The sequence below is a fragment of the Kitasatospora sp. NPDC097605 genome (genome assembly GCF_040302725.1).
In the GTDB taxonomy this organism is placed as follows: Bacteria; Actinomycetota; Actinomycetes; order Streptomycetales; family Streptomycetaceae; genus Kitasatospora.
The window spans coordinates 57,172-109,853 of sequence record NZ_JBEOSF010000025.1 but is presented as its reverse complement, the minus strand read 5'-3'; the positions used below and the strand labels follow the sequence as shown (position 1 = coordinate 109,853).

Genomic DNA, 52,682 nt, shown 5'->3' with positions numbered 1-52,682 from the left:
GTTGTCGCTCGTCGCGCGGCGGGGGCGGAACCTCGTAAGGTCGTCTCCGTGTTGGACGAGATGCGGAGCCTCGGCCACAGCCGAGGCGCCGAGGCATCGAGGGGCGGCTCGACTGTCGGCGTGGGGCCGTTCCCACGCTCGCAGCAGCGTCCGCAGGCCGCTGCGGCGGGCTGTCAGTGGTCGGTCCGGGGCGGCTCCCTTCGGGTCCGGGGCGGTGCGTCAGTGTGGTGGCGTGGGCTGCCAGAGGCAGCCGCAGTCGGGGTGGCCCTTGAGGCGGAGGCGGCGGGCCATGCCGTCCACGGCGGACAGCTCGCACCAGCCGTCCACGCTGGGCGGCCGGCCGCCGTCCAGGAGGACCTGGACGTGCAGGGCCGCGAGTCCGGCGACCGCGGTCGCGAGCGCGGTGTCGCAGGCCGGTGTCGGCGCCCGCCCGGGGCCGCCCTCGGCGAGCTGGGCGAGGATCCGCGGCCAGGCGGCGTCCTCGTCCTCCCGCGCCAGGACCAGGCAGTGGCCGCACGCCGAGACGCCCGGCAGGACCAGCGGCCCGACCACCCCGTACTCCTCCACCACCCCGACGTACAGGTGCGGCACCCCGGCCCGGAGCAGCTCGCGGGCCTGGGGCGTGCCGCCGGCGAACGCGCCGCTGCCGTCCCGGGGCGCGAGCACCACCAGGTCGGGCAGCCCCGATCTCGGCCCGCGGCGGCGCCGGCCGGGGCGCCGCGCGGTGGCCCGGTCGACGGCCTCCCGGGCGGCGGTGGCCCGGAGCCGGCCGACGTCGACCGGCGGCAGCCCCGCGGGGGAGCAGTCCGCGGGGGTGACCCGGCCGGAGTCCACCACGGTGACCGTGCCGATGCCGCTCGCCGCGAGGACGGTGGCGACGGCCGCGCCGATCCGCCCGGCACCGCGGACCTCGACCGCGTGCTCGGGCCGCCGGGCCAGTACGGCGGGGGCGGCGCCGGGCGGCGCGTGGATCAGCGACAGCGAGGCGAGGTCGGGGCCGAGCAGGTCGCGGTGCGGCTGGGGGAAACGGGCCAGGGCCGCGTCCGAGGCCTCGGCGTCGTCGAGCACGCCGGCCTCCTCCAGCAGGTCGAGCAGGGAGTCGGCGGGGTCGCGCCCGAAGCCGATCCGCTCACCCTCGGCGAGCAGCTCGGGCCGGTCGCGGGTCCCGTCGACGAGGCCGAGGAACGCGCGCAGCGCCTCGTCGGCGGCGTGGCCGAGCACCCCCGCGTGCTGCGGGATGGTGCCGAACTGGAGGGTGTCCGAGTCCCGCCAGCTGCGGGAGAGGGCGGGCTTGAGGGCGAGGCGCACGGCGGTCTTCCTTCCGATGGTTTCCGGACGGCTGACGGCAGCATGCCCGATCGGGGGGACGGGGTGCGGCGGGTTGTCCACAGGGGCGGGGGCATCATCAGATGATCCGTTCGCACACCCTGTGGATAACTTGGCGTCCGGCCCGACGTCGCATTCCGGACACCTGCCGTCGGCCTTTCGTTCCCGATCGCTCCACGAAACATTTCGGCCATGGCAGCGGACTTCTGTCAGGAGGAGCGGGTAACGTCGTGTGCCATGGCAGCCGAACGGGACTCCCATCCCTCGGCGTCGCCTCGGCGTGCCCGTGCAGCGTCCGGGTCCCGCGTGGCGGCGCCGAGTACGCGCGGGCGTCCGGAGCAGCGTCCCGACCCACGGTCCGAGCAGCGCCCGGAACCGCAGCCCGGGGCCGCGCGCCAGCCGATCGACCGGTCCCGGGTGGAGGTGCGGCGCAGCGCCCGCCGCAGCCGGACGGTGTCCGCCTACCGCGAGGGCGACCGCACGATCGTGCTGATCCCGGCCCGGATGTCGCACGCGGAGGAGCAGCGCTGGGTCGCGCAGATGCTGGAGAAGCTGGCCGCGCAGGAGAGCCGCCGGGTGCTCGGTGACGACGCGCTGGTGGCCCGGGCGCGGGAGCTCTCGGCGGCCTATCTGGGCGGTCGCGCCCGGCCCGCCCAGGTCCGCTGGGTGACCAACCAGAACTCGCGCTGGGGGTCGTGCACCCCGAGCGAGCGGACGATCCGGCTCTCGCACCGGTTGCAGGGGATGCCGGAGTACGTGGTCGACTACGTGCTGCTGCACGAGCTGGCGCACCTGCTGGTGCCGGACCACGGCCCGGACTTCTGGGCGCTGCTGGAGGCGTATCCGCGGACCGAGCGGGCGCGCGGCTATCTGGAGGGCGTGGCGTCGGCGGCCCGGCTGCCGCACATCCCGGGGGCCCGGCACGAGGCCCCGTCGGAGGCCGGCCCGGCGGAGTCCTGCGGCTGAGCGCGCGAACAGGCTGAGGACGGGACGGACGACGGGAGGGGCGCGGGTCCATGTGGCCCGCGCCCCTCCCGTTATCCGGGCGCTCCCGAGTGCTTCAGCCGGTGAGTTCGCGGGCGCGCGCCACCAGGTCGCGCACGGAGTGGTCCGTGAGCTCGGGCAGGCGGTCGTAGTCGAACCAGCGCAGGTCGAGCGACTCCTCGCTGATCAGCGCCTGGGCGCCGGGCGGGGCCACCGCGATGTACTGGACGTCGAGGTGGGTGTTCTCGGGCCGGTCCTTGCCGGTGCAGCGGACCTGGTGGCGGTCGAGCTTGGCCGGGACCGGAGCGCCGTCGTGGGTGAGGAGGGCCAGATCGGGGATGCCGGACTCCTCGGTGGCCTCCCGCAGGGCGGCCGAGGCGAGGTCGCGGTCGCCGGGTTCGCAGTGCCCGCCCATCTGCAGCCACCGGCCGACCTTGGGGTGCAGGGTCAGCAGCACGCGTCCGGCGGCGGGGTCGACGACGGCGGCGCTGGCGGTGATGTGGGCGGGCAGGCAGGAGCGGTAGAGGCCGTCGGGCTGCTCGGCGAGGTGCCGGAGGTAGGCGAGGCGCAGCCGGTCCTGCTCGGGGTCGGCGGGCCGCCAGCCGTCCAGGGCGCGGACGGCGTCGGCGTGCAGGGCTCCGGCGAGGCCGGTGTCGGCGGCCGTCATGCGGTGGGCTCGTCCTTCCCGTTGTCGCCGTCGTCCTTGGTCAGGTCGGGCTTCGCGGTGCCGGGGCCCTGGCCGGTGGCGCCGCCGGCGGCGGCTTCGCCGAGCAGCTTGTCGAGGGCGTCGAAGTCGATGCCGCCCTCCAGGTCGTCACCGCCGCCCCGGTGCACGAAGGCGTCGGGGTCGTCGAGGTCGGCGGCGGTGGGGAGCATGTCCGGGTGCTGCCAGAGGTCGTCGCGGCCCTCGGTGCCGCGGGCGTCGGCGAGCAGCGCCCAGAGGCGGGCGGCGTCGCGCAGCCGGCGCGGGCGCAGTTCGAGGCCGACCAGGGTGGCGAAGGTCTGCTCGGCGGGCCCGCCGGCCGCGCGGCGGCGCCGGACGGTCTCGCGCAGCGCCCCGGCCTGCGGCAGGTGGGGCTCGGCGGCGGCGTGCACGACGGCGTCGACCCAGCCCTCGACGAGGGCGAGCGCGGTCTCCAGCCGGGCCAGCGCGGCCTTCTGCTCGGGGGTGTCCTCGGGCTGGAGCAGGCCGCCGGCGAGCGCTTCCTGGAGCGCCTCGGGGTTGCTCGGGTCGAGCTGGCCGACGAGCTCCTCCATGCGGGAGCTGTCGACCTTGATGCCGCGGGCGTAGGCCTCGACGGCGCCGAGCAGGTGGGCGCGCAGCCACGGCACATGGGCGAAGAGCCGCTGGTGGGCGGCCTCGCGCAGGGCGAGGTAGAGGCGGACCTCCTCGGCGGGCACGCTGAGGCCCTCGCCGAACTCGGCGACGTTCTGGGGCAGCAGCGCGGCCTTGCCGGCGGGGGCGAGCGGCAGGCCGACGTCGGTGGAGCCGACCACCTCGGCGGCGAGGGCGCCGAGCGCCTGGCCGATCTGGGTGCCGAACATGGCGCCGCCCATGGAGCGCATCATGCCGAGCAGCGGGCCGGCCATGGCCTGCATCTCCTCGGGCAGGACGCCGCCCATGGCGTTGCCGACGCGCTCGGCGACCGGGTCGACGAGGTCCTTCCAGACCGGGAGGGTGGCCTCGATCCACTCGGCGCGGCTCCAGGCGACGGCGGTGCCGGCACCGGAGGGGAAGGTGGTGACGCCGTCGAGCCACAGATCGGCGAGGCGCACGGCCTCGGCGACGGCGGAGCGTTCGGCGGCGCTGACGGAGCGGTCCTTGCTCTTGCCCTCGGCGGGCTCGGCGACGACGGTCTGCCGGGCGATGTCCTTGGCGAGGTCCCAGTTGACCGGGCCGCCCTCGAAGGAGAGCATCTGGCCGAGCTGCTGGAAGGCGGCGCCGAGGTCGTTGGGGTTGAGGCCGCCGAACATCGCGGCGAAGGGGTTGTCGCCGGCGCCGGGAGCGCCCGCGCCGGGGGTGCCGGGCATGCCGGGCAGGCCCATGCCGAACAGGGCGCCGAACGGGTTGCCGCCGGCGAAGCCGAAGGGCTGCGGGCCGCCGGGCTGGGCCTCGCCCTCCTCCTTCTTCTTCCGGTCGTCGTCGGGCTTGGCCTTGCCGTCCTCGGGCTCCTCGGGCGGAACGCCGAATCCGAAGGGAAGGTCGCTCACGGGGTCCTCGATCCGGTCGGCCGTCATACGGGTGGTGGCGGTGAATCTGCGCGCCCGGGGCGGTGGGCGGAGTGGGGGACTCCCGGCCGACGGGCGGCTCCCGCACGGCTGGCCCGCGCCGGGTGCACCGCCGGGCCTTCGCCTCGGGCAGGATGGACGTACGTGACACACGTACGTACGCACATAAGCTAACCGTGGAGGATGGCCGGTGAGTTCCCCGCCCTCGGACGTTCGCTCTGGGCTGACCGGAGGAGAGGACGCCCCGGACATCACGGCGTCGCCGCCTCCAGCCTATGCCGGAAAGCCGCTGACCGTGGCCGTCACGGGCGCCGCCGGGGTGCTCGGCGAACGGGTCGCGGCCCGCCTGGTGGCCTCGCCGGGGGTGAAGCGCGTCCTGGCCGTCGACGACCGGCGCGGCGAGGTGCCGGGGGTGCAGTGGCGGGTCCTGGACGTGCGGGACCCGGCGGTCGCGGAGCGGCTGTCCGGGGTGGACGTCGTGGTGCACCTGGCGATGGACCTGGGCATGGAGTCCGACCCGCGGGCGCGCAGCGCCTACAACGTGCGCGGCGCGCAGACGGTGCTGACGGCGGCCGCGGCGGCCGGGGTGCCCCGGGTGGTGCTGTGCACCTCGGCGATGGTCTACGGCGCGCTGGCGGACAACGAGGTGCCGCTGGCGGAGGACTCGGAGCTGCGGGCGACCGAGGAGGCCTCGCTGGTCGGGGACCTGCTGGAGATCGAGCGGCTGGCGCGGCGCGCGCCGCGGGCGCACCCGGGGCTGCAGGTGACGGTGCTGCGCCCGGCGGTGGTGGTCGGCCCGGGCGTGGACACGGTGCTGACGCGGCACTTCGAGGCGCCGCGGCTGCTGGTGGTGGCCGGCTCGCGCCCGTGCTGGCAGTTCTGCCACGTGGACGACCTGGCGGCGGCGCTGGAGTACGCGGTGCTGGGCCTGGTCGAGGGCGAGGTGACGGTCGGCTGCGACGGCTGGCTGGAGCAGGAGGACGTGGAGCGGCTGTCCGGGATCCGGCGGATGGAGCTGCCGGCCTCGCTGGCGCTGGGGACCGCGGCGCGGCTGCACCGGCTGGGGCTGACGCCGGCGCCGGCCGGGGACCTGGCGTACACGATGTACCCGTGGGTGGTGTCGGGGAGCCGGCTGCACGAGGCGGGCTGGCGTCCGGCGCACACCAACGAGGAGGTGCTGGCGGAGCTGCTGGCGCAGGTGGCGGGCAAGCACGCGGTGGCCGGGCGGCGCCTGGGCGGCAAGGAGGCGGCGACCAGCCTGGGTGCGGCGGGGGCGACGGTGGCGCTGGTGGGCACGGCGGCGCTGGTGCGGCGAGCGCGCAAGCGGCGCCGGTTCTGACCGGTTCCGGGCGGTGGCCCCGGGCGGTGTCCGGGGCCCGCCCGGGATGGGCAATCATGGGGGCATGTCCGAGAACCACGACCCGATCCGCCTGCTCGCGATCCGCGACACGCCGCTCTCGCTCGACGAGGTCCACGAGGCGGTCGGCGACGACGCGGCCGGCGGGACGACCGTCTTCGTCGGGACGGTCCGCGACCACGACGGCGGCCGGCCGGTCTCCGTGCTGGAGTACAGCTGCCACCCGTCGGCGGAGCGGGAGCTGCGCCGGGTCGCCGAGAAGGTCGTCGCCGACTTCCCGGTCCGGGCGCTGGCCGCGGTGCACCGGGTGGGCCGGCTGGGGATCGCCGACAAGGCCGTGATTGTCGCCGTGTCCTGCGCGCACCGCGGCGAGGCGTTCGAGGCGGCCCGCCGGCTGATCGACGACCTCAAGCACGAGGTGCCGATCTGGAAGCACCAGGTGTTCGCGGACGGCGGCGAGGAGTGGGTCGGCGCCGGCGACTGCTGAGTACCCGCCGGACCCCCGTGTCGCGCAGGCGCGCCGGTCGCTCACCCGAACGGGTGTGGGCCGGTGCGTCCGATACTCCCTGGAAGTGAGCCGATCGGCCGTGCCGTAACCCGGACGGCGCCCGCGGCGTTGTCCGCCGGGATGGTTAATCTGCTCATAGACACGACGAGCTGGGAGTACTGAGATGGCTGCGCTCGCCTGGTTGATCATTCCCTGCGTCGCCGCGGTGCTGGCCACCGTGTGGGCGGGTTGGGCCCAGCGGGCCCCGAGAGCGACGGGGGACCCGGCCTCGCTGGCCGAGCACCAGCGGTTCATGGCCGCGATGGAACGCACCACGGCCGCCGGCGCCCCGCAGGAGCGCCCGGAGCGGTAGAACGCCTCCCGGGGGCCGGGGCCGGTGGGGCCCGGCCCGCCGGGCGCGCCGTCACCGGCGTCCCGTACTGTCGAGGCATGCCACGCCGCTCTGCGACGATGCTCGCCGCCACCCTGCTGCTCATAGCGCTGCTCTGCGCCTCGGTGCTGATGAAGGTGCCGTACACCGAGATGAGCCCGGGCCCGACGTACAACACGCTCGGGGTGCAGGAGAAGACGGGGACCCCGGTGATCACCATCACCGGCCACGAGTCGTTCCCGGCGAGCGGGCACCTCAACATGACGACCGTCCAGGTCACCGGCGCCAAGTACGAGCCGAGCCTGGTCAACGCGGTGGTCGGCTGGCTGCGCGACGACGTGCTGGTGGTGCCGCACGACAACGTCTACCCGAAGGGCCAGACCGACGCCGACGCCAAGCGGCAGAACGCCGAGGAGTTCGCGCTCTCCGAGGACCACGCCCGCACCGCGGCGCTGAACCAGCTGGGCATCCCGATGGGCAGCGAGCTGATCGTCCAGAGCGTCACCGCCGGCGCCCCGGCCGAGGGCCGGCTGCACGCCGGGGACCAGATCATCGCGGTCGACGGCACCCCGGTCGCCGACGCGGACGCGGTCGCCAAGGCGGTCACCCGGCACCAGCCCGGCGAGTCGGCGGTCTTCACCGTGGTGCCGCGGGTCAAGGAGGGCTCGGCCGAGCCGGGGGTGCGCACCGACATCGGCGTCCCGACCGTGAAGTCGCCGGACACCGGCGCCGCGATGGTCGGCATCCGCCCCGGCCTGCGGCACACCTACCCGTTCCGGATCGACATCGGGCTGCAGGACGTCGGCGGCCCGAGCGCCGGCCTGATGTTCTCGCTCGGCATCATCGACAAGCTGACCCCGGGCGACCTGACCGGCGGGCGGTTCGTGGCCGGCACCGGCACCATCACCGACGAGGGCGAGGTCGGCCCGATCGGCGGCATAGCGATGAAGCTGATCGCCGCCCGGGACGCGGGCGCCGAGTACTTCCTCGCCCCGGGGGCGAACTGCGCCGAGGCCGCCAAGAACACCCCGTCCGGGCTGAACCTGGTCAAGGTGGAGACGCTGGACGGAGCGCTGAAGGCGCTGGAGCAGATCCGCTCCGGGCAGACCTCCGCGCTGCCGTCCTGCACGTCCTAGGCGATCAGGGGATCAGGGGATCAGGAGAAGGTCGCCAGCAGCGCGGCGGTCAGGCCCGGCACCAGGTCGGGGCCGGTCAGCACCTCGCGGGCGGTGTCCTTGGAGCGCAGCCGCAGCGCGATCTCCTTGCTGCCGTCGCGCAGCACGGCGGCGGTGATCCGCACCTCCTCGCGCTTGGGGTGGTTGGCCACCCACTCGGCGAGCTGGGCGTCGCTGGCGTTGCGCGGGCGGGACTGCTCGGCGCCCGGCGGCAGCATCAGCCGCTCGACGACCAGGGCGCAGCCGGCCACCGCGCCGGGCCAGGCGATGGTGCCGAGGAACTTGTCCAGCTCCATGCCGGCGGGCAGCTCGTCCTGCTCGACCGGGGTGAGGCCGGGCTGGTCGCCGTCGGCGAGGCCGAGCTGCTCGGCGATGCGGGGGTCGGCCTTGCGCAGGGCGGCGCTGTCCACCAGGGCGAAGAGGCGGGCCGGGAGGTCCCAGCCGAGGGTGGCGGCGTACTCGTCGATCTCCAGGGCGGCCCGGGTCAGCGGGCTGCCGGCCGGGAGGGTGGAGACGTCGTCGGGGAGGTTGGATCCATCGGACATGCCTCAATCCTCACACGCCGGGCACCCGGCGCGTGGCGCCCGCCGCCGCGGGGCACGGGAGGGGGTGCGGGACGGGCCCGGGGGAGAGGTCCGGGGAGGGCCGGGGGGAGGGGTTGTCGTAACCGTCTGCTAACGGTGGGAACTCGGCCAAAGACTGGTTAAGTTGCACTGAAGACCGACCGACTCAAGACGACACAGCTGAGGTGCCACCGTGGTATTCCAGATGCCGGAACGCTCAGGACCGGGGTTCCGGCGAAGAGTGGGACCGCCCTCCCGGCGAGCGAGGGTGGCCCTGCTGACCCTGGGCGTGCTCGCGGTGCTGTTCCTGCTGTTCGTCATGTTCGCCGGGTTCTGGACGGACTGGCTCTGGTTCAGGTCGGTGCGCTACTCGTCGGTCTTCACCACCCAGCTGTGGACGAAGATCGGCCTGTTCGCGGTGTTCGGCCTGCTGATGGCGGTGATCGTCGGCTTCAACGTGTGGCTGGCGCACCGGCTGCGCCCGCCGCTGTCGGCGATGTCGGTGGAGCAGCAGAGCCTGGACCGCTACCGCTCGGGCCTGGCGCCGTTCAAGCGCTGGGCACTGCTCGGGATCTCGCTGGTGATCGGGCTGGTGGCGGGTGCCGCCGCCTCGGGCCAGTGGCGGACCTGGCTGCTGTGGACCAACGCGACGCCGTTCGGCACCAAGGACCCGCAGTTCGGCAAGGACGTCTCGTTCTACGCCTTCGACCTGCCGTTCTACGAGTTCCTGCTGGGCTTCGCGTTCAGCGCGGTGATCGTCTCGCTGCTGACCTCGACGCTGGTGCACTACCTGTACGGGGGGCTGCGGCTGCAGGGGCCGGGGCGGCGGGCGAGCACCGGCGCGCAGGGGCACCTGGCGGTGCTGCTGGGCGTGTTCGTGCTGCTGAAGGCGGTGGCGTACTGGCTGGACCGGTACGCGCTGGCGGTGAAGACCGGTTCCTACAAGGGCGTGTCCGGCTGGACCGGCCTGCGGTACGTGGACGCCAACGCGTTCCTGCCGGCGAAGACCATCCTGTTCTTCGTCGCGGTGATCTGCGCGGTGCTGTTCTTCCTGACCCCGGTGCGCCGCACCTGGGCGCCGGCCCTGATCGGCCTGGGCCTGATGGTGCTGTCGGCGGTGCTGATCGGCGGGGTGTACCCGGCGATCGTGCAGCAGTTCCAGGTCAAGCCGAACGAGCAGGCCAAGGAGACGCCGTACATCCAGAAGAACATCGACGCGACGCGTGAGGCGTACGGGATCGCCGACAGCGAGGTCGTCCAGTACGAGCCGGCGAACGGGACCAGCGCGGACGCGCTGAAGCCGGACGCCCAGACCATCTCGGACATCCGTCTGCTGGACCCCAACGTGGTCGGCCCGACGTTCCAGCAGAACGAGGCGCTGCGCAAGTACTACGCCTTCCCGAAGTCGCTGGACGTCGACCGCTACGGCGACCAGGACACCGTGCTGGGCGTGCGCGAGCTGGACCTGAACGGCATCCAGCGCAACTGGATCAACGACCACTTCAACTACACCCACGGCTACGGCGTGATCGCGGCCAAGGGCAACCAGGTGGACGCCAACGGCAACCCGGTCTACACCGAGTCGGCGCTGCCGACCAAGGGCGCGTTCGGCGACTACCAGCAGCGGATCTACTACGGCGAGAAGACGACGACGTACTCGATCGTCGGCGGCGGCTACCAGGACATCGACTACACCGCGGAGAACGGCACCCCGGTGCACTTCTCCTACGACGGCGACAGCGGGGTCGGGCTGGGCAACCCGCTGACCCGGGCCGCGTACGCGGTGAAGTTCGCCGAGCCGCAGATCCTCTACTCCAGTGCGATCCGCGACGGCGCGAAGATCATCTACGACCGCACCCCCAAGGAACGGGTCGAGAAGGTCGCGCCGTGGCTGTCGATCGACGCCGACCCGTACCCGGTGGTGGAGAACGGCCGCGTGGTGTGGGTGCTGGACGGCTACACCACCTCGGACGGCTACCCCTTCTCCTCGAAGACGACGCTGGGCGACGTCACCAAGGACTCGCTGACCAACCAGCGCGGTGAGCTGCTGACCGCCGCGAACCAGGTCAACTACATCCGCAACTCGGTCAAGGCCACCGTGGACGCGTACACCGGCGAGGTGACGCTCTACCAGTGGGACGAGAACGACCCGGTGCTGAAGACCTGGATGAAGGCGTTCCCGGGCACGGTGAAGGCCAAGGGCGACATCCCGGCGGAGCTGAAGCCGCACCTGCGCTACCCGCAGGACATGTTCAAGGTGCAGCGCGACCTGCTCGCCGAGTACCACATGACCGACGCCGGCGGCTTCTTCAACGGCACCGACATCTGGCAGGTGCCGACCGACCCGACGACCAACACCAACGAGGTGCAGCCGCCGTACTACCTGACCGTCCGGATGCCGGACGCGAAGGAGGCGTCGTTCTCGCTCACCACGACCTTCTCGCCGCAGGGCCGCGACAACCTGGCCGCGTTCATGTCGGTCAGCGCCGACCCGGGCCCGGACTACGGGAAGATCCGGATCGCCAAGATCCCGACCGGCGCGGGGGCGCTCGGCCCCAAGCAGGTGCAGGCGAAGTTCAACTCGGACCCGCTGGTCGCCAACCAGCTGACCCTGCTGAAGACCGGCACCGACTCCGACATCGAGTACGGCAACCTGCTGACCCTGCCGGTCGGCGGCGGCCTGCTGAACGTCGAGCCGGTGTACCTGATCGGCCGCAGCGCCAAGGTGCCGGTGCTGAAGAAGGTGCTGGCGACGTACGGCAACGAGAACGCGGTCGTCGCGGTGGAGGACAACCTGGAGAAGGCGCTGGCCAAGGTGCTCGGCGGGGCCGCACCCGGTGCGCCGGTCACGCCGACGGCGCCCGGCACCACGCCGACCAACCCGACCAACCCGACCACGCCGGCCAACCCGGGCACGCCGACCACCCCGACCACGCCGGTGCCGGGGGCCACGGTCTCGCCGGAGCTGCAGAAGGCGATCGCGGACGCGGTGAAGGCCAACAACGACAGCCAGACCGCGTTCAAGAACGGTGACTGGGTGGCCTGGGGCCAGGCCCAGAAGGCGCTCAACGACGCGCTCAAGGCGGTCGAGGCAGCCGAGCAGAAGGCCGGGATCACCCCGGCCCCGGCGCCGACCGGCACGGCGCCGGCCACCCCGCCGGCGACCGGTGCGGCCTCGCCCGCACCGAGCAGCGGCCCCTGAGCTGCGGCGATCCCGCGGTAACCGATTTCGGCTCCATCCCGCGCCCGTGCTATGGTTTAACCACCGACGCGGGGTGGAGCAGCTCGGTAGCTCGCTGGGCTCATAACCCAGAGGTCGCAGGTTCAAATCCTGTCCCCGCTACTCAGTAGCACGAAGGCCCGGAGGATTCTTCCTCCGGGCCTTCGGCGTTTGCGCGCGCGGACGGGCGGGGCCGCTCCGGTACCATCGAGCGTCGCCAAGGACGACGGCAGCGGGGTTTGTGGGGGCCAAGTGTCGGGAAATCGACAAAGCGCCGAAGCAATTTCGTCGGCTTCGGGTCCGCCCCGCCGAAATCGGCCGGGGCAGGTGTACGCGGGTTGCGGGTGATGCGACGATGGGACAGATGGGGGACGCTGCCCGGCTGCTGACCGGCCGTCGGGTCCGCGCGCTCCCCGTGGGGTCCCCCCGGCCCCGGGCCGGACGACGACGCCGCGACACTCGGGGGGAGTGGGAGTCGGCATGAGGCTGATCGGCAGGAACGGGGCAGGGGCGAGGCCGGCGGCGACCACCGAGGCGGACACCGAGGCCTGGGCGGAGAGCCCCGAACGGCAGCCCGGCGCCCTGCCCGCCCAGCGCACCAGCGGTCTGGCCGAGCGCCGCCCCGCGGCCGGCTGGGGCCCGGACTCCCTGGTGCACGTCCCGGCCGGCGGTCTCGCCGCGCCCGGTGCCCGCGGCGCGCCCTCCGACGGATCCGCCGGCCCCGGTGTCGAGAGCGACACCGGTTTCGACTCGGCCAGCTTCGAGACCGCGCTCGCCGCCCGCGAGCAGGCCGCCCTGGAGGCCCGGCACCGGCGCGCCGCCGACGACGGCGACCCGGACGCCGCCGCCCGGCTCGGCACCCTGCTGCTGCGCCGCGGCGACCTGGAGGACGCCGAACCGTACCTGCGTGGCGCCGCCGCCGCCGGGCTGCGGGCCGCCGCCAACAACCTCGGCGTGCTGCTGCACCAGCGCGGCCACCGGGCCGAGGCCGCCCAGTGGTGGCGCCAGGCCGCGGTGGCCGGCAGCGCGCCCGCCGCCCACGCGCTCGGCCTGCAACTGCGCGACCAGGGGGAGGAGGAGGCCGCCGAGTACTGGCTGCACTTCGCCGCCGACCACGGCCACCCGCTGGGCGCCTACGCGCTGGGCGACCTCATGGAGCACCGCCGGGACGTGCGTGCCGAGCGGTGGTTCAAGGTGTCCGCGGACGCCGGGCACCGGGAGGCCGCCTACCGGCTGGCCCGGATGCGCGAAGCAGCCGGGGACAAGGAGACCGCCGAGGCCTGGTACCGGATCGCCGCCGCCCGCAGCCACGCCCGCGCCGCGCTGCGCCTGGGCGTGCTGCTGGAGGACCGGGCCGGCGGCGAGCAGGCGCTGCTGGAGGAGGCGGCCCGCTGGTACCGGCAGTCGGCGCAGAACGGCGAGCCGCGGGCCGCGTGCGCGCTGGGCTACCTGCTGCGCGACGGCGGGGACCTCGTCGCGGCCGCCGAGTGGTGGCAGGAGGCGGCCGAGGCGGGCGACGGCAACGCCGCCAACGCGCTGGGCGCGCTGCACGCCTCGCGCGGCGAGGCGGCCGAGGCGGAGCGCTGGTACCGCGGCGCGCTGGAGGCCGGCGACCAGAACGGCGCGTTCAACCTGGGCCTGCTGTGCGCCGGCGCGGGCCGCGACCAGCAGGCCGAGCAGTGGTACCGCCGGGCCGCGTACGCCGGGCACCGGGAGGCGTGCAACGCGCTGGCCGTGGTGCTGCTGCAGCGCGGCGACGAGTCGGGCGCCGAGCCGTGGTTCTCCAAGGCCGCCGAGGCGGGCAGCGTGGACGGCGCGTTCAATCTCGGCGTGCTGCACGCCGGGCGCGGCGAGCACCGGCAGGCGCAGGAGTGGTACGCGCGCGCCGCCGCGGAGGGGCACGGCGAGGCGGCGCTGCAGCTGGCCGTGGTGCAGGAGCAGCGCGGCAACGCGGCGGGGGCGCTGGAGCGCTACCGGCAGGCGGCGGCGGGCGGCTCGGCGGAGGGCGCGTTCCGGCTGGCGTCGGTGCTGGACCGGCGCGGGGACGCGGACGCGGAGGCCGAGCACTGGTACGCGGTGGCGGCCGACGCCGGGCACCGCCGGGCGCAGGTGCGGATGGGGGTGCGGGCGGCCGAGCGGGGGGCGCTGCAGATCGCCGAGAGCTGGTACCGGCGGGCGGCGGAGGCGGGCAGCCGCAGCGCGGCGTTCAACCTGGGGCTGCTGCTGGCCCGGCAGGACAGCGAGGCCGAGGCGATGCTCTGGTACACCCGGGCGGCGGACGCCGGGCACGGGCGGGCGGCGCTGCGCCTGGCGCTGCTGGCGCTGCGCCGGGGGGAGCCGGTGCTGGCGGAGGGCTGGTGCCGGCGGGCCGCGGACTACGGGCCGGCGGAGGTCGCCGAGCGGGCGGGCCGGCTGCTGGGCGCGCTGCACGCGGAGCTGAGCGCGTAGCCGGGCGCGCGGTGTGCCCGAGGGCGTGCGGGGGAGGCGTGCGCGCGGGGGTGTTTCAGGGCCGGGCGGCGGAGCAGTCCGGGCACAGGCCGCGGTAGGTGATCTCGGCGCCGGAGAGGGTGAAGCCGAACCGCTCGGCGGCGGGCAGCGCGGCCAGCGGGTCGCCCTCGGGGTGGACGTCACGGATGGCGCCGCAGCCGTAGCAGACCAGGTGCTGGTGCGCGTGGTGCGCGTTGGGGTCGTAGCGCTTGGCGCGGCCGTCGGTGGCGACCTCCAACACCTCGCCGAGGCCGACGAGTTCACCGAGCGTGTTGTAGACGGTGGCGCGGCTGATCTCCGGCAGGCGCTCGACCGCGCGGGCGTGCACCTCGTCGGCGGTCAGGTGGACGTGCTCGCCGTCGAGGACCTCCGCCACGACCCGGCGCTGCGAGGTCAGCCGCCATCCACGTCCGCGAAGTCTCTCCAGCAGGTCACTCATGGACTCAGGGTAAGTGACACTCCGACTTTGGTTCCAGTGTTGACTTAGACAAAGTCCAAGTTAGGATCGGTTCGTCACGACCGGATCACGCGGAGGCCCCCTCACATGACTACCCAGGACGAGCTGCGCCCCACCCTCACCACGGAGGCGGGTGCCCCCGTCGCCGACAACCAGAACACCGAGACCGCCGGCGTCGGCGGCCCGGCGCTGATCCAGGACCAGCAGCTGTTCGAGAAGCTGGCGCACTTCAACCGCGAGCGCATCCCGGAGCGCGTGGTGCACGCCCGCGGCGCCGGCGCCTACGGCACCTTCACGGTGACCGCGGACGTCACCGCGTACACCCGGGCCGCCTTCCTCTCCGAGGTCGGCAAGCAGACCGAGACCTTCCTGCGCTTCTCCACCGTCGCCGGCAACCTCGGCGCGGCGGACGCGGTGCGCGACCCGCGCGGCTTCGCGCTGAAGTTCTACACCGAGGAGGGCAACTACGACCTCGTCGGCAACAACACCCCGGTGTTCTTCATCAAGGACGCCAGCAAGTTCCCGGACTTCATCCACACCCAGAAGCGCGACCCGTACACCGGCTCGCAGGAGGCGGACAACGTCTGGGACTTCTGGGGGCTGTCGCCCGAGGCCACCCACCAGGTGACCTGGCTGTTCGGCGACCGCGGCATCCCGGCGTCGTACCGGCACATGGACGGCTTCGGCTCGCACACCTACCAGTGGCAGAACGAGGCCGGCGAGTACTTCTGGGTGAAGTACCACTTCAAGACCGACCAGGGGATCCGCACCCTCACCCAGGCCGAGGCCAACAAGCTCGCCGGCGAGGACCCGGACAGCCACCAGCGCGACCTGCGCGAGTCCATCGAGCGCGGCGAGTTCCCGAGCTGGACGGTCAGCGTCCAGATCATGCCCGCCGCGGATGCGGCGGACTACCGCTTCAACCCGTTCGACCTGACCAAGGTCTGGCCGCACGCGGACTACCCGCTGGTCGAGTTCGGCAAGCTGGAGCTGAACCGCAACCCCGACAACGTCTTCGCCGAGGTCGAGCAGTCGATATTCTCGCCGTCGCACTTCGTGCCCGGCATCGGCCCGTCCCCGGACAAGATGCTGCAGGGCCGGCTGTTCGCCTACGCGGACGCCCACCGCTACCGCGTCGGCATCAACGCCGACCACCTGCCGGTCAACCGCCCGCACGCCACCGAGGCGCTCACCAACCACCGCGACGGCCACCTGTACGACGGCCGCCACGGGCGCCGCAAGAACTACGAGCCGAACAGCTTCGGCGGTCCGGTGCAGACCGGCCGCCCGCTGTGGGCGCCGGTTCCGGTCGACGGCGTCACCGGCACCCACGAGGCGCCCTCGCACGCCGAGGACAACGACTTCGTGCAGGCCGGCGACCTCTACCGGCTGATGGGCGAGGACGAGAAGCAGCGGCTGGTCGCCAACCTGTCCGGCTTCATCGCCAAGGTCTCCTCCGACCGCGAGGACATCGTCGAGCGGGCGGTCGACAACTTCCGCAAGGCCGACGCCGATTTCGGCCGGCGGCTGGAGACCGCGGTGCGCGAGCTGCGCAAGCAGCGCTGACGCATCGCGACGCGGGGCCCGGTGAGGGGACCCGCTGAGCAGCGGGCCCCGAGTGCCGCCGGAGAACCGGCACTCGGGGCCCGCACGGCAATTCGCCCGCTCGCCTCTCGCCTCGGGGCGGGGGCGCACGGCAATTCCCCGCTCGCCTCTCGGCTCGGGGCGGGGGCGCTCCGGGCTCAGACGCTCAGGCGGCGCAGCGCCTCCTCGTGCAGCAGGCCGTTGGAGGCGACGGCGTCGGCGCCGCCGGGGCCCGGGACGCCGTCCAGGCCGGTGAAGCGACCGCCGGCCTCCTCGACGATGACGCAGTTCGCCGCCATGTCCCACAGCGACAGCTCCGGCTCGGCGGCGATGTCCACCGCGCCCTCGGCGACCATCATGTAGGACCAGAAGTCGCCGTAGGCGCGGGTGCGCCAGCAGGCCCGGGTGAGGTCGAGGAACGGGTCGAGGCGCCCGCGCTCCTCCCAGCCGGTGAGCGAGGAGTAGGAGAAGGAGGCGTCCTCGATCCGCGAGACGCCGGAGACCTGGATCCGGGAGGCCTTGGCGAGGCTGCGGCCGGCGAACGCGCCGAGGTCCTTGGCGGCCCACCAGCGGCGGTTGAGCGCGGGGGCGGAGACGATGCCGACGACGGGGCGCGCCACGCCGTCCGGACCGTCCTCCAGCAGGGCGATCAGGGTGGCCCAGACCGGGACGCCGCGGATGTAGTTCTTGGTGCCGTCGATCGGGTCGATCACCCAGCGGCGCGGGCCGGAGCCCTGCAGGCCGAACTCCTCCCCGAGCACCGCGTCACGCGGGCGGGCCCGCTGCAGGACGCTGCGCACCAGCTCCTCGGCGGCCTTGTCGGCGTCGCTGACGGGGGTCAGGTCGGGCTTGGTCTCGACCCGCAGGTCGAGCGCGCGGAAGCGCTCCAGGGTGACCGAGTCGGCCGAGTCGGCGAGGACATGGGCGAGTCGGAGGTCGTCGTGGTAATCGGCCATGGTCGAAACCCTAGCGCGGAGCACGCCCAGGGCACGCAGCCCGCGAGCGGGTCGCGGCGGCGAGCGGGCTGCTAATGGGCCGACCCGCTCAGCTGGAGGCCGATGACTCCGGCGATGACGAGGGAGATCGAGACGAGTTTGAGCACCGAGGTGGACTCGCCGAGGAAGAGCATGCCGTAGATCGCGGTGCCGGCGGCGCCGATGCCGGTCCACACCGCGTAGGCGGGGCCGACCGGGAGGGTCTTCAGGGAGAGGGTCAGCAGGCCGAAGCTGCCGAGGGCGAAGACGCAGAAGCTGATGGTGGGCCAGAGCTTGGTGAAGCCCTCGCTGAGCTTGAGGTTGATCGCGAAGCCGGTCTCCAGCAGGCCGGCCAGGACAACCAGGGCCCATGCCATCGCGTGCTCTCCCTGTCGGTCGGCGGGATCGGTCGGCGGGCCGGACCGTGATCCGGCCCGACTTTCCTATGATCACCGCGAGAGGGCGCTCCGACACCTCGAATGCGGAAACCGGCCCGGCGACGGCCGTCAGTCGCCCTCGCGGGCCTCCTTGCTGGCCAGCACGCGGCGCAGCGAGTAGAGCCGGGCGGGGTCGGCGTGCCCGTCGGCCACCCAGGCGTCCAGGGCGCAGTCCGGCTCGTCGTGGCTGCACGCGCGCGGGCAGTCCTCGGTGCCGGGCTCCAGGTCGGGGAAGGCGTGGATGACCCGGGACGGGTCGATGTGGGAGAGGCCGAAGGAACGGAAGCCGGGCGTGTCGATCACCCAGCCCGCGTCCAGCGCCTTCTTGGAGCCGGGCTTGGCGCCGGGCGGCGGCGGCAGCCGCAGCGCGAGCGCGGAGACGGTGGTGTGCCGGCCGCGGCCGGTGACGGCGTTGACCCGGCCGGTGGTCCGCTGCCGCTCCGGGACTAGGGCGTTGACCAGGGTGGTCTTGCCGACGCCGGAGTGGCCGATGAACACCGTGCGCAGCCCGCGCAGGTGCTCGCGGACGGCCTCGGCGCCGGTGGTCTCCAGCTCGTCGCGGCGGGTGACGACGTACTGGATGCCGAGCGGCGCGTAGGACTCCAGCAGCGGTTCGGCCGGGGCCAGGTCGGCCTTGGTGAGGACGAGCAGCGGCTCCATGCCCGCGTCGTAGGCGGCGACCAGGCAGCGGTCGATCAGCCGGGGCCGGGGCTCCGGGTCGGCCAGCGCGGTGACGATGGCGAGTTGCTCGGCGTTGGCGACGACGATCCGCTCGTAGGGGTCGTCGTCGTCCGCGGTGCGCCGCAGCACCGAGGTGCGCTCCTCGACCCGGACGATCCGGGCCAGGGTGTCGGCGTCCCCGGAGAGGTCGCCGACCAGGGAGACGGTGTCGCCGACGACGACGCCCTTGCGGCCCAGCTCGCGGGCCTTCATCGCGACGACCTCGTGCTCCTGCTTCGTCCCCGGGTCGACCAGGCAGGTCAGCCGGCCGCGGTCGACGGTGAGCACCATCGCCTCGGCGGCGTCCTCGTGCTTGGGCCGGATCCGGGTCCGCGGCCGGGAGCCCCGGCGCGCGGGGCGGTTGCGGATGTCGTCCTCGTCGGCGTCCTTGCCGTAGCGGCGCATGTGCCCAGTCTCCCGCTCAGCCGCCCGCCACCGGTCCGGCGAGCAGTTCGTCCCACATGGCGGGGAAGTCCGGCAGGGTCTTGGCGGTGGTGGCCACGTTCTCCACCTGGACGCCGGGCACGGCCAGGCCGATCACCGCGGCGGCGGTGGCCAGCCGGTGGTCCTCGTAGGTGTGGAAGACGCCGCCGGTCAGCTTGCGCGGGCGGATCCGCAGGCCGTCCTCGGTCTCGCTGACGTCGCCGCCGAGGCCGTTGATCTCCTTGGCGAGGGCGGCCAGCCGGTCGGTCTCGTGCAGCCGCAGGTGGGCGATGCCGTAGAGGTGGGACTCGGAGTCGGCGAGGGCGGCGACGGCGGCGATCACCGGGGTGAGCTCGCCGACGTCGTGCAGGTCGGCCTCGATGCCGTGGATCCGGCCGGTGCCGGTGAAGCGCAGGCCCTCGTCGGTGAACACGCAGCTGCCGCCCATCCGGGTGTAGAGGTCGCGCAGCTGGTCGCCGGGCTGGGTGGTGTGCTTCGGCCAGTCGCGGACGGTGACCTGGCCGCCGGTGACCAGGGCGGCGGCGAAGAACGGCGCGGCGTTGGAGAGGTCGGGCTCGACGACCAGGTCGCGGCCGAGCAGGGCGCCGGGGGTGACCCGCCAGACGTCCTTCTCGCCGCCGTCCTCGGGGGCGTCGACCTGGACGCCGGCCAGGCGCAGCATGTCGACGGTCATCCGGATGTGCGGCAGCGAGGGGACCGGGCCGCCGACGTGCCGGACCTCGACGCCGTTGTTGTAGCGGGCGCCGGAGAGCAGCAGGGCGGAGACGAACTGGGAGGAGGCGGAGGCGTCGAGCTCGACGGTGCCGCCGTCGAGGGCGCCGGTGCCGTGCACGGTGAGCGGGAAGGTGCCGCGGCCGCCGTCCTCGATCCGGGCGCCGAGCGCGCGCAGGGCGTCGATGACGCCGTGCTGGGGGCGCTCGTGGCTGCGCGGGTCGCCGTCGAAGTGGACCGGGCCGTCGGCGAGGACGGCGAGCGGGGGCAGGAAGCGCATGACCGTGCCGGCGTTGCCGACGTCGACCGAGGCGGGGCCGCGCAGCACGGGGGCGGGGATGACCCGCCAGGCCTCGCCGCCGCCGGTGCCGCCGGTGTCGTTGTTGACCTGCTCCTCGATGGTGACGCCGAGGGCGCGCAGGCCGTCGGCCATCAGCTGGGAGTCGCGGCTGCGCAGCGGGCGGCGCACCCAGCCCGGGCCGTCGGCGAGTGCCGCCAGCACCAGGGCCCGGTTGGTGACCGACTTGGAGCCGGGGATGGTGACGGTGGCGTCCACGGGGGTGGTCGCGACGGGGGCGGGCCACAGGGTCTCGGTCATGGGCCCAAGTCTAGGGGCCGTGTCGCGGCTCGCCCGTTCGCCTCCGATGCGGGGGCGCGGGGGGTCACAGGGGGTGCAGCAGCCAGCTCGCGCCGAGGGCGAGCGCGGCGAGGGCGGTGATCAGGAAGAGGGTGGTCCAGGCGAGGCCGGGGACGCCGGTGAGCCGGGCGAGCTGGTCGGCGTCGGAGTCGGGGGCCCGGCCGTGGCGGCGCTGGCGCTGGAGTTCGAGGACCGGTCGGACGGCGCCGATCAGCAGGAACCAGGTGCCGAGGTAGGCGAAGGCGGCCTGGACCTCGGGGGAGCCGAACCAGGAGACCAGGAAGAAGGCGCCGCCGGCGAGCAGCACGCTGAGGAAGCCGAAGGCGTTGCGGATCCGGACCAGCAGGGCGAGCAGCAGGGCGATGGCGAGCCAGAGCAGCAGGGTGACGCGGTCGGCGGCGAGCAGGGCGGCGCAGCCGAGGCCGAGCAGGGCGGGGGTGGTGTAGCCGGCGGCGAGGGTGAGGAGCATGCCGGGGCCGGTGGCGCGGCCGTAGGAGAGGGTGAGGCCGGAGGTGTCGGAGTGCAGCCGGATCCCGGCGAGCCTGCGGTTGGTGGCGACGGCGGCGAGGCCGTGGCCGCCCTCGTGGGCGATGGTGACGGCGCCCCGGGCGATCCGCCACAGCGGGCGGACGAGGACGGTGAGCAGGGCGGCGGCGCCGGTGGCGAGCGCGAGCCAGCCGGGCGGGTCGGGCTGGGTGCCGGTGACGGCGGTCCACAGCTCGTCGAGGGTCCTGGCGTCCATGGGGTCTCCTCCGCCTCGGTTCGGCCGTCTCTCCCGGGGTGGCAGCCTGCCATGGGGAGGACGGCGGTCCGGGGGCGGGTGGTTCTGGGGACCGGACGCGGGCCCGGGGGCGGCCGGGTCCGTGGCAAGCTGACGGTATGTGTGGTCGCTTCGCCGCGAGTAGCCGGCCCGGGGACATCGTCGAGCTGTTCGGTGTCCAGCAGTGGGATCCGGCGGAGACGCTGGCCCCGAGCTGGAACGTCGCGCCGACGCAGAGCGCCTTCGTGGTGCTGGAGCGGCAGGCGAAGGGGGCCGCGGCGCCGGTGCGCCAGCTGCGGGTGCTGCGCTGGGGGCTGGTGCCGCAGTGGGCGAAGTCGCCGGAGACGGCGGTGAAGATGATCAACGCCCGGGCGGACACGGTGCACGAGAAGCCGGCCTACCGGCAGGCGTTCGCCTCGCGCCGCTGCGTGCTGCCGGTGGACGGCTACTACGAGTGGCAGACGGTGCCGGCGGAGCGGGGCCGGGCGCGCAAGAAGCCGTTCTTCGTGTCCCGGGCGGACGGCGCGCCGCTGGCGCTGGCGGGGCTGTACGAGTTCTGGCGCAACCGGGCGGTGCCCTCGGACCACCCGGAGGGCTGGCTGGTGACGTTCACGGTGGTGACGACGGAGGCGGAGGAGCTGCTGGCGCCGATCCACGAGCGGATGCCGCTGTACCTGGACCCGGGGTCGTTCGACGCGTGGCTGGACCCGGGGCTGGACGACAGCGGGTCCGAGGAGCTGCGGCGGCTGCTGATACCGCCGCCGCCGGGCGCGCTGCGGGTGACGCCGGTGTCGCCGGAGGTCGGCAGCATCCGCAACGACCACGCCGGGCTGACCGAGCCCTACACCGAGGTCGAGTACGAGACCACCCTGTTCTGACCCCCGCTCCCCGTTCGAGAGGACCACCGCCGTGACCGCCGCGAAGACCGCCCCCGTGACCACGGAGCCGGTGCCCACACCCGCCGGGGACGCCCGGATCACCCTGCACCCGGCCCCCGCGCCGCGCGCGGTGCTGGCACTGGGGCACGGCGCCGGCGGCGGGATCGAGGCGCGGGACCTCGCGGCGCTGGCCGCCGCCCTGCCCGCCCGGGGGGTGTCGGTGGCGCTGGTGGAACAGCCCTGGCGGGTGGCGGGGCGGAAGGTGGCGCCCGCGCCGAGGACGCTGGACGCCGGCTGGGAGCCGGTGGCGGAGCGGCTGGCCGGGGCGGGCCTGCCGCTGGTGGTGGGCGGGCGCAGCGCCGGGGCGCGGGTGGCCTGCCGGACGGGGGCGGCGAGCGGGGCGGTGGGGGTGGTGGCGCTGGCGTTCCCGCTGCACCCGCCGGGCCGGCCGGAGAAGAGCCGGGCCGGGGAACTGCTCGGTTCGGGGTTGCCGACACTGGTGGTCCAGGGGGCGACGGATCCGTTCGGCGGGCCGGCCGAGTTCCCGGAGCTGCCGGCCTCGCACGAGCTGGTGGGGCTGCCGGCCGGCAATCACGGTTTCGAGGTGGCGAAGCGGGCGGCGGTGGGGCAGGAGGAGCTGCTGGACCTGGTCGTCGCGGCGGTCGGGGACTGGGTGCTGCGGGTGGTGTGAGCCGGGCCGCCGGGGGCCGGGAATGCGGGCGGGGCCGCGGTGGTTGACACGGTCGTCAGATGGAGTCCCGGTGGAAGGCAGGGCTGATGGGTTCGATCGCGTGCCCCGAGCGGCCGGAGGAGCGCGAGGCCGCGTCGGCGTTCGCTCCCTCCTGGTCGGACTGGCTAGTCGCGGGCGAGAAGCCCGTCAGCCCGATATCCTCCCTTTCGGGGCGGCCCGCGGTGGGCCGTGTCCGTCATGCCGAGGAGGTGGGTCCGGTCGTCGGGACCGAGCACGAGGCCGAGCCGGGCCGGGGCCCGGGGGAGGGTCTGCCCGCGGGCGAGGCGCTCACCGGTGAGGAGCTGGCCGAGGCGATCGGTGAGGACACCTTCCGGGTGTCGGCGGAGGAGACCGAGGAGGCCCGGCGGGAGCGCTTCGAGCGCGACGCCCTGGGCTACCTGGATCCGATGTACTCGGCCGCGCTGCGGATGACCCGCAACCCGGCCGACGCGGAGGACCTCCTGCAGGAGGCGTTCGCGAAGGCGTACGCGTCGTTCCACCAGTTCCGCGAGGGCACCAACCTCAAGGCGTGGCTGTACCGGATCCTCACCAACACCTTCATCAACTCGTACCGCAAGAAGCAGCGGGAGCCGCAGCGCACCGCCGCCGAGGAGATCGAGGACTGGCAGCTGGCCCGGGCCGAGTCGCACATGTCGACGGGTCTGCGCTCGGCGGAGACCCAGGCCCTGGACCACCTCCCGGACAGCGATGTGAAGGACGCCCTCCAGGCCATCCCGGAGGAGTTCCGCATCGCCGTCTATCTCGCGGACGTAGAGGGCTTTGCGTACAAGGAGATCGCGGACATCATGGGTACTCCCATCGGTACGGTGATGTCCCGGCTGCACCGCGGCCGCCGTCAGTTGCGCGGCATGCTGGAGGATTACGCCCGTGAGCGCGGGCTCGTCCCGGCCGGCAGCGGGGCAGGGCAGGAAGCGAAGGGCTCGGGCTCATGAGCTGCGGCGATCCGCACGACACCGAGTGTGGCGAGGTCCTCGACCACCTCTACGAATTCCTCGACAACGAGATGGCCGAGGGCGACTGCGTCAAGCTGCGCGTGCACTTCGAGGAGTGCTCGCCCTGCCTGAAGCAGTACGGGCTGGAGCAGGCGATCAAGGCGCTGATCAAGCGTTCCTGCGGCTGCGACGACACCCCGGCGGACCTGCGCGGCAAGGTGCTGGCCAGGATCGACTCGATCCGGGCCGGGCAGCGGTCGGGCGAGGCGGTGGTGGTCGCGGTCGAGACCACGGTCGAGGTGCACGCCGAGGCGGCCGGTGAGCCGTCCGGGCCGGGCCGGGCCACGGAGGCGGCGGCCGGGACCTGAGCACGGGTGCGCCGGACGGCGCACGGCGGACCGAGAACGCGGGCGGCCCCGGAAGCGGATGCTTCCGGGGCCGCCGTCTGTCCGCGTCCCCTCCGGCGGCGCCCGGCCGTCACTCGTTCGAGTGAGTTGGCGGTGTGCCAGCAGCGGCATTGCGCGATCACGCGTCCCCGTGCCGGAGTGGCGCCCTATCCTCCTGACGGACGCTCACCACCGCCGGTCGGCCGTCGCTTCGGCGCGCCCGGGCGGGCGGGGGAGGGCGGGCCGGGACGACGGGCCAGGGCGGCACGGGCCAGCACGCGGGGAGGTCGATATCGCTACCGACACCGGAGACGAGGACACCGGAGACGCGGACCTGCCGCCGGCCGCCGCGGGCTACCTGGTGGCCGTGCCGGTGGTGGCGCTCTGCTGCCTGCTGCCGTTGCTGCCGCTGCCCGCCCCGGTGGCCGCTGCCCACTGGCTGGGCGCCCCGGTGGACTGGCCGGAGGTCGCGCTGCTGGCCTTCCTGCACGGCTGCTGGGAGTCGCTCGCCCAGGGCCTGTCGACGCCCTGCCTGCGGCTGGGGCGGCTGCTGCTGCGCCGCCCGCCGCTGCGCGCCCGCCGGCCGGTGCGGCCCGGCGTCAACGCCTTCTTCCCGGTGCTGTTCGCCGGGGTGCTGATGCTTCCGCCGGCCGCCGCCGCGCTGGTCGCCGTCCCCGCGGCGCTGCTCGGGGCCGGGACGGCGGCGGACTGCCGCCGGCGCCAGGTGTGGAACGGCGCGCAGCTCGCGCTGTCCGCCTTCGCGGCCTCGGCGGTGTTCCACCTGCTGGCCGGCCCGCAGCTGCTGCTGGGCTCCCGCTTCCCCGCCGCGCTGCTGCCCGCGTTCGCCGCGCTCGGCGCGTTCTGCCTGGTCAATGGCGCCCTGGTGGGCGGCATGCGGCTGCTGGCGGAGGGCCGGCGGCCGGCCGGACCGCGGCGCGGCGCCTCCGCCGCGCCGGAGCTGCCGGGGGTGCCGGTGCTGGTGCACGCGGCGGGCGGGCTGATGCTCGCCGTGCTCTGGCAGGGCCCGTACGGCGCGTTCGCGGCGCTGCTGGCCCTGCTGCCGCTGACCATCTCGGCGTGGGTGTTCGCCCAGGGGCACCGGGAGCGCGACGCCCACCGGGCGACCGTCCAGGCGCTGGTCCAGGCGGTGGAGATCAAGGACGCCTACACCCGGGGTCACAGCGAACGGGTCGGCCGGGCGGCGGTGCTGATCGCCGATCAGCTGGGCATGGAGGCCGAGCGGCTGCGCACCCTGCGGTACGCGGGCATCCTGCACGACGTCGGCAAGCTCGGCGTGGCCACCGAGCTGCTGCGCAGAAACGGTCCCCTCACCGAGGAGGAGCGCCGGGCCGTCGAGGTGCACCCGGTGCACGGGTACGAGCTGGTGCGCGGGATCGCCTTCCTCGGCGAGGCGCACGCCGGGATCCTGCACCACCACGAGCGGGTGGACGGCCGCGGCTACCCGGCCGGGCTGGCCGGCGAGCAGATCCCCGAGTTCGCCCGGATCATCTCGGTCGCCGACGCCTTCGACTCGATGACCTCCACCCGCTCCTACCGGCGCGGCCGGCCGGTCGCCGAGGCGGTCGCCGAGCTGGAGCGCTGCTCGGGCAGCCAGTTCGATCCGCTGATGGTGCGGGCGCTGGTGGCCGCGCTGGCCGTGCACGACTGGCAGCCGGTGCTGCCGACCTCCCCGGACTGCATCAAGGCGGTGCCGGACATCCCGCTCGGCGTCCCCGAACCGGCCCGGGCGGCCCCGGGCGGGGTGCCCGGCCAGGGCGGTGGCGGCGGCGTGCCGACGGCCGGGGCGTCATGAGCGCGCGGCGGGGCGCGTCGGCCTCACCGGACGGCGCGCGGCAGCTGCCGGGCGCCGGGCGCGCGGATGCACAGGAGGGGTGCGCCGGCACGGTGTGCGCGGTGCACGGGGTGGCGCTCGCGCTGCTGGCGGCGGCCGTCGGGGCGGTGGCGGTGCGCGGTCCGGCCCAGCCGGGGGTGGCGCTGGCGTTCACCGCGCTGATCGCGCTCGGCGAGTGTGTGCGGATCACTCTTCCGGGCGACCGCGAGCAGGCGCCGATCGGGGCGGCGGGGGCGCTGGCGTACGCGCTGCTCGGGCCGCTGCGCGGGCTGCCGGCCGGGCCCGGGGTGCTCCAGGTGGTGGCGGTGACCGGCGCCGGCCTGCTGCTGGCGCTGCTGCCCGCGGCGGTGCGGGCGGCCGTGGGACGGGTCCGCGGGGACGGGCCGCGCGGGCCGGCGCCGTGGCGCGAGCGGGCCCGGCGCGACGGCGCGGCCCGGCGGCTGCTCGGGGCGGGGTTCGCGGCCGCCGTGTTCCAGCCGCTCTACAACAGCGGGGTGGTGGACCGGTTCTCCGCCGACGGCCCGGCGTACGGCGCCTTCCTGACGGCGGTGGCCGCGCTGGCCGTGCTCTGCGACGCGGTGCTGGCGGCGCTGCTGCGCCGGGCCCGCAGCGGGCTGCGGTTCCCGGCCGGGCTGGAGGACGAGCTGCGCTCGCTGTTCGGGATCGGCACGGCGATCGCCGCCACCGGCATGCTGGTCAGCCTGGCCGCCGGGGAGGTGGGGCTGTGGGCGCTGCCGCTGTTCTGCGCGCCGCTGCTGCTGGCGCAGGTGTCCTTCCGGCGGGCGGCGGCGGTGCGGGCCACCACCGGGCAGACCATCGCCAGTCTGGCCAAGGCCACCGAGGTGGCCGGGTACACACCGCCGGGGCACGCCCGCCGGGTCGCCGACACGGCGTGCGCGGTCGGCCGCGAGCTGGGGCTCGGCACCCGTGAGCTGGCCCTGCTGGAGTACGCGGCGCTGATGCACGACATCGGGCAGCTGTCCCTGGTGGAGCCGGTGCCGGGCGGGGCGACGGCGCTGCTGCCGGACGAGGAGCAGCAGCGGATCGCCCGGCTGGGCAGCGAGGTGATCCGGCGCACCGGGGTGCCGCGGCGGGTGGCCGAGCAGGTCGCCCGGCTGGCCGACCCGTTCCCCGGTCCGGACGGCGGCGGGCGGGGGGTGCCGCTGGCGGCGCGGATCATCCGGGTGGCGAACGCCCACGACGACCTGCTGACGGCGGCCCGGGGGCGCGGGGTGGGCGAGGCGGTGGGGCGGCTGGAGGTGCTGGAGGCGCTGCGGCTGGGCCGGGGCCGGGTGTACGACGCCCGGGTGGTGGACGCGCTGGTGCGGGTCCGCGGCTGACCGCGCCGGGCGCTCGTCCGGTGCTCGTCCGGCGTCCGAGGGGCGCTCGGGGGCGTCCGAGGGCGGGCCGGACGGCCGGGTCCGGGGGCCGGCGGGGGCCGTCCGGGGTTGAGGCGGCGGGGCGGTGCGGGCAGGCTGGGGGAGGGGCCGGGAACGGGCCGGGACGGAACCGGGCAACCTCGGCGGTGGGGAGCGCGGGCGGCGGCCGTCGTGGTTGGATGCGGTCGTAGCGTGGAAAACCGACCCGGAGCACCGGGCCCGTGACGCGGGAGCGGTCACGGGACTTGAGCGGACGACGACGGCAGGGACGAACGTGAGGATCTTCCACCGGGCACGGCACCGGCCGTCCGCCACCTGGCGGCAGACGACCGACCGGGCTTTCACGTTGATCGGCGACGGCCGTTACGAGGACGCCGGCGCCCTGCTGGTGATGGCGGCCGACCTGGAGCCGTGGCTGTCGGACTCGTGGTTCAACCTGGCGCTGCTGCACAAGTTCCGCCGCGACTGGGAGCAGGCCCGGGCGGCCGGGCTGCGGGCGGTGGCGCTGCTGGACCGCGAGCAGGGCGCCCCGGACTGGTGGAACCTCGGCATCACCGCGACCGCGCTGCAGGACTGGCCGCTGGCCCGCCGGGCCTGGCAGGCGTACGGGCTGAAGCTGCCCGGCGGCCCGGGCGCGCGCGAGGAGGGGCCGGTCAGCCTGGACCTCGGGACCACCCCGGTGCGGCTCTCCCCGGACGGCGAGTCCGAGGTGGTGTGGGGCCGGCGGCTGGACCCGGCCCGGATCGAGGTGCTGTCGATCCCGCTGCCGTCCTCCGGCCGGCGCTGGGGCGAGGTGGTGCTGCACGACGGCGCCCCGCACGGCGAGCGGGTCACCGACGGGGTCGCCTACCCGGTGTTCGACGAGATCGAGCTGTGGGCGCCGTCCCCGGTGCCGACGTACGTGGTGCTGCTGCAGGCGGCGACGGAGGCGGACCGGGACGCGCTGGAGCGGCTGGTCGCGGACGCCGGCTACGCGGCGGAGGACTGGACGTCCTCGGTGCGGCTGCTGTGCCGGGCCTGTTCGGAGAGCCGGATGGCCTCGGACGACGGGCACACCGCCCACCACGATCCGCACGACGACGGGGACGCCGCGCACCCCGGCCACCTGAGCCATCTGAGCCCGGGCGCGGGCGGGATGTCCTGGCTGGCCGAGCGCGAGTGCGGGATCGCCGCCCCGGCGCACCTGGTGCGGGTGCTGCTGGACCGCTGGGCCGCCGCGTCCCCGGGAACCCGGGTGTACCGGGATCTCGAAGAGGTCTGCTGAGCGCGCTGAGTACCCTGGTGCGGTACGCGTAGGCCTATGGAAGCGGAAGACATGGCGGAGCAGGAGCAGCACGAGCACGACGAGACCCCGAAGGTGGTCGGCGAGCAGCCGGACCTCTCCAAGGGCACGGCGCGCCCGATCACCGTCTACGGCAACCCCGTGCTGCACCGTGAGGTGAAGGACGTGACGGCCTTCGACGGCGAGCTGTCCGCGCTGATCGACGACATGTTCCAGTCGATGTACGCGGCGGAGGGCGTGGGCCTGGCCGCCAACCAGATCGGCGTGGACCTGAAGGTCTTCGTCTACGACTGCCCGGACGACGAGGGCGTGCGGCACATCGGCCATGTGGTCAACCCGGTGCTGGAGGAGTTCCCGAAGGACCGCAAGCGGGTGCTGGACGACGGCAACGAGGGCTGCCTGTCGGTCCCGACCGCCTACGCCGAGCTGCCCCGCCCGGACTACGCGGCGGTGACCGGCCAGGACAAGGACGGCAACCCGGTCCGCGTCGAGGGCACCGGTTTCTTCGCCCGCTGCCTGCAGCACGAGACCGACCACCTGTACGGGTTCCTCTACATCGACAAGCTGTCGAAGCGGGACCGCAAGGACGCGCTGCGGCAGATGGCCGAGGGCACCGCGCGCTACGCGACCGTCCCGAACGACTGACGCCGCCCGGGAGTTGACGGAGGGCCGGGGAGCAGCTGCTCCCCGGCCCTCCGGCGTGTGCGCGCTCTCAGCCGCGGGCGCGGGCGGTGGAGTCGCGGGCGACCAGGACCGGGGTGAACAGGTAGTCCCGGGCCCGGCCGCCGTGGCCCTCCAGCTGGCGCCAGAGGGCGTCGGCGACGGCGGCGCCCATCTCGTCGATCGGCTGGCGGACGGTGGTGAGCGGCGGGTTGCTGTGGGCGGCGAGGTAGCAGTCGTCGTAGCCGATCACCGAGAGGTCGCCGGGGACGGTGCGGCCGGCCTCGCGGGCGGCCTGGACCACGCCGAGGGCCATCAGGTCGCTGCCGGCGATCACGGCGGTGACGTCCGCGTCGAGCAGCTGGCGGGCGGCGGCCGCGCCGCCGGCGATCGAGTAGGCGGACTCGGCGTACCAGTCCGCGGGGGGCTCCTCGCCGAGCAGCTCGCGCATCGCGCGCCGGTAGCCGTCCAGGCGGTTGAGCGAGGGGCGCAGGTAACCCTGGCCGCCGGCCAGGCCGATCCGGCGGTGGCCGAGCTCGCGCAGGTGGGCGACGGCGATCCGGGCGCCGAGCGCCTCGTCGGTGGCGACGGTGGGGACGGCCAGGCCCTCCACCCGGCCGCTGACCAGCACCATCGGGATGCCGCGTTCGTGCAGCAGCCGGTAGAAGCCGTGGTCGGCGTGGGGGTTGGCGTGCCGGCCGGAGACCAGGACCAGGCCGGAGACGCCCTTGCGCAGCAGGACGTCGATGTAGCCGAGTTCGGCGGTGCCCTGGCGGGTGGAGGTGCCGACCACGGCGGTGAGGCCGTGCTTGGCGAGCTGCACCTCGATCGCGGAGGCGAGCAGGGGGAAGACCGGGTTGTCGAGTTCCGGGACGACGACGCCGATCAGCGCGCCCTGGTGCGGGTCGTAGCCCTGGTCGGGCTGCCAGCCGAGCTCCCGCATGGCCTCGGCGACCTTGACCTTGGTGTCGTCGGAGACGCCCGGCCGGTCGTTGATCACCCTGCTCACCGAGGCGGCGCTGACGCCCGCCCGGGCGGCGATGTCGCGCAGTGACGGGCCGCTCAATTGGTCCTCCGGTCTGGTCCGGCCTGCATCTTACAAAGCCCGGCGCGACAGGCCGCGCAACAGGATGAAACGATCTTAGCAACATATTGCGCAACAGTTTCATCGCCGTTACGGTTCCCTCGTCGGCCCCGGAAAGCGGAACGCCGTCATCCGTTAACCTGTCCACCCGCCCCGAGGAGCCCCATGGACCCGGCCAGCAGCCACCGCCTCGCCGCCCGCCACCAGCCGCACCACGACGGGTCCGCGCGGTACGTCGGCGACCTCGCCCCGCGCCTCGGGCAGCGCGTCGACCTCCTGGTCCGGGTGCCCGCGGGGCAGGACGTCGAGCGGGTCTTCCTGCGCTCCGTCCCGGACGGCGAACCGCACTTCACGGCCGCCGTCGTCGACCGGGTCGACGGCACCGGGACCACCTGGTGGCGGGCCGTCCTGGAGATGGTCAACCCGGAGATGAACTACCGGTTCTGGCTGCACACCCCGGCCGGCGGGCGCTGGCTCACCGCTGCCGGCCTGCACGACCACGACCTGCCCGACGCCACCGACTTCCGCCTCACCACCCACCCCGCCCCGCCCGCCTGGGCCGGCGACGCGGTGGTCTACCAGATCTTCCCCGACCGCTACCACCGCTCCGGCGAGGCCCCGCTCGCCTCCTGGGCCCGCCCGGCCGACTGGGACACCCCGCTGCGCACCGGCGACGCCGAGGCCCTCCAGCAGATGTACGGCGGAGACCTCTGGGGCGTGGTCCGCAAGATCGACCACATCCAGCGGCTCGGCGCCACCGTGATCTATCTGACCCCGTTCTTCGAGGGCCGCTCCAACCACCGTTACGACGCCGTCTCCTTCGACCGGGTCGATCCGGCACTCGGCGGCGACGAGGCGCTGATCGCCCTCACCACCGAGGCGCACCGGCGCGGCATCAAGGTGATCGGCGACATCACCCTCAACCACTCCGGCGACGGGCACGCCTGGTTCCGCACCGCGCAGTCCGACCCCGAGAGCCCCGAGGCCGGCTTCTACTTCTTCGGCGACGGCGGACCGGAGGACTACGCGACCTTCCTCGGCGTGCGCACCCTGCCGACCTTCGACCACCGCTCGGCCGAGCTGCGCCGCCGCCTCTACGAGGGCCCCGACTCGGTGATCGCCAGGTACCTCGGCGCGCCGTTCCACCTGGACGGCTGGCGGGTCGACGTGGCGCAGATGGCCGGCCGGCGCGGCGACGTCGAGCTCAACCACAGGGTCGCCACCACCACCGCGGCCACCGTCCGGGCCGCCAACCCCGACGCCGTCCTGCTCGCCGAGCACCAGCACGATGCCTCGCTCGCCCTGGCCGGCGACGGCTGGCAGGGCACCATGAGCTACGCGGGCTTCACCCGGCCGGTCTGGAGCTGGCTCGTCGAGAAGCACGACCAGAAGGACTTCTGGGCCGTCCCCGGGCCGATCCCCGACTACGACGCCGCCCGGGTGCGCGCCACCATGACGGCCTTCGGCGCCGCGCTGCCCTGGCGCAGCCGCGCCCACAACCTGACCCTGCTGGACTCGCACGACACCGCCCGGTTCCGCACCTTCGCCGGTCCCGAGCACCAACTGCTCGGCGCGGCCCTGCTGTTCACCCTGCCCGGGATCCCCATGGTGTTCTCCGGGGACGAGGTCGGCGTGCTGGGCGAGGGCCTGGAGGAGGGGCGAAAGCCGTTCCCCTGGGACGAGTCCGCCTGGGACCAGCACACCTGGCGCACCTACCGCGACCTGGTCCGGCTGCGCCGCAGCCACAGCGCGCTGACCGGCGGCGGGCTGCGCTGGCTGGTCGCCGAGGGCGACGTCCTGCTGTTCGAGCGGGAGGACGCGCGGGAGACGGTCCTGGTGCAGATCAGCCGGGCCGACCACCCGCCGGTGGCGGGGGAGTGGCACGCCACCCACCTGCTCGGCGGGCCGCAGCTGGTCCCGGGCCGCGACCTGCCCTGCGAGGGCCCGGCCGTGCACGTGTGGTCGGTGGCCCGATGAGCGCCGACACGGCCTGGTCCGCCCCGAACGGCGGGACGGCCCCGAACGGTGACACCGCCCCGCACGGTCGGAGCGCCGTGCGCCGGGGCCGGATCGAACGGATCCCCGGCTTCCGCTCCGAACTGCTCGGCAACGCGAGGGACCTGCTGGTCCACCTGCCGCCCGGCTACGACGACCGGCCGGATGCCGACTACCCGGTGCTCTACCTGCACGACGGCCAGCAGGTCTTCGACCAGGGGCAGCAGCCCACCTGGGCGGTGGACCGGACGCTGGAGGCGCTGTACGCCGACGGCCTGATCCCCGAGCTGATCGCGGTCGCCGTGCCCAACGCCGGCGCCGACCGCGGCGTCGAGTACTCCCACGTCGCCGAGTACTGGCGCACCCCCGGCACCCCGCTGAAGGGCCACCGCTACGAGGCGTTCCTGACCGACGAGGTCAAGCCGTTCGTCGACGCCCGCTACCGGACCAGGACCGGTCCGGAGCACACCGCGCTGATGGGCTCCTCGATGGGAGGCCTGGTCACCTACCACATCGCCTTCCGCCGCCCCGAGGTCTTCGGCCTGGCCGCCGTCCTCTCCCCGTTCCTCACCCACGTCGACCCGGAAGGCCTCGGCGAACGCGTGGTGCACGAGCGCTACCGGCGGCGCGGGCCGCGCCGGATCTGGCTGGACATCGGCGGCCGGGAGGGGCTGATCATGGCCCGCCCCGCCCGCGAGTTGGCCGGCCGGCTGGTCGACGAGGCCGGCTACACCTCCGGCGCCGACCTGCTCTACTACGAGGACCCGGCCGCGCCGCACCACGAGAACGCCTGGCGCCCGCGCGCCCGGCACGCGCTGCTGCACCTCTTCGGCGCGCCCTCACCGGTGCGCTCGCTCACCGTCGAGCCGCGGATCCTGCTTGCGCCCGGCGAGACCTGGAGCGCCGTCAACCCGGTCGCGGTCCGCGCCGACGGCGTGCGCTACACCGCGCTGGAGGCCGGTTACCGGGTCGAGCACCCCGGGGTGGCGGCCGTCTCGCCGCACGGCGGGCTGCGCCCGCTGGCCGCCGGGCGGACGGCGGTCACCGTCCGGGCCCACGGGCTGGCCGCGCACACCGAGGTCGCGGTCGACCCGGAACTGCCCGCCCACCCGGTGCTGGAGGTGACCGTGACCGTCCCGCCCGGCACCCCCGACGACGCCCCGGTGATGTTCGGCCCGCTGCCCTGCGCCCCGGCCGGACCGGGCCGCTTCCGCGGTCGGATCGCGGTGCCGCGCGGCACCGGCTTCGACGGCGGCGTCTCGCGCGGCTGGGGCCTGGACGCCGTCGACGCGGACGGCCGGCGGGTGCTGCACCCGCTGCGGGTCGACCGCGACACCCGGCTCGACCTCACCGTCGAGCGCTGGCACCGGCCGGCGGACGGCATCTGACCCGTCACCCGCCCGGCGACCCACCCCCGCACCCCTCCCGGACGAAGGAGTCTCGGACCATGCGCCACCGGATCACCCGCCACCGGATCATCCACCGCAGAACCGCCGCGCTCGGCCTGCTCGCCCTGCTGGTCACGGCCTGCGGCGGCACCTCCCCCTCCGCCGGCCCCACCCCCGCCGGCACCGCCGCCGCGGACGGGCCGATGACCGCCCCGCCGATCGCCGCCGCCGAGGGCGACCTGGTGATCTGGGCCCAGAGCCAGCAGGCCGCCGCCCTCCAGCCGCTCGCCGACCGCTTCGGCAAGGAGCACGGCGTCAAGGTCACCGTCGTCCCGCAGTCCGTCAACACCCAGCAGGCGTACGTCACGGCCACCAACGCGGGCAAGGGCCCCGACCTGGTGGTCGGCGCCTCGGACTGGCTCGGCAACCTGGTGCAGAACGGCACGGTCGCCCCCGTCCCGCTGACCGCGCAGCAGAAGGCGCTGTTCCAGCCCGCCGCCCTGGCCGCCGTGGCCCGGGACGGCCAGCAGTACGGCCTGCCCTACGCGACCGAGACCCTGGTGCTGTTCCGCAACACCGAACTGGCCCCGGCCGCGCCCGCCACCTTCGAGGACCTGGCCGGCACTGCCACCGAGGCCGTCCGGTCCGGGAAGGCCGAGGTCCCGCTGGCGCTGCCGGTCGGCCAGCAGGGCAACGCCTATGCCCTGCAGCCGCTGTTCACCTCGGCCGGCGGCCACCTGTTCGGCAGCAAGCCGGACGGCGGCTGGGACACCGCCGACCTCGGGGTCGGCGGCCCGGGCTCGATCGCGGCCGGCGAGCTGTTCAAGCAGTACGGGGAGAAGGGCGCCGGACTGTTCAACCGCTCGGTCGACACCAACGCCACCTCGCTGTTCACCGGGCGCAAGTCCCCCTACCTGGTGGCCGGGCCGTGGGCGCTCGGGCAGGTCAAGCAGGCCGGTCTGCCGTACGCGATCTCCCCGGTGCCCGGCTGGGCGGGCAAGGGACCGGCCCGCCCCTTCGTCGGCGTGCAGGCGTTCTACCTCTCCGCCAAGGCGAAGAACCAGCCGCTCGCCCAGGAGTTCCTGCTGCGCGCGATCGGCTCGGAGGAAGGCCAGCTGGCGCTCTACCAGGCCTCGCCCGAGCCGCCCGCGCTGACCTCGGCCCTCACCAAGGTCACCGCCGACGACCCGGACATCGGCGCCTTCGCCGCCGCCGGCGCGGCCGGGCAGCCGCTGCCGACCATCCCCGCGATGAACGCGATCTGGGGCCCGCTCGGCCAGGCCGAGGCGAGCATCATCGCCGGCGCCGACCCGGCCGAGACCATGCGCCAGGCCGGCGAGGCCATCCGCGCCGCCCTGGCCGGCGGCCACTGACACCCCGGCGCCCCGCGCCCCTCCCGGACGGACCAGGGACCATGACCTCCCCCACCCTTCAGGACAGCAGGCGCCCGGCCGCCCCCGCCGCCGGGCCCCCGCGACGCCCGCCCCGCCGGGCCGGTGCCGTGACCGCGCAGCTGGTGAAGATCATCCTGCTGTCCGGGGTCGCCGCACTCGCCCTCTTCGCGACGCCCAAGCTCTACCAGGCCGGCCACTGGGCCGCCCTCGGCGTCCTCGCCGCGGGGGCGGGCGCGATCTTCTGGATCTACCTCTCGCCGCGCCGGGTCGCCGCCAAGTACCTGCTGCCGGCCACCGTGCTCTTCCTGGCCTTCGTGGTCTACCCCGTGCTCCACATCGTCGCGGTCTCCTTCACCGACTACGGCGACGGGCACCTGCTCACCAAGGAACAGGCCGTCCGCAGCCTGGTCGACAACTCCGTGGAGCCCGTCCCCGACGGTGCCTCGTACACGCTCACCGTCGCCACCGAGCCGGCCGGCGGCCCGCTCGTCCTGCTGCTCACCGACCCGGCGACCGGCCGGACCGAGGCCGGCACCGCGCGCGGCCTGGCCCCCGCCCCGGCCGGCACGGTGACCGCGCCCGACGGCCGGGTGACCGCCGCACCCGGCCTGCGGATCCTCACCCCGGGCCAGGTCAACGGCCGCGCCCAGGAGCTGAAGGAGCTGCGGGTGCCGGTGGACGGTGGCTTCGTGGTCGGCCAGGGACTCTCCTCGGCCACCACCGCCCGGCCCACGCTGGTGCACGACGGCCGGGCCGACACCCTCACCGACACCCGCACCGGCACCGTCTACCGTTCCGGGGACGGCCGGTTCACCGCCACCGACGGCTCCGGGCGGACCCTGCCGACCGGCTGGCACCGCACCGTCGGCTTCGCCAACTTCACCGCCGTGCTCACCAGCCCTGCCGTCCGGGGCCCCTTCCTCTCCGTGCTCGCCTGGACGTTCGGCTTCGCGGCGCTCTCCACCGGCGCCTCCTTCGCGCTCGGCCTCGGTCTCGCGTTCACCCTGCACCACCCGCGGCTGCGCGGACAGCGGCTCTACCGCTCACTGCTGCTGCTGCCGTACGCGATGCCCGCGTTCATCGGCATCCTGATCTGGCAGAGCATGTACAACCGGGACTTCGGGCTGCTCAACCAGTTGCTGCACACCCGGATCGACTGGCTCGGCGACACCTGGAGCGCGCGCCTCGCGGTCGTCCTGACCAGCCTGTGGCTCGGCTTCCCCAACATGCTGCTGATCTGCACCGGGGTGCTGCAGTCCATGCCGGCCGAGCTCAACGAGTCGGCGCGGATCGACGGCGCCGGGCCGTGGACCGCCTTCCGGGCGGTCACCTTCCCGCTGCTGCTGGTGGCCGCCTCGCCCGTGCTGATCTCCTCCTTCGCCTTCAACTTCAACAACTTCAACGCCGTCCAACTGCTGACGGGGGGAGGCCCGTTCGACGGCGCGGGCGGTTCGGCCGGCGCCACCGACATCCTGATCAGCTACACCTACCGGGTGGCCTTCGGCGGGCAGGGCGCCCAGTACGGCTTCGCCGCCGCCCTGTCGATCTTCATCTTCCTGCTGGTCGGCCTGATCACCCTGGTCGGCTACCGCCGCACCCGGGCCCTCGAGGAGCTGAACGCATGACCGCCACCACGACCGTCCGATGGCTGCGCCGGTTCGGCTGGCGGCACCTGGTCGCCGTCCTCGCCGTCTGCTTCGCGCTCCTGCCGCTGCTGTTCGTGTTCTCCGCCGCGCTCAACCCGCTCGGCACCCTGCAGTCCTCCACGCTGGTGCCCGAGCACGCCTCGTTCGCCAACTTCACCGCGCTGTTCACCGACGAGCAGTACCCGTTCGGGCGGTGGCTGGCCAACACGGCGCTGATCTGCGGCAGCTTCGCCGTGCTCAACGTGCTGCTCGGGGTCTGCTCGGCGTACGCGTTCTCCCGGTTCCGCTTCCGGGGGCGGCGGGTGGGGCTGCTCACCGTCCTGCTGGCGCAGATGTTCCCGCAGTTCCTCGCGGTCGTCTCGCTCTACCTGCTGTTCGCCGAGGTCGGCGACGTGCTGCCGGCGATCGGCCTGGACACGCCCTGGGGGCTGCTCCTGGTCTACCTCGGCGGGGCCATGGGCGTGAACACCTGGCTGATGAAGGGGTACCTGGACACCATCCCGAAGGAGATCGACGAGGCCGCCAAGGTGGACGGGGCCGGGCACGCGCAGATCTTCTTCCGGATCATCCTGCCGCTGGCCGCGCCGATGCTGGTGGTGGTCGGGATCCTCTCGCTGACCACCGCCCTCAACGACGTCATCCTGGCCGGCATCTTCCTGACCTCCAACGAGTCCAAGACGGTGGCGGTCGGCCTCTACGGGATCATCTCCGGCCAGCAGGACCAGAACTACGGCCTCTTCGCGGCCGGGGCGCTGGTCACCTCGCTGCCGGTGATCGTGGTCTACCAGTTCCTGCAGCGCTACCTCGCCCAGGGGCTCACCGCCGGCTCGGTCAAGGGCTGAGCCGGCGGCGGGCCCGCCGCGTCAGGCGACGAACAGCCACTCCGGGCCGTAGGTGAAGTGGGGGTTGGCGGGGAGCTTGACGGCGTTGATCTTCTGGGCGGTGCGGCGCAGCTCGCCCATCAGGCCGATGGCCGGGAAGATGTCCTCCCCACCGGGGCCCCACGCCGCCTCCAGGGCGCGCAGCATGTCGCTGTAGTTCTGGTTGAAGGTGCGCAGGAGCTCTGCGGTGGCCGCGTCGGGCTCGTTCCCGGGGGAGTTGGCCCAGCCGCCCTGGGGGACACGGCCGACCGGCGAGGTGTCCGGCAGCGGCACGTCGGCGCCGGTGAAGTCGAACTTCCCGGTCTGCTCGTCGCGGACGAGCTTCCTGCCGACGGCGATCTCCTTGAAGGCGTAGTAGTGCGCGAGCTCGCCCGGGGCACCGGGGAAGGGGTTCTCCGGGGAGGCGGTGGTGCCCTCGCCCTGGGCCTGGATGACGTGGATGGCGGCGAGGACGTCGCCGAGGGCGTTCATCGGGACGATGTCGTTGCCGGCCCCGTGGCTCGACCCGAGCGGGAAGCTCACCTGCCGCTGCCCGGTGATCAGGTGGGCGAACTTCGGGAAGACGTTGGCGATCCGCTGGTAGAAGGCGCCGATGGTGTTGCCGTCCGCGGCGAACGCGAGCGGGTTCTCCGGCTTCTCGATGTCGGCGAACAGCGCGGCGGAGTCCCGGCTCAGCCCGCTGAGGAACACCTCAAGCCCGGGGTTGACCCCACCGGGCAGTTCCCCGGGGTACTTGGGCACGGTGAGCGGGTCGGTGAGGACGACGGTGCCGCCGATGCTGGTGAGCATGTTGGCGACCAGCCCGAAGTGCGACATCTCGTCGAACACGATCTCGCGGATGGTGTGCCGAACCGGCTTGCTGTTGTCCGGGTCCGTGATCGACCACAGCGCGGTGGCATACGGCGGGATCGTCGACAGCTCCAGCATGATCGCCCGCTGCAGCGCGTCCTTGAGCTCCTGCTCGCCCCACTCATCTTCCCCGACGCTCATGAGCTGAACGATCGCGTCACTCGTGTAGTCCAGAACCCCGGTGGCCATATTGCGTCCCCTTCCGATCGGTCGTGGCCGGACCGTATGCGGGAACCGATCGCCCACGGACACCTTCACCCCGGTGCGCCCCCCGAGTTCACCCGGACGCCCCCGCCCGGCATTGCTGAGAGGTCGTTCGCGTCCCTGCCGGGCAATGGTCGAGTGCCCTACGCAAGCGAGGAGGGCCGGCAGCATGCCGATCTGCGCGGAGTGCCGCACCGCTGAGGCGGTCATCGAGGACCTCGCCCGGCGAAAACCTGCCCCGCCCGGCGCGAACGCCGGGCGGGGCAGGGGGAAAAGTCGGTGGCGAGTTCGCTGATCGGCAGCCTGTCGGTGCGGGAAGGGTGCTGGAGACCTTTTGAACTCTGGGCGAGGGTTGGTGGGTTGTGGCCGGGGATGCCGAGTGGCGCAAGAGCACCTAGAGCGCGCAGGCCAACGACTGCTTGGAGATGAGCCGTCCGCTGCCGGGCGGAATGGCGGTCCGTGATTCGAAGGACCCGGAGGGGCCGGTGTCGGTCTTCGGGGCTGAGGCGTGGGCTTCGTTCCTGGCCGGGGTCAAGGGCGGGGAGTTTCCGAGCGGCTGAACCTGCTTGTGGTGCCCCGCACGGCTGTGGCCGTGCGGGGCACCGTCATCACTGCCGGCGTGTGCATGGGACGTGCGCGCTGCGGGTGCGCCTCTGCGCGTCTGTTGTGGCGCATCGGCGTCCCCGGAGGATGGGCTCCGGACGTAGGGAGCGCAGCATGGGTGAGCACGAGAAGCCACCGCCGGGGAATGCGGATAAGCAGGTACCGCCTCCGCCGCCGGGGGACGGGAAGCACAAGAAGCGATGACCGGCGACCTGGCTGACCGCCGCATGCGGATGGATGCGGCCATGGAAGCGCGCGGGGCCTGGCCGACCGAATCGCCGTGGGTGCGGGAGGCCATGAGCGCGCTGCCCCGTGACGCCTTCGCGCCGGATCGGCTGTGGCGGTGGGACGGCCACGCCTATGTGCCGGTCGATCGTTTGGCCGACCCGGCCGCGTGGGCGGACGAGCTCTACTCCGGGCCGGACGCGGCGGCGGTCACCCAGGTCACCGACGGGCTCCCCTCTTCCTCCCTCTCCGCACCCGCCGTGGTGGCGGACATGCTGGACAGCCTGATGCTGGAGCCCGGCCACACCGTGTGGGACATCGGCACCGGTCAGGGCTGGAGCTGCGCGCTCGCCGCCTGGCGGGCCGGGCCCAACCGGGTCGTCTCCACGGAGATGGACGAAGGCCTCGCCCTGCTCGCCCGCAAGCGGCTCGCCGCCGTCGAGGTGTTCGTCGGCAACGGCACCCGCCGCGTCCCGCCCGGCGGCCCGTTCGACCGCATCCACGCGACCTACGCCGTCGAGACCGTCCCCTACACCTGGATCGAGGCCACCAAGCCGGGCGGCCGGATCGTCTACCCGTGGGGCCGGCTCGGGCACGTCGCGCTCACGGTGGCCGCCGACGGCCGTAGCGCGAGCGGCTGGGTACAGGGCCTCGGGCAGTTCATGGCGGACCGGTCGGCTCCGGTGCCGACGGCCGGCTACGCGAAGGTGCGTGGTACCGGTGACCCTTCCGCAGAGCGGATCATCGGGCGTGACCTCGCCCCGCTCGCCGACGACTGGGACCTGCGCTTCGCCGTGCGCGTCGCCGTCCCGGACGCCGTGATCATCACCGGCCGGGACGAGGACGGCGTCAACGCCTGGATCCACGACGGCAAAGCGTCGTGGGCGGCAGTCTCCGCAGGCGGTGCCGTGCTGCTCCAAGGCGGCCCGTGCCGGATCGGTGACGAGGTACTGACCGCCTGGTCGCAGTGGGAGGAACACGGTCGTCCGACGCCGTATGACTACAGGGTCACCGTCACATCGGAACACCAATGGGTGCGGCCCGATCCATGAAGCAAAGAGGGGGAGCGCCGAGCGGCGCTCCCCCCTCTGAGCCTCGTTTCCTAGAAGTCGTCGTCGAAGGAGACCGAACCCTCGACAGCGACCTGGTAGGCCGACACCCGGCGCTCGAAGAAGTTGGTCAGCTCCTGGACGTTCTGCAGCTCCATGAAGCCGAACGGGTTCGTCGAGCCGTACCGGATCGGCAGGCCCAGGCGGGCGAGGCGCTGGTCCGCCACGGCCTGGAGGTACTCGCGCATCGACTCGGTGTTCATGCCGGGCAGGCCGTCGCCGCAGAGGTCCTGGGCGAACTGGAGCTCGGCCTCGACGGCCTCCTCCAGCATCTCCGTGACCTGCTTGGCCATCTCGTCGTCGAAGAGGTCGGGCTCCTCCTCGCGGACGGTGTCGACCACCGAGAACGCGAAGTCCATGTGCATGGACTCGTCGCGGAACACCCAGTTGGTGCCGGTCGCCAGGCCGTGCAGCAGACCCCGGCTGCGGAACCAGTACACGTACGCGAACGCGCCGTAGAAGAAGAGGCCCTCGACGCACGCCGCGAAGCAGATCAGGTTGAGGAGGAACGCGCGGCGGTCCTCCTTGGTCTGCAGCGAGTCGATGTGGTCGACCGCGTTCATGTACTTGAAGCAGAACTGGGCCTTCTGGTGGATGGAGGGGATGTTCTCCACCGCGGCGAAGGCCGCGTTGCGGTCCTCGGGGTCGGGCAGGTAGGTGTCCAGCAGCGTCAGGTAGAACTGGACGTGCACGGCCTCCTCGAACAGCTGGCGCGACAGGTACAGCCGCGCCTCCGGGGAGTTGATGTGCTTGTAGAGGCTCAGCACCACGTTGTTGGCGACGATCGAGTCACCGGTCGCGAAGAACGCGACCAGCCGGCCGATCATGTGCCGCTCGCCCTCACTCAGCTTCGCCAGGTCGGCGACGTCCGAGTGCAGGTCCACCTCCTCCACCGTCCAGGTGTTCTTGATGGCGTCGCGGTACCGGTCGTAGAACGACGGGTAGCGCATCGGGCGCAGCGTCAGCTCGAAGCCGGGGTCGAGCAGCATCTTGCGGTCTTCGGAGCTCATTACTGGCAGGCCTCGCAGGACTCGGGGTTCTCCAGGGAGCAGGCCAGCGCGGCCTCTTCCTCCGGGGTGAGGGTCGGGGTGTTCACCGGCACCGGCGCGGCGGCGCGGGCGGTGCCGGACGCGGCCTGGGCGATCCGGGTGGCCGGGCGCGAGCGCAGGTAGTAGGTGGTCTTCAGACCGACCTTCCAGGCGTAGGCGTACATCGAGCTGAGCTTGCCGATGGTCGGCGCCGCCATGAACAGGTTCAGCGACTGGCTCTGGTCGATGTACGGCATGCGGGCCGCGGCCAGGTCGATCAGCGCGCGCTGCGGCAGCTCCCACGCCGTGCGGTACAGCGAGCGGATCTCGGCGGGCAGCCAGCCGAGCTCCTGCACCGAGCCGTTGGCGTCGCGCAGGGCGTCGCGGGTCTGCTGGTCCCAGACGCCGAGCTCCTTGAGGTCGCGCACCAGGTACGGGTTGACCTGGAGGAACTCGCCGCTCAGGGTCTCGCGCTTGAACAGGTTGGACACCTGCGGCTCGATGCACTCGTACACACCCGCGATGGACGCGATGGTCGCGGTCGGCGCGATGGCGAGCAGCAGCGAGTTGCGCAGGCCGGTGACGGCGATCCGCTCGCGCAGCGCGGTCCAGCGGTCGGCCCACTCGGGGGTGGCCGAGCCGAAGTGGTCGATGTGCAGCTCGCCGCGGGCGGCGCGGGTCTCGCCGTAGGCCTCGTGGCGGCCCAGCTGCTCGGCCAGGTCGGCGGAGCGCTCGTAGGCGGTGAGCATGATGCGCTCGGCGATGAGCGTGGAGAGGGCCTTGGCCTCCGCGGAGTCGAAGTCGATCCGCAGCTGGAAGAAGACGTCCTGCAGGCCCATCACGCCGAGGCCGACCGGGCGCCAGCGGGAGTTGGACGCGCCGGCCTCGGGGGTCGGGTAGAAGTTGATGTCCACCACGCGGTCGAGGAAGGTGACGGCGGTGCGGACGGTGGCGTCCAGGCGCTCCCAGTCCATCGCGTTCAGCAGGTCGCCGGCCGACGCGCCGGCGGCGACGTGGGCGCCGAGGTTGACCGAGCCGAGGTTGCAGACCGCGGTCTCGGAGTCGTCGGTGACCTCCAGGATCTCGGTGCAGAGGTTGGAGGAGTGCACCGTGCGGCCCGGCAGCGCGGTCTGGTTGGCGGCGCGGTTGGAGGCGTCCTTGAAGGTCATCCAGCCGTTGCCGGTCTGCGCCAGGGTCCGCATCATCCGGGCGTAGAGGGTCTGCGCGGGGATGGTGCGCACGGCCTTGCCGGCCAGCTCGGCCTTGCGGTAGGCCTCGTCGAACTCCTCGCCCCAGAGGTCGACCAGCTCGGGGACGTCGGCGGGGGAGAACAGCGACCAGTCGGCGTTGGCGTTGACCCGGCGCATGAACTCGTCCGGGATCCAGTGCGCCAGGTTGAGGTTGTGGGTGCGGCGCGCCTCCTCGCCGGTGTTGTCGCGCAGTTCGAGGAACTCCTCGATGTCCGCGTGCCAGGTCTCCAGGTAGACGCAGGCCGCGCCCTTGCGGCGGCCGCCCTGGTTGACGGCGGCGACCGAGGAGTCGAGGGTGCGCAGGAACGGCACGATGCCGTTGGACTTGCCGTTGGTGCCGCGGATCAGCGAGCCGCGCGAGCGGATCCGGGAGTAGGACAGGCCGATGCCGCCGGCGTGCTTGGACAGCCGGGCGATCTGCGCGTAGCGCGAGTAGATCGAGTCCAGGTTGTCCAGCGGGGAGTCCAGCAGGTAGCAGCTGGACATCTGGGGGTGGCGGGTGCCGGAGTTGAAGAGGGTCGGCGAGGAGGTCAGGTACTCCAGCCGGCTCATCAGGCGGTACAGCTCGGCGACCTCGGCGACCGACTGCTCGGTGTCGCCGACCGCCAGGCCACAGGCGACGCGGAGCAGGAAGTACTGCGGGGTCTCGACGACCTTGCGGGTGATCGGGTGGCGCAGCAGGTACCGGGACTGCACGGTGCGCAGGCCGAAGTACTCGAAGCGGTCGTCGCCCCGGGGGTCGACCAGGGCGTCCAGGGCGGCGGTGTGCTTGGCGACGAAGGCGGCGGTGGTGTCGCCGATCAGGCCCTCGGCGTGGCCGACCGCGATCGAGGTGGAGAACGAGACCACGCCCTGGCTCGCCGCCTCGTCCACGATCTCCAGCGCGAGCAGCCGGGCCGCGAGCTTGGAGTACTGCGGGTCCTCGGCGATCATCGACGCGGCGGCGTCGACGGCCAGCCCGCGCAGCTCGGCGAAGTCCGAGCCGGCGTGGCGGCCGCGGAGCGCGGCGGCGGCGACATGGCCGGGGTCGACCTGGGGGAGGTCGGCGCTGCGGTCGGTGAGGAGGCGCAGGAGCGCACCGCCGGGGTCGGAGACCGTCGGGTCGGCGGGGGCGGAGCTGGAACCCTGGGCGGGCAGGGTGGCTGAGGCAGCGGTGGTCAAGGCGCTCTCTCCTGGCGGCGGTCGGCGGCGTGGCTCGGGGTACCGGACCGTTCGGGGCAGGGGAGATCGCCGCGCGGGCCCTGAGGCGTCGCGCGCGTGTCGTCCCCGGCCCGCCCGCGAGGCCCGGAAGGTGGTGCTGGTGCCATGGCCTCTGCGGGGAGGCGTCGGCACGCCGTCGGCAGGTACTCGGACTCGTGGCGCACCTGGGGAGGCGGCCGCACACCGCTGCGGGGCAGTCCCGGACTCGCACCGGGTTCCCCTGCGTCGACAGCAGGAGTGAGCATACATCTAGTGGTGCTTGCTCGATGCGACACCACATGTTGTGCAGCGTGGCGTGTTGCTCCGATGACCGGTGGTACCGGGGCGGGGCCGCGGGTGGCCGTGGCGGGCCCCTGTTCTGAAACGGATTGGTCACCGGAACGGTCCCTCGTACGGTGCATGCCCTACGATCTCGGCACATGAGCGAGGGAACGGGCGCTCCGGGGGAGTGGGCCAGTCGGGCCGTGCCGCCGGAGCAGGGTCAGCAGCCTGGCACGCCGGGTCAGGCGCCGCAGCCGGGGCAGCCGCCGGTGCCGCCGCCCGGCGGTTTCGGGCCGCCTGCGACGCCGTACGTCCAGCCGGGGGCGGGGGTGCCGCCGCAGGCCCAGCCGCCGGTGGCGCCGCACCTGCCGTCCGGCGCGGTGCCGTACCCGCAGCCGGGGCCGCAGGGCGGACCCCAGCCCGGGCCGCCGCAGCCGGTGCCGCCGCAGCCCGGGCCGCCGCAGCCGCCGGCCCCGTTCGCCCAATGGCCCCAGCAGGGCGCCCAGCCGCCGCCGCTGACGCCGCAGCCGTCCCCGAACGAGCCGGACTGGAACGCGATGGCGGACCGCCACGCCACCGATTCGCGCCGCCGCAAGCGGCTGTGGATCGGCGCGGTGGTCGCGGCCGCCGTCCTGGTCGGTGGCGTCGTCGGGGCCGGGGTGTGGATCAACGGCCGGGACAAGGGCGACGACCCGAAGCCGAACGCGGGCACGTCCACGGCCGGCAGCCCGTCCGTCACGGCCACGCCCACCGAGCAGGCGCTGGCGGTCATCTCCGACGCCGCCACCGACAAGCTGCCGGTCGACGCGGCGACGCTGTTCCCGGATCAGACCCGGACCGTCGACGGCAAGGTGTGGACCCGTCAGGTGACCGGTTCGACCGCTCCCTGCTCCAAGGCGACCACCGGCGGGCTCGGCCTCGCGCTCGGCGACGACACCTGCCGTTCGCTGGTCCGCGCGACGTACGTCAACGGCGAGAGCGCCGTCACGGTCGGCGTCGCGGTCTTCGACAACAAGGCGGGCGCGGACCGGGCGATCGGCCGTCACGCGGGCCTGATCCAGGGTCTGTCCGGCACCGGTGTCGCGATGTTCTGCGTGACCGACAAGTCGGGCTGCGCCGAGACGCACGCCTCGATCGGCCGCTTCGGCTACTTCACGGTGGCCGGCTCGCTGAAGCAGGGCGCGGACCAGAGCGACCAGCTCGCGGCGGCCGCCGCCGGCCCGCTCGCGGGGCGCACCAAGGACGTCCTGCTGGGTCGCGGAACCCGCACCGGCTGACCGCCGGGCGGGAGGGAACGGCCCGCGAAGGGCGGCCAGGGGCGGTCGGATAGGATGACCGCCCTCGGGGGTGGGATGCGTTGACGCGCCCCCCGCGGCCGCCCGGACGGGGAATCAGCGAGCAGGAGGTACCGCGCGGTGAGCGCTGCCGTCAATGCGACCAGCAGACGGCGCAGAGCGGCGGGCCGCAGACGCGGAACGGGCGAGCCCGTTCCGGCGATGCTGCTGCCGGCACCGCCCACTTCGCAGGAGAAGTACAGCTACACCATCCGCCACCAGTGGGTGCTGACGCTCTGTTCGATGGTGAGCTTCGGTTGCCTGGTGGTCAGTCAGGCGGAGCTGTACTCCCTCGGGTCGTGGTTCTGGCTCTGCGTGCCGTTCCTCTTCTTCACGGTCGTCTACTACGTGGTGTCGCTGCGCGTGAACAGCTTCACGCCCAACTTCGACGTCAAGGAGCACCGCCGGCTGGTCCGGCAGTGGAACCCCGCCGAGTACCCGACGGTGGACGTGTTCCTGCCGGTCTGCGGCGAGCCGATCGAGGTGCTGCACAACACCTGGACGTATGTGCGGAAGATGGCCGAGCACTACCCGGGCCTGGTCATGCCGTACGTGCTGGACGACGCGGCGAGCCCCGAGGTCGAGGCGATGGCCGCGGACTTCGGCTTCCGCTACGGCGTGCGGGAGAACCGCGGCTGGTTCAAGAAGGCCGGCAACCTGCACTACGGCTTCGGCCGCTCGGACGGCGAGTTCATCCTGATCCTTGACGCCGACTTCGCGCCCCGGCACGACCTGCTGCACGAGGTGCTGCCGTACCTGCGCCGGGACCCGAAGCTGGGCATCGTGCAGTCCCCGCAGTTCTTCCGGGTGCTGGACTCGCAGAACTGGGTCGAGCGCGGCGCCGGCGCCATCCAGGAGCTCTTCTACCGCTCGGTGCAGGTCGCCCGGCAGCGCAACGACGGCGCGATCTGCGTCGGCAGCTGCGCGGTCTACCGGCGGGCCGCGCTGGTGGAGAACGGCGGCACCACGCTGATCGCCCACTCCGAGGACGTGCACACCGGCTTCGACCTGCGGGCCCTGGGCTGGGACCTGCAGTACATACCCGTGGCCCTGTCCACCGGCGTCTGCCCGGACAACGCCGCGGCGTTCCAGAACCAGCAGTACCGCTGGTGCATGGGCTCGATGTCACTGATGACCAGCCGCAAGTTCTGGCACACCAAGCTCGACTTCACCACCCGGCTCTGCTACGTCTCCGGGTTCCTCTACTACATCCACACCGCGCTGCTGACCTTCGCGCTGCCGATGCTGCCGATCATGCTGCTGCTCTGGCGGCCGGACCTGCTGCAGGTCCAGCACCTGGTCCTGGTCCTGCCCAGCCTGGTGTACGCCACCGTGATCTTCCCGCTCTGGCACCGGGCGCCGTACCGGCTGGAGGCCTGGGCGGGCCGGATGATGTACGGCTGGGCGCACTTCTTCGCGGTCTGGGACCTGGTCCGGGGCCGCCAGCGCGGCTGGCAGCCGACCGGCTCCAACAAGGCCAAGAACCGGCAGCGCCGGTTCTGGACCGGCGTCGTCGTCTGGGGCGGGGGCACCGCGCTGACCTGGGTGGTCGCGGCGGTCTACCGGATGTTCACGCTGTACCCGCTGGACTTCGCCCTGGTGCTCTCCTCGGGCCTGTTCTACGCGGTGACGGTCGGCCGCATCCTCATCCAGCCCCGATCCCAGGACGCCGTGGCATGAGCCTCCCCACCCGCACCGCCGGCGCCGGCCGCCGGGCGCGTGCCGCCCTGTTCCGCGCCCTCGCGGCGGCCCTGCTGGTGCTGCCGCTGGCCGCCTGCGACCTGCTCGCCCAGGAGCCGCTGGGCCCCGCGGCGGCGGCCGGCCCCAGCGCCGCGCCGTCCGCCGGGGCCACCGCGAGCGGCACCGCCGGCGCCACCCCGGCGGCGCCGACGCGGACCGCCACCCCCGACGCCGCGCTGCCCTACGACGTCCGCCCGCTGCTCAAGCCGGCCAAGAAGTACCTGGGCGTGGCCGTCGACGGCGCCCCGGCCTCGATGGCCGGCGTCGACGAGTTCGCCGGACGGATCGGCAAGCGGCCGAACATCGTCGAGTACTACTCGGGCTGGGGCGACGAGTACGACGTCAAGGGCGTGACCAACGCGTGGCAGGGCGGCGCGCTGCCGTTCATCGCCTGGGAGCCCTACAAGACGCCGCTGGCCGACATCGCGGCCGGCAAGCACGACGACTACGTCAAGCGCTACGCGGCGGCCGTCCGCAACACCAATGTGCCGGTCGCGATCAGCTTCGCCCACGAGTTCAACGGCACCTGGTACGACTGGGGCACCAAGACCACCACGGCGGCCGACTTCGTCGCCGCCTACCAGCACCTGCACGACGTCTTCACCCAGCTCGGCGTCGGCCAGGTGATCTGGGTCTGGAGCCCGAACAGCATCAACCCGGTGCCGACGGTGGCGCTCAAGCCGTACTACCCCGGCGACACCTACGTCGACTGGGTGGGCATCGTCGCCTACTACACCCACCTGGAAGCCGGCACCTTCGACACCCTCTACACGCCCACCCTCAACCAGATCCGCACCTTCACCGACAAGCCGTGGATCATCGCCGAGACGGGCTCCGAACCGGGCACCCGCAAGGTGTCCGACATCTACAACCTCGCCGCGAACGTGATCAAGCGTCCGGACTGCCTGGGCTTCATCTGGTTCAACCTCAACAAGGAGGTCGACTGGCGGATCGAGGGTGACCCGCAGTCCCAGAACGCCTTCAAGCAGGCGGTGTCCGACGGCCGCTACAGCTTCGATGTGAAGAGCCCCTGATGACGTCCATCCCCACGCCCCGCAACCCCCTCGCCGAGGACGCGCCGGTCCGGGTGCCCGACACCGGCGGCTCGTGGTTCGAGAGCCGCCACTCCTCGCCGCAGCAGGAGGAACGGCCCGGGGGCGGTGTGCGGTTCACCGACCACCCGGGCGACGACGACCCCGACGAGGACGAGCCGGGCGTCGGCGGCCCGGAGGGCGGCGGCCCGGCCGAGGAGGCCCCGGCCGACGGCGGCCTGCCCGACGGCCGCCTGCCCGACCCCGACGGCCCGGACGGCTCCGACCGCGACCGGCCCGAGGGCCCCGGCTACACCCTGCCGCCGGTGCCCGAGGCCAGCTGGACGCTCGACTCCGGCCGCCGCCGCTCGTGGATCAGCCGCGCTCTGCTGCTGGGCATCCTGCTGATCCAGACCGCGATGTCCGTCCGGCTGTCGAACACCGCGTTCCAGGACGAGGCGCTCTACATGTACGCCGGGCACGCGCAGCTCTCGCACTGGCTCTACGACACCCCCCTGCCGAAGGACTACAACACCTACTTCTCCGGCGCGCCGACCCTGTACCCGATCGCGGCCGCGGTGCTGGAGAACCACTTCGGCATGCTCGGCGTCCGGCTGTTCAGCCTGTTCTGCATGCTGGGCTCGACCGCGCTGCTCTACGGCTTCACCCGGCGCCTGTTCAACGAGCGGGTGGCGCTCGGCGCCGCGGCGATGTTCGCGGTGACCCAGTCGACCGTGGTGCTCGGCTTCTTCGCCACCTACGACGCCCCGGCGGTGCTGCTGCTCGCGCTGGCGATCTGGATCGTGGTGCGCACCGACCGGGCGCCCGCGTTCGCCGTGCTGCTCGCCGCGCCGTTCGCGGTGCTGGCGGTCGGGCTGAAGTACGCCTCGGCGCTCTACCTGCCCAGCCTGGTGCTGCTGGCGGTGCTGACCGGGCGGCGGGACAAGAACCGCCAGCCGCTGCTGCGCGGCGTGCTGCTGGCGGTCGGCGCGGGCGGCCTGCTCTGGCTGGGGATGACCTTCACGGACGTCCTCAAGGGCGTGCAGGCGACCACCACCCAGCGCGCGCACGGCACCGAGCCCTGGACCGAACTCGCACGCCAGTGCGTGGAGTTCGGCGGCCTGATGTTCGTCACCGCGGTCGGCGGCGCGGTGTCGTACGCGCTGCGCGGGCGGATGAACGAGTCGCCGCTGGTGCGCACGATGACCGGCCCCGGCCGGCGCCGGCGGATCCTGCTCGGCCTGCTGCTGACCGGTACCGCGCTGCTCGCCCCGGCCTACCAGGTGCACCTCAACACCTCGGTGGCGCTGTACAAGCACCTCGGCTTCGGCCTGCTGTTCGCCGCGCCGATGGCCGGCATCGGCCTGGCCCGGCTGGTCGGCCCGCACTTCCGCCACCCGCAACTGGGCATCCTGCTCTGGGTGGTGACGCTCGCCCTCGGGCTGAGCCAGTCGACCTGGCGGTTCGACACCTGGCCCGACTCCACCCGGATGACCGAGGTGGTGCGCCAGCACGTCACCAGCACCGGCCGCTACCTCGCCTCGGCGGACAACGTCCCGGTCTACTACACCAGCGACCTGACGCTGCAGAGCCAGTGGACGTCCACCTACGGCATCGGGTACGTCGACGGGGCGGGCGCGCTGCACACCGGCGACGACGGCTACCGGACCGCGATCGCCGACGGCTGGTTCGACCTCGTGGTGCTCGACGGCGTCGCCACCCCGGACACCGACCGGGTGGTGGCCGAGGCGATCGCCCGGAGCCCGCACTACCGGCTGCTCGGACGCATTCCCTTCACACACGTCGGTGGAACCGGGTACTACCGGATCTGGGTCAAACAGTAGCGATGACCACCCCGATCCAGGCGGCGGACGGCCCGGCGAACCTGCCGCCGGAGCCGGGCCACCCGCCGAAGCCCCCGTTCCCGCCCGTGCCGGCCGCGCCGCCCGCCCCGGCGGTGCCGCCGGGCGCCGCCGTGCGGCCGCAGGCCGTGCCCGACACCGACGAGCAGGCCCCGCCGTGGCGCGCCACGCTGGGCGTCGCCCTGCCGCCGGTGCTGCTCACCCTGGCGCTCTGCCTCTACGGCATCGGGGACCGCCAGCTCTGGCGGGACGAGCACGCCTCCTGGTGGGCGGCCACCCTGTCCTGGTCCGACCTCGGCGCGCTGCTCGGGAACATGGACCTGGTGCTGGCGCCCTACTACGTGCTGCTGCACCTGTGGATCGCGGTCGCCGGCGACTCCGAGGCAGCCCTGCGGCTGCCCTCGGCGCTCGCCATGGCCGCCGCCGCCGGCTGCGTGGCCCTGCTCGGCAGGCGCCTGCTCTCGCCGCGGGCCGGGCTGCTCGGCGGCCTGCTGTTCGCCGTCTGCCCCGCGATCACCTGGTACGGCCAGGACGCCCGGCCGTACGCCTTCGCCGTGCTGGCGGCGGTCGGCAGCACCCTGCTGCTCGCCCGGCTGGTCCAGGAGCGCCCCGGGCCGGTGCCGGCCGCGCCGCGCACCGCCGTGCTCCTGTGGGCCGGCTACGGGCTGACCGTCGTCGCCATGGGGCTGACCCATGTGGTGACCCTGATGGTGCTGCCCGGCCACCTGCTGCTGGTGGCCCGCGAGTTCCGCCGCACACCGGCCGCGCCGGACGACGGCGGCGCCCGCTGGGTGCTGCCCGGCCGGTGGGCGCTGGCCTCGGCGGGCGCGGTGCTGCTGCTGAGCCCGCTGCTGCTGCTCGGCGCCGGGCAGAGCGGGCAGATCGCCTGGAACGAGCGGGACTGGGACGACCTCGGCACGCTGGTCACCGACCTGGCCGGGTCCGCCGCGTTCGGCTGGACCCTGCTGGTGGTGGGCGTGCTGGGTGCGGCGAGCCTGCTGGTGCTGCGCCAGCAGGGCGCCGGCCCGCTGATCTGCTGGGCGCTGCTGCCGGTGCTGCTGACCCTGGGGACGGCGCACTGGCTGCACCTGTTCCTCGCTCGCTACCTGCTCTTCACGGTGCCCGCCTGGGCCCTGCTGGGCGCCGAGGCGGTCGGGCGGCTGCCCGGCCTGGTCGCCCGGTTCACGGCCTCCGGGACGCCGCCGCGCTGGGTGGCCGGCCCGGCCCCGCTGGTGGCCGCCGTCGCGCTGGCCGCCGTGCTCGCCTGGCCCGCCCAGGCCACCGTCCGCGACGACCTGGCCGGCGAGGCGGACGCCCGGGCCGCCGCCCGGCTGATCACCGGGGACCTGCGCCCGGGCGACGGCGTGGTGTACGAGCCGGGCAGCTCGCTGCGCCGCTCGCTGGCCTACGAGCTGCGGGGGCGCCCGGCGCCCGCGGACGTGCTGCAGCGGGTCTCCGCCGAGCAGGCCGGCAGCTTCGGCGCGCTGGAGTGCGAGGAGCCGGCCCGCTGCCTGGCCGGCACCCGGCGGGTCTGGCTGCTGGTGGCCGGCGACGACCGCCGGCCGTTCGGCGCCGTCACCGACAAGGTGGCCAAGGAGCTGAACGGCTTCCGCCCGGTCCGCACCGAGAAGCTGCCCCATCTGCGCCTGGTGCTGCTGGAGCGCAAGGCCGGGTGAGCGGTCAGAAGGCCAGGCTGTAGACCATCAGGTCGACGCCCGGGACCGGTGACCAGTCCCGCTGCGGGGCGCGGCGGAAGCCCACCCGCTCGTAGATCCGGTGCGCGGTGGTCATCTCCCGCTGGGTGGAGAACGCCATGCCGGCCAGGCCCAGTTCGCGGCTGCGGGCGAGCGCGGCGCGCACCAGGGCCTCGCCGGCGCCCCGTCCGCGGGCGGCCGGGGCGGTGGCGAGCATCCGGATCTCGCCCTCCGCGGGGGTGGCGATGTCCGCCCACGCGGTGCCGCCGACCGCGAAGGTGACGGTGCCGAGGACCGTCCCGTCGGCCGCGTCCACCGCGACCAGGAGTTCGGCCTCGGCGGCCCGGGTGGCCGCGTCGCGCAGCCGGTGCACGTACGCGCCCTCGGGCGAGGTGAAGCCGTCGCCGACGAAGGCCTCGACGGTTATGCGGCCGGCTTCCTCGAACTCCTCGGCGCGGGCCGGGCGGATGACGATGTCCATCCGGTCAGTGTGCCGGAATCGCGCGGTACGGCGCTGAGCGGGGTGCGGGCCTCCGCTTCGGCGACGGGAGCGGTCACGGCGGCGGTCACGGTGGTACGGACGGCGGCGGGGTCGGCGGACGGACGGAGCGAGGCGGCGGGCAGGGTGCCGTAGAGCCGGTCGGGCAGCGCGGGGTCCTCGGGGTAGCCGCCCGGACGGTGCCAGTTGTCGCGTCCGGTGGCCTTCTGCCGCGCCACCTCGCGTCCGATCAGACCGCCGAGCAGGCCGAAGCCGCCGACGGCCCCGAGCAGGGCGAGTGCGCTGGCGAGCGTGTCGGAATCCATGGCTCCACTCTCCCGGCGGCGCAGGTCCGGGGCGAGT

At 73.8% G+C, this 52,682-nt stretch carries 43 protein-coding genes, 1 tRNA gene, 1 pseudogene and 1 riboswitch; of the genes and pseudogenes, 29 read left to right on the top strand and 16 right to left on the bottom strand.

The window, feature by feature from the left end; translation table 11 throughout:
- Positions 1 to 219 precede the first annotated feature (219 nt).
- Positions 220 to 1,308: a ThiF family adenylyltransferase gene (locus ABTX81_RS26040; protein WP_350549902.1), complete on the bottom strand. Its 1,089-nt coding sequence runs from the start codon at positions 1,306 to 1,308 to the stop codon at positions 220 to 222.
- A gap of 255 nt (positions 1,309 to 1,563) precedes the next feature.
- On the opposite strand from ABTX81_RS26040, the gene ABTX81_RS26035 reads away from it, so the two are divergent.
- Positions 1,564 to 2,292 carry a M48 metallopeptidase family protein gene (locus tag ABTX81_RS26035; protein ID WP_502892859.1) on the top strand — a complete coding sequence of 243 codons (729 nt, stop codon included), beginning with the start codon at positions 1,564 to 1,566 and terminating at the stop codon, positions 2,290 to 2,292.
- A gap of 94 nt (positions 2,293 to 2,386) precedes the next feature.
- Here ABTX81_RS26035 and ABTX81_RS26030 read toward each other — a convergent pair whose 3' ends face one another.
- Positions 2,387 to 2,977 carry an NUDIX hydrolase gene (locus ABTX81_RS26030; protein WP_350549899.1) on the bottom strand — a complete coding sequence of 197 codons (591 nt, stop codon included), beginning with the start codon at positions 2,975 to 2,977 and terminating at the stop codon, positions 2,387 to 2,389.
- Entirely contained in the window at positions 2,974 to 4,521 is a 1,548-nt protein-coding gene (locus ABTX81_RS26025) for a zinc-dependent metalloprotease (RefSeq protein WP_350549896.1), read from the bottom strand. Before ABTX81_RS26025 ends, ABTX81_RS26030 begins: the two co-directional genes overlap by 4 nt.
- 208 nt (positions 4,522 to 4,729) lie before the next feature.
- Here ABTX81_RS26025 and ABTX81_RS26020 point away from each other — a divergent pair, with 208 nt between their 5' ends.
- The 4 genes from ABTX81_RS26020 (at position 4,730) to ABTX81_RS26005 (ending at position 7,910) form a co-directional block, all read left to right on the top strand.
- Complete coding sequence (locus ABTX81_RS26020) at positions 4,730 to 5,878, top strand: NAD-dependent epimerase/dehydratase family protein (protein ID WP_502892858.1); 1,149 nt, start codon at positions 4,730 to 4,732, stop codon at positions 5,876 to 5,878.
- Positions 5,879 to 5,942: 64 nt separating this feature from the next.
- A complete protein-coding gene (locus ABTX81_RS26015; RefSeq protein ID WP_350549893.1) occupies positions 5,943 to 6,383 on the top strand; it encodes a molybdenum cofactor biosynthesis protein MoaE in 441 nt (146 codons plus the stop codon).
- Between the two features lie 184 nt (positions 6,384 to 6,567).
- Positions 6,568 to 6,756, top strand: coding sequence for a hypothetical protein (locus tag ABTX81_RS26010; RefSeq protein ID WP_350549890.1), 189 nt, complete (start codon positions 6,568 to 6,570; stop codon positions 6,754 to 6,756).
- Between the two features lie 77 nt (positions 6,757 to 6,833).
- Positions 6,834 to 7,910, top strand: a complete 1,077-nt coding sequence (locus ABTX81_RS26005; RefSeq protein ID WP_350549888.1) for a YlbL family protein — start codon at positions 6,834 to 6,836, stop codon at positions 7,908 to 7,910.
- A gap of 20 nt (positions 7,911 to 7,930) precedes the next feature.
- Here ABTX81_RS26005 and ABTX81_RS26000 read toward each other — a convergent pair whose 3' ends face one another.
- Positions 7,931 to 8,494 (bottom strand): PPA1309 family protein, encoded by a 564-nt coding sequence (locus ABTX81_RS26000; protein WP_350549885.1) that lies wholly within the window; start codon positions 8,492 to 8,494, stop codon positions 7,931 to 7,933.
- 223 nt (positions 8,495 to 8,717) lie between these two features.
- Between ABTX81_RS26000 and ABTX81_RS25995 the strand changes: the two genes are divergently transcribed.
- The 3 genes from ABTX81_RS25995 (at position 8,718) to ABTX81_RS25985 (ending at position 14,180) form a co-directional block, all read left to right on the top strand.
- Positions 8,718 to 11,714, top strand: a complete 2,997-nt coding sequence (locus ABTX81_RS25995) for a UPF0182 family membrane protein (RefSeq protein WP_350549882.1) — start codon at positions 8,718 to 8,720, stop codon at positions 11,712 to 11,714.
- 67 nt (positions 11,715 to 11,781) lie between these two features.
- A tRNA-Met gene (locus ABTX81_RS25990) sits at positions 11,782 to 11,855 on the top strand.
- Between the two features lie 357 nt (positions 11,856 to 12,212).
- Positions 12,213 to 14,180, top strand: a complete 1,968-nt coding sequence (locus ABTX81_RS25985) for a tetratricopeptide repeat protein (RefSeq protein ID WP_350549879.1) — start codon at positions 12,213 to 12,215, stop codon at positions 14,178 to 14,180.
- A gap of 55 nt (positions 14,181 to 14,235) precedes the next feature.
- On the opposite strand, the gene ABTX81_RS25980 is transcribed toward ABTX81_RS25985, so the two are convergent.
- The gene (locus tag ABTX81_RS25980; protein ID WP_350549876.1) at positions 14,236 to 14,658 is read right to left on the bottom strand and encodes a Fur family transcriptional regulator; all 423 of its coding nucleotides are present in this window, start codon (positions 14,656 to 14,658) and stop codon (positions 14,236 to 14,238) included.
- Positions 14,659 to 14,763: 105 nt separating this feature from the next.
- Here ABTX81_RS25980 and ABTX81_RS25975 point away from each other — a divergent pair, with 105 nt between their 5' ends.
- The gene (locus tag ABTX81_RS25975) at positions 14,764 to 16,242 is read left to right on the top strand and encodes a catalase (protein ID WP_350549873.1); all 1,479 of its coding nucleotides are present in this window, start codon (positions 14,764 to 14,766) and stop codon (positions 16,240 to 16,242) included.
- A 176-nt stretch (positions 16,243 to 16,418) separates the two neighbouring features.
- Here ABTX81_RS25975 and hisN read toward each other — a convergent pair whose 3' ends face one another.
- From hisN to ABTX81_RS25950, 5 genes are all read right to left on the bottom strand, one after another.
- Positions 16,419 to 17,216 carry a histidinol-phosphatase gene (gene hisN / locus ABTX81_RS25970; RefSeq protein ID WP_350549871.1) on the bottom strand — a complete coding sequence of 266 codons (798 nt, stop codon included), beginning with the start codon at positions 17,214 to 17,216 and terminating at the stop codon, positions 16,419 to 16,421.
- A 71-nt stretch (positions 17,217 to 17,287) separates the two neighbouring features.
- Entirely contained in the window at positions 17,288 to 17,611 is a 324-nt protein-coding gene (locus tag ABTX81_RS25965; protein ID WP_350549868.1) for a DMT family transporter, read from the bottom strand.
- 129 nt (positions 17,612 to 17,740) lie between these two features.
- Positions 17,741 to 18,796 carry a ribosome small subunit-dependent GTPase A gene (gene rsgA / locus ABTX81_RS25960; RefSeq protein ID WP_350549865.1) on the bottom strand — a complete coding sequence of 352 codons (1,056 nt, stop codon included), beginning with the start codon at positions 18,794 to 18,796 and terminating at the stop codon, positions 17,741 to 17,743.
- Positions 18,797 to 18,812: 16 nt separating this feature from the next.
- The gene (gene aroA / locus ABTX81_RS25955; RefSeq protein ID WP_350549862.1) at positions 18,813 to 20,144 is read right to left on the bottom strand and encodes a 3-phosphoshikimate 1-carboxyvinyltransferase; all 1,332 of its coding nucleotides are present in this window, start codon (positions 20,142 to 20,144) and stop codon (positions 18,813 to 18,815) included.
- A 64-nt stretch (positions 20,145 to 20,208) separates the two neighbouring features.
- Positions 20,209 to 20,925: a M50 family metallopeptidase gene (locus ABTX81_RS25950; RefSeq protein WP_350549859.1), complete on the bottom strand. Its 717-nt coding sequence runs from the start codon at positions 20,923 to 20,925 to the stop codon at positions 20,209 to 20,211.
- A gap of 137 nt (positions 20,926 to 21,062) precedes the next feature.
- Between ABTX81_RS25950 and ABTX81_RS25945 the strand changes: the two genes are divergently transcribed.
- From ABTX81_RS25945 to def, 8 genes are all read left to right on the top strand, one after another.
- Positions 21,063 to 21,821 (top strand): SOS response-associated peptidase, encoded by a 759-nt coding sequence (locus tag ABTX81_RS25945; RefSeq protein ID WP_350549857.1) that lies wholly within the window; start codon positions 21,063 to 21,065, stop codon positions 21,819 to 21,821.
- Positions 21,822 to 21,852: 31 nt separating this feature from the next.
- Positions 21,853 to 22,512, top strand: coding sequence for an alpha/beta hydrolase family protein (locus tag ABTX81_RS25940; protein ID WP_350549854.1), 660 nt, complete (start codon positions 21,853 to 21,855; stop codon positions 22,510 to 22,512).
- Positions 22,513 to 22,760: 248 nt separating this feature from the next.
- Positions 22,761 to 23,504 carry a sigma-70 family RNA polymerase sigma factor gene (locus tag ABTX81_RS25935; protein WP_502892857.1) on the top strand — a complete coding sequence of 248 codons (744 nt, stop codon included), beginning with the start codon at positions 22,761 to 22,763 and terminating at the stop codon, positions 23,502 to 23,504.
- A complete protein-coding gene (gene rsrA, locus ABTX81_RS25930; protein WP_350549852.1) occupies positions 23,501 to 23,872 on the top strand; it encodes a mycothiol system anti-sigma-R factor in 372 nt (123 codons plus the stop codon). Before ABTX81_RS25935 ends, rsrA begins: the two co-directional genes overlap by 4 nt.
- A gap of 379 nt (positions 23,873 to 24,251) precedes the next feature.
- Complete coding sequence (locus ABTX81_RS25925; protein ID WP_350549849.1) at positions 24,252 to 25,703, top strand: HD-GYP domain-containing protein; 1,452 nt, start codon at positions 24,252 to 24,254, stop codon at positions 25,701 to 25,703.
- A gap of 101 nt (positions 25,704 to 25,804) precedes the next feature.
- Positions 25,805 to 27,082 (top strand): HD-GYP domain-containing protein, encoded by a 1,278-nt coding sequence (locus ABTX81_RS25920; RefSeq protein ID WP_502892856.1) that lies wholly within the window; start codon positions 25,805 to 25,807, stop codon positions 27,080 to 27,082.
- A 313-nt stretch (positions 27,083 to 27,395) separates the two neighbouring features.
- On the top strand, positions 27,396 to 28,385 hold the full coding sequence (locus ABTX81_RS25915; protein ID WP_350549846.1) for a tetratricopeptide repeat protein: 990 nt from the start codon (positions 27,396 to 27,398) through the stop codon (positions 28,383 to 28,385).
- A 51-nt stretch (positions 28,386 to 28,436) separates the two neighbouring features.
- Positions 28,437 to 29,048, top strand: coding sequence for a peptide deformylase (gene def, locus ABTX81_RS25910; protein ID WP_350549844.1), 612 nt, complete (start codon positions 28,437 to 28,439; stop codon positions 29,046 to 29,048).
- Between the two features lie 67 nt (positions 29,049 to 29,115).
- On the opposite strand, the gene ABTX81_RS25905 is transcribed toward def, so the two are convergent.
- Positions 29,116 to 30,129 carry a LacI family DNA-binding transcriptional regulator gene (locus ABTX81_RS25905; RefSeq protein WP_350549841.1) on the bottom strand — a complete coding sequence of 338 codons (1,014 nt, stop codon included), beginning with the start codon at positions 30,127 to 30,129 and terminating at the stop codon, positions 29,116 to 29,118.
- Positions 30,130 to 30,312: 183 nt separating this feature from the next.
- Here ABTX81_RS25905 and ABTX81_RS25900 point away from each other — a divergent pair, with 183 nt between their 5' ends.
- Genes ABTX81_RS25900 through ABTX81_RS25880 form a run of 5 tightly spaced genes read left to right on the top strand, consistent with a single transcriptional unit; the run spans position 30,313 to position 37,412 of the window.
- Positions 30,313 to 32,124, top strand: coding sequence for a glycoside hydrolase family 13 protein (locus tag ABTX81_RS25900; RefSeq protein WP_350549838.1), 1,812 nt, complete (start codon positions 30,313 to 30,315; stop codon positions 32,122 to 32,124).
- Positions 32,121 to 33,530: an alpha/beta hydrolase gene (locus ABTX81_RS25895; RefSeq protein WP_350549835.1), complete on the top strand. Its 1,410-nt coding sequence runs from the start codon at positions 32,121 to 32,123 to the stop codon at positions 33,528 to 33,530. Before ABTX81_RS25900 ends, ABTX81_RS25895 begins: the two co-directional genes overlap by 4 nt.
- Positions 33,531 to 33,589: 59 nt before the next feature.
- Complete coding sequence (locus ABTX81_RS25890) at positions 33,590 to 34,903, top strand: sugar ABC transporter substrate-binding protein (RefSeq protein ID WP_350549832.1); 1,314 nt, start codon at positions 33,590 to 33,592, stop codon at positions 34,901 to 34,903.
- Positions 34,904 to 34,944: 41 nt separating this feature from the next.
- Positions 34,945 to 36,549, top strand: coding sequence for an ABC transporter permease subunit (locus ABTX81_RS25885; RefSeq protein WP_350549830.1), 1,605 nt, complete (start codon positions 34,945 to 34,947; stop codon positions 36,547 to 36,549).
- Positions 36,546 to 37,412 carry a sugar ABC transporter permease gene (locus tag ABTX81_RS25880; RefSeq protein ID WP_350549827.1) on the top strand — a complete coding sequence of 289 codons (867 nt, stop codon included), beginning with the start codon at positions 36,546 to 36,548 and terminating at the stop codon, positions 37,410 to 37,412. Before ABTX81_RS25885 ends, ABTX81_RS25880 begins: the two co-directional genes overlap by 4 nt.
- A 21-nt stretch (positions 37,413 to 37,433) precedes the next feature.
- Here ABTX81_RS25880 and ABTX81_RS25875 read toward each other — a convergent pair whose 3' ends face one another.
- Entirely contained in the window at positions 37,434 to 38,441 is a 1,008-nt protein-coding gene (locus ABTX81_RS25875) for a ferritin-like domain-containing protein (protein WP_350549824.1), read from the bottom strand.
- 479 nt (positions 38,442 to 38,920) lie between these two features.
- Between ABTX81_RS25875 and ABTX81_RS25870 the strand changes: the two are divergent.
- Positions 38,921 to 39,064, top strand: a pseudogene (locus tag ABTX81_RS25870) (DUF397 domain-containing protein); the annotation flags it as partial.
- 288 nt (positions 39,065 to 39,352) lie between these two features.
- Positions 39,353 to 40,384 carry a protein-L-isoaspartate O-methyltransferase family protein gene (locus tag ABTX81_RS25865; protein ID WP_350549822.1) on the top strand — a complete coding sequence of 344 codons (1,032 nt, stop codon included), beginning with the start codon at positions 39,353 to 39,355 and terminating at the stop codon, positions 40,382 to 40,384.
- A gap of 50 nt (positions 40,385 to 40,434) precedes the next feature.
- Here the strand turns inward: ABTX81_RS25865 and ABTX81_RS25860 are convergent, their stop codons facing one another.
- A complete protein-coding gene (locus ABTX81_RS25860) occupies positions 40,435 to 41,451 on the bottom strand; it encodes a ribonucleotide-diphosphate reductase subunit beta (protein ID WP_350549819.1) in 1,017 nt (338 codons plus the stop codon).
- The gene (locus ABTX81_RS25855) at positions 41,451 to 43,856 is read right to left on the bottom strand and encodes a ribonucleoside-diphosphate reductase subunit alpha (protein WP_350549912.1); all 2,406 of its coding nucleotides are present in this window, start codon (positions 43,854 to 43,856) and stop codon (positions 41,451 to 41,453) included. Before ABTX81_RS25855 ends, ABTX81_RS25860 begins: the two co-directional genes overlap by 1 nt.
- Positions 43,857 to 44,040: 184 nt before the next feature.
- Positions 44,041 to 44,168: riboswitch (cobalamin riboswitch) on the bottom strand.
- A 170-nt stretch (positions 44,169 to 44,338) separates the two neighbouring features.
- Here ABTX81_RS25855 and ABTX81_RS25850 point away from each other — a divergent pair.
- The 5 genes from ABTX81_RS25850 (at position 44,339) to ABTX81_RS25830 (ending at position 51,823) form a co-directional block, all read left to right on the top strand.
- Positions 44,339 to 45,457, top strand: a complete 1,119-nt coding sequence (locus tag ABTX81_RS25850) for a hypothetical protein (protein ID WP_350549817.1) — start codon at positions 44,339 to 44,341, stop codon at positions 45,455 to 45,457.
- A gap of 219 nt (positions 45,458 to 45,676) precedes the next feature.
- Positions 45,677 to 47,194 carry a glycosyltransferase family 2 protein gene (locus ABTX81_RS25845; RefSeq protein ID WP_350549815.1) on the top strand — a complete coding sequence of 506 codons (1,518 nt, stop codon included), beginning with the start codon at positions 45,677 to 45,679 and terminating at the stop codon, positions 47,192 to 47,194.
- The gene (locus ABTX81_RS25840; protein WP_350549813.1) at positions 47,191 to 48,288 is read left to right on the top strand and encodes a glycoside hydrolase family 26 protein; all 1,098 of its coding nucleotides are present in this window, start codon (positions 47,191 to 47,193) and stop codon (positions 48,286 to 48,288) included. The genes ABTX81_RS25845 and ABTX81_RS25840 overlap by 4 nt, the downstream gene beginning before the upstream one ends.
- Complete coding sequence (locus ABTX81_RS25835; protein WP_350549810.1) at positions 48,288 to 50,129, top strand: ArnT family glycosyltransferase; 1,842 nt, start codon at positions 48,288 to 48,290, stop codon at positions 50,127 to 50,129. The genes ABTX81_RS25840 and ABTX81_RS25835 overlap by 1 nt, the downstream gene beginning before the upstream one ends.
- A 2-nt stretch (positions 50,130 to 50,131) precedes the next feature.
- Positions 50,132 to 51,823 carry a glycosyltransferase family 39 protein gene (locus ABTX81_RS25830; RefSeq protein ID WP_350549807.1) on the top strand — a complete coding sequence of 564 codons (1,692 nt, stop codon included), beginning with the start codon at positions 50,132 to 50,134 and terminating at the stop codon, positions 51,821 to 51,823.
- A 4-nt stretch (positions 51,824 to 51,827) separates the two neighbouring features.
- Here the strand turns inward: ABTX81_RS25830 and ABTX81_RS25825 are convergent, their stop codons facing one another.
- Positions 51,828 to 52,322, bottom strand: a complete 495-nt coding sequence (locus tag ABTX81_RS25825; RefSeq protein ID WP_350549804.1) for a GNAT family N-acetyltransferase — start codon at positions 52,320 to 52,322, stop codon at positions 51,828 to 51,830.
- The gene (locus tag ABTX81_RS25820; RefSeq protein WP_350549801.1) at positions 52,265 to 52,645 is read right to left on the bottom strand and encodes a hypothetical protein; all 381 of its coding nucleotides are present in this window, start codon (positions 52,643 to 52,645) and stop codon (positions 52,265 to 52,267) included. Before ABTX81_RS25820 ends, ABTX81_RS25825 begins: the two co-directional genes overlap by 58 nt.
- Positions 52,646 to 52,682 lie beyond the last annotated feature (37 nt).

Coding starts and splice junctions, on each gene's coding strand:
- ABTX81_RS26035 (WP_502892859.1), top strand. CDS start 1,564: ATGGCAGCCGAACGGGACTCCCATCCCTCGGCGTCGCCTCGGCGTGCC.
- ABTX81_RS26030 (WP_350549899.1), bottom strand. CDS start 2,977: ATGACGGCCGCCGACACCGGCCTCGCCGGAGCCCTGCACGCCGACGCC.
- ABTX81_RS26015 (WP_350549893.1), top strand. CDS start 5,943: ATGTCCGAGAACCACGACCCGATCCGCCTGCTCGCGATCCGCGACACG.
- ABTX81_RS26010 (WP_350549890.1), top strand. CDS start 6,568: ATGGCTGCGCTCGCCTGGTTGATCATTCCCTGCGTCGCCGCGGTGCTG.
- ABTX81_RS26005 (WP_350549888.1), top strand. CDS start 6,834: ATGCCACGCCGCTCTGCGACGATGCTCGCCGCCACCCTGCTGCTCATA.
- ABTX81_RS26000 (WP_350549885.1), bottom strand. CDS start 8,494: ATGTCCGATGGATCCAACCTCCCCGACGACGTCTCCACCCTCCCGGCC.
- ABTX81_RS25995 (WP_350549882.1), top strand. CDS start 8,718: ATGCCGGAACGCTCAGGACCGGGGTTCCGGCGAAGAGTGGGACCGCCC.
- ABTX81_RS25985 (WP_350549879.1), top strand. CDS start 12,213: ATGAGGCTGATCGGCAGGAACGGGGCAGGGGCGAGGCCGGCGGCGACC.
- ABTX81_RS25980 (WP_350549876.1), bottom strand. CDS start 14,658: ATGAGTGACCTGCTGGAGAGACTTCGCGGACGTGGATGGCGGCTGACC.
- ABTX81_RS25975 (WP_350549873.1), top strand. CDS start 14,764: ATGACTACCCAGGACGAGCTGCGCCCCACCCTCACCACGGAGGCGGGT.
- hisN (WP_350549871.1), bottom strand. CDS start 17,216: ATGGCCGATTACCACGACGACCTCCGACTCGCCCATGTCCTCGCCGAC.
- ABTX81_RS25965 (WP_350549868.1), bottom strand. CDS start 17,611: ATGGCATGGGCCCTGGTTGTCCTGGCCGGCCTGCTGGAGACCGGCTTC.
- rsgA (WP_350549865.1), bottom strand. CDS start 18,796: ATGCGCCGCTACGGCAAGGACGCCGACGAGGACGACATCCGCAACCGC.
- aroA (WP_350549862.1), bottom strand. CDS start 20,144: ATGACCGAGACCCTGTGGCCCGCCCCCGTCGCGACCACCCCCGTGGAC.
- ABTX81_RS25950 (WP_350549859.1), bottom strand. CDS start 20,925: ATGGACGCCAGGACCCTCGACGAGCTGTGGACCGCCGTCACCGGCACC.
- ABTX81_RS25945 (WP_350549857.1), top strand. CDS start 21,063: ATGTGTGGTCGCTTCGCCGCGAGTAGCCGGCCCGGGGACATCGTCGAG.
- rsrA (WP_350549852.1), top strand. CDS start 23,501: ATGAGCTGCGGCGATCCGCACGACACCGAGTGTGGCGAGGTCCTCGAC.
- def (WP_350549844.1), top strand. CDS start 28,437: ATGGCGGAGCAGGAGCAGCACGAGCACGACGAGACCCCGAAGGTGGTC.
- ABTX81_RS25900 (WP_350549838.1), top strand. CDS start 30,313: ATGGACCCGGCCAGCAGCCACCGCCTCGCCGCCCGCCACCAGCCGCAC.
- ABTX81_RS25895 (WP_350549835.1), top strand. CDS start 32,121: ATGAGCGCCGACACGGCCTGGTCCGCCCCGAACGGCGGGACGGCCCCG.
- ABTX81_RS25890 (WP_350549832.1), top strand. CDS start 33,590: ATGCGCCACCGGATCACCCGCCACCGGATCATCCACCGCAGAACCGCC.
- ABTX81_RS25885 (WP_350549830.1), top strand. CDS start 34,945: ATGACCTCCCCCACCCTTCAGGACAGCAGGCGCCCGGCCGCCCCCGCC.
- ABTX81_RS25880 (WP_350549827.1), top strand. CDS start 36,546: ATGACCGCCACCACGACCGTCCGATGGCTGCGCCGGTTCGGCTGGCGG.
- ABTX81_RS25875 (WP_350549824.1), bottom strand. CDS start 38,441: ATGAGCGTCGGGGAAGATGAGTGGGGCGAGCAGGAGCTCAAGGACGCG.
- ABTX81_RS25865 (WP_350549822.1), top strand. CDS start 39,353: ATGGAAGCGCGCGGGGCCTGGCCGACCGAATCGCCGTGGGTGCGGGAG.
- ABTX81_RS25860 (WP_350549819.1), bottom strand. CDS start 41,451: ATGAGCTCCGAAGACCGCAAGATGCTGCTCGACCCCGGCTTCGAGCTG.
- ABTX81_RS25850 (WP_350549817.1), top strand. CDS start 44,339: ATGAGCGAGGGAACGGGCGCTCCGGGGGAGTGGGCCAGTCGGGCCGTG.
- ABTX81_RS25845 (WP_350549815.1), top strand. CDS start 45,677: ATGCTGCTGCCGGCACCGCCCACTTCGCAGGAGAAGTACAGCTACACC.
- ABTX81_RS25840 (WP_350549813.1), top strand. CDS start 47,191: ATGAGCCTCCCCACCCGCACCGCCGGCGCCGGCCGCCGGGCGCGTGCC.
- ABTX81_RS25835 (WP_350549810.1), top strand. CDS start 48,288: ATGACGTCCATCCCCACGCCCCGCAACCCCCTCGCCGAGGACGCGCCG.
- ABTX81_RS25830 (WP_350549807.1), top strand. CDS start 50,132: ATGACCACCCCGATCCAGGCGGCGGACGGCCCGGCGAACCTGCCGCCG.
- ABTX81_RS25825 (WP_350549804.1), bottom strand. CDS start 52,322: ATGGACATCGTCATCCGCCCGGCCCGCGCCGAGGAGTTCGAGGAAGCC.
- ABTX81_RS25820 (WP_350549801.1), bottom strand. CDS start 52,645: ATGGATTCCGACACGCTCGCCAGCGCACTCGCCCTGCTCGGGGCCGTC.